Raw genomic sequence first — 57671 nt, forward strand, 5'->3', positions numbered from 1 at the left:
TGCAATCAACTCTCTCTCAATGGTTTAACTTAGCTGGTGGTACCGCAAGGATTCTACTGCGGTCTTTACGAGATAAAGCCGAACAGTGGTGGTATTTTCTTGACCATCCAGAAGTTCCTCCTGACAATAATCTGGCAGAACGTTCTTTGCGCTTAGCTGTTACTAAGCGCAAAGTTAGTGGCGGCTCTCGATCGATGGCACGTTTTCAAGATACTGCCAATTTATTAACTGTGGTACAAACTTGTCGTCGTCAAGGTCGCTCGGTAATTCATTTTTTTGAGCAAGCTCTTCAGAGCCAACTTCATTCCTCTCAAGTTGCTCCTTCTTTGATTCCACATTCTTAGACCTGAATCCTTACAAGTCAGTTAAGCGGATTTTGACAACTTCTTCACCCAGTTTCCCCTTCATATTGCTAATAAATACCTGACGAACCGGGGAATTCCGCTTGTACTTTTCAGCCATTTCCCAGCAGAAGTCAACTAACTGTTTTAACTTATCGCCAGAGATGACAGTCAATTCACTATGCTGACCTTCAGTTTCACAATGCAGCAGCTCATTAGATTTCAGTCTTTCGATGAAGTCGGCTTGTTGCGATCGCAGCAGGGTAGTCCAGTCCATGCTCATACTAATTTGATTGACCTTACCAGGAATCCAAACTTAGTATTCCCACTGAAGCGGCAAAAATCTCAAAGTAAGCCAATTAACTACCGTAAAGCTTGCGATCGCAACAATTTATCAGCCCAAGCCGCATCTGCGTCTGATAGCGATCGCACTAGCTCATTAGAGCGAAAAGGCAGGTTGTGCCATCGCTTATCAGGCGACAGATTCAACTTTTATTGTCGCACCATCAAATTCTGGCAAGCCGTGACCCCTAGCAATACCGATGATTACCCACTCCTCCAGCACTTCTAATAACTCCGTGCGACAAGCTTCTAAATTTTTACCTGTTGCCCATACCCCAGTAGCACCAGGAATTTCTCCATAAAAGCCTTCATCCTCCTCAAGCAGTTCATAGTGTGCTACTTCCATTGCCTTCTGGAGATATTGCTGAATCATTTTCTACCTCTAGATATATCTAACATGAGGGCATCGAAATCGTTATCGTAATCCTTGCGATCGCAACAATTTATCAGCCCAAGTTGCATCTGCGTCTGATAGCGATCGCAGGAACTCCTCTTCCAGCTACGAAAAAATCAGCACTAACTTTGATGCGAGACTGCCAACCAATGTACAGAGAAACTTTGGCGGAGATTGAGAAATAAGCAACTCATGAGGTTGAAGTTTCGCCGTCAACATTCTATTGATCGTTTTGTTGTTTATTTTTGCTGTAATGACGTTGGCTTCTTGCAAAATCGGGATGCTCCCCACGCCTGCGCTACAGTATATTTACCCATTGACTGATTCAATCAAGTTTTTCAGGTAAGCTGCTGCTTCTTTTGCAGGTAGCATAACTACTTCATTTTTCCGAAGAATTTCATACTGGTTATTACGATAACCGTGACCAATAATCAATCCTAAACTTACTGCTCTATTGCCAAGTTCTGTTAACTCGTTAAAGCCCATCGCTTCAACTTCCATATTTAGTTGTTTGATGATTTCCTCATCCATATCCTTTAGCCTCCTCGTTACTGCATTTACTTAAATCTTACTTTTTTTACATACCGTTAACTACCCAATTTAAAAGGGGCAGGAGATTGATCACCATCCGCTAAGGCCGTAGCATCTTTACAAGCCAGCTTACGCGATCGCGCACGAGATATCATAGCTCTTTTTAACAACCGGGATTTTTTGCCTCTCTCTCAAGAAATATTTTTTTAACTCAAAATCTTATTATATTAATAATATATTACAAGCCTTTCGTGAATAATTCTCTTCCATAGCAATCCTTGCAGGAGTTGTAAAGTTATCTCTCTTCTTTCTTAAGCGCCCGGTCGCGCCTAGAGGAGTTCGTTTTTTTTTCACCAATCAAATAGGACTGCTATAACTTCTTTTTTCTCTGCGTTCTCTGCGGTTCATTTTATGAAGTTGTTTATGAACAAAGAATCTAGTCCAAGCAAATCCAGCTTAAATCGCAAGCTAATTGTAGGATTTTTATTACTTGTCTCTTTAATCTCGGCTTTTATTTTTGCAACTAAATATTTTGATATTCAAGAGCATTTAAAAAAACTATTGGCATGGATCGACAGCCTGGGATTTTTGGCACCCGTGACTTTTATTCTTATTTATATTTTAGCTACCGTGCTTTTTATACCAGGCTCCATTCTCACGCTGGGATCTGGTTTTGTCTTTGGCGTAATTTGGGGTTCAATTTATGTTTTCATTGGAGCGACTTTAGGAGCAACAGCCGCTTTTCTAGTTGGGCGTTATTTAGCTCGTGGATGGGTTTCCCAGCAAATAGAAAAAAATGCCAAGTTCGAAGCCATTGACCAAGCGGTAAAGAGAGAAGGATTCAAAGTTGTTCTTTTGACTAGACTTTCGCCGATTTTCCCCTTCAACGTTTTAAATTATTCTTTTGGAGTAACCCAAGTTTCTTTAAAAGATTATTTTTTAGCCTCCATTGGGATGATTCCGGGGACTATCATGTACGTTTATATTGGTTCTTTAGCGGGTAGTCTCGCCACGATTGGAGCAGCAAATCAGCCCACTAATCCGGAAACAGAGGCAGTAAAATGGGTTATTCGTGTTGTTGGTTTTATTGCCACAGTTGCTGTGACTATTTATGTCACACGCATTGCTCGTAAAGCATTAGAAGAAAGCGTTAATCAAGAGGAATTGTAATGTCACAAACAGTTGAAAAAGCGATTGTGCAGCCAATGGATGAATATAATCAGACTTTGGTTGCTAATGTACATCCGTCAGATTGGGTGAACCCAGAACCCTCGTCTCGTTACAATTTGGTTGTGATTGGAGCAGGTACTGCGGGACTGGTTGTTGCCGGAGGTGCAGGACTTTTAGGTAGTAAAGTAGCCTTAATTGAAAAAGATTTGATGGGTGGAGATTGCCTAAATGTAGGCTGCGTACCTTCTAAATGTATGATTCGCTCCTCTCGTGTTGTCGGTGATATTCAGAATGCAGATAAATTTGGTATTCGCGTTCCTGATGGCACAGAAATTAATTTTTCGGCAGTGATGGAGCGAATGCGGCGAGTTCGGGCGGAGATTAGCCCTCACGATTCTGCTCAAAGATTTAAAGAAGAATTTAATGTAGATGTATTTTTGGGAGAAGCGCGTTTTAACAGTGCTGATACTGTGGAAGTTGGAGGAAGAATTTTGCGCTTCAAAAAAGCAGTAATAGCTACTGGTGCCAAGGCTACTGCTCCCGACCTTGAAGGATTAAAGGATGCTGGTTATCTCACTAATGAAACGGTATTTTCTCTAACCGAAAGACCGCAACGAATGGCAATAATTGGTGGTGGCCCCTTGGGGTGCGAATTTGCTCAAACTTTTCAACGTTTAGGCTCACAAGTGGTGTTAATACATAAAAATGACCACATTCTGGATAAGGAAGATGCTGATGCAGCAGAAATTGTCCACCAGTCCTTTATTCGGGAAGGCGTTCAGCTGATATTAAACTCCAAGGTGAAACGGGTTGATCGAACAAGTGTAGGGAAAGTTATTTATTACGAATCGAATGGAAAAGAAGATTCTGTAACGGTAGACGAAATTCTGATTGGAGTTGGGCGATCGCCTAACGTTAAGAAATTAAATCTTGAAGCTGTTGGTGTGCAGTATGACCTCAAAAAAGGAGTGATTGTAAATGACAATCTACAAACCTCTAACCCTCGAATTTATGCGGCTGGTGATGTTTGTATGGATTGGAAATTTACCCACGCTGCTGATGCTGCTGCCAGAATTGTAATTCAAAATAGTTTGTTTTTTGGACGCAAAAAACTCAGTTCGCTGACAATGCCTTGGGTGACATACACCGATCCGGAAGTTGCCCATGTTGGGATGTACGAGAAAGACGCTCAAAAAAAAGGAATTGAGGTGGATACTTTTTTCGTTCCATTAAGTGACGTGGATCGGGCAGTTGCCGATGGCGAAACAGCAGGATTTGCGAAAGTTTTTGTGAAGAAAGGTACTGATAAAATTTTAGGTGCAACGATTGTGGCGCGAAATGCAGGCGATATGATTAGCGAAGTTACTTTGGCAATTGTGGGAAATCTTGGGTTAAAAACTCTTGGTAGTGTCATTCACCCGTATCCTACTCAAGCTGAGGTGATTCGCAAGGCGGCAGATGAATATAGTCGTACTCGTTTAACACCGTTTATTAAGAAACTGTTGGGCTGGTGGCTGGTTTGGACGCGATAGAAACTGTTTTCTAGTTACCAGACTCAGTCTGGTAACTAGAAATAGCGCCGGGGGGATGTCAGGACATATCCACGGCAACTTGCGGTGCTTTCTCCAAAAGGTACTCGAAAAAGGTGTGAGCGACAACCGAGAGCTGTTTGCCAGCAGGATATGCTACATACCAATGGCGACTTATAGGAAAGCCTTGCACATCAAGGATGGTAATTTGATTGGTGGCACCATCTAGCCCTAGAGTATGGCGAGATAAGACAGATATGCCTAAGCCGCCTGCGATCGCTTGCTTAATCGCTTCGTTACTCCCCAACTCCAGCCTGACTTTTACAGAAACGCCATGCTCATCGAATAATGTTTGCACCGATGAGCGCGTTCCCGATCCATGTTCCCGCATAATAAACGGCTCACCAGAAAGGCGAGATATCGGGATATTTTTTTCCTTAGCTAGCGGATGATCGACAGGTGCCAAGACCACTAGGGGGTTTGCCAGAAACTGATGATAGGTGATATCAAGATGCTCCGGTATTTGGCTCAAGATATACAAATCGTCCAGATTTTCGCTCATGCGGCTGAGTATCCGTTCGTGATTTGTCACTTGGAGCGCAATATCAATTCCCGGATACATCTGGCAAAATGGCCCTAGTAAACGCGGCACAAAGTATTTGGTAGTGGTAATCACTGCCAGCCGCAATCGTCCCTGCTTCAGCCCTTTCATTTGAGCAACAATCATCTCAAACTGGGCTAATCTATCGAAAACTTCCCGACACGTTACCAAAAGTTCCCGTCCGGCATCGGTAAGATAGAGTCGCTTACCGACTTGCTCGAACAGTGGCAAGCCAACTGTTTTAGTTAGCTGCTTGACCTGCATAGAGACGGTGGGCTGGGTGAGAAATAATTCCTCTGCCGCACGAGTAAAGCTCCCGTGCCGAGCCACTACCTCAAAAACCTTTAACTGATGCAGCGTTGCCTGCTTCAACCGCCCTTCTCCTGGCAGTTATAGATAATAATCTATCATAACCATTGAAAACAATGTTTTTGATCTATAGGAGATCAAGGTTATTATCAAATTAATGAAACAAAGTGACAGTCTTCCTTCCTACAGGCGTTGCATATTTACTTGATGGTTGGTCGGGGAAGTCATTATCTTCTATATTCATCCTGTGTTTTGCAGGCTGATTCCCTCCCAAAGCATCTAAGGTGTGAATGTGCAACGCTTTCCATTTGAAAAGAAGCTGTTAGCTGTAGATGCGCGAGCCCATATACATCATTCTTCCACACGGAGGGGTGGTAACTTAGCTAAATCTGGCAATTCTAACTCTACCAACTGTTTTTCCGTTTCCTTAACGTTAACAGGCACCATCAGAGGTTCAGGTTTCTCCTCAACCCAGCAAGTCGCCACTGGCAGGATTTGCTCCAGATCATCCAAAAGTCTTGGAATCACCATCAGCGAGTTGAATTCCCCAATCCTCTCGGCTTCTCTCATCCCAGCCTCAACAGCTACAGCCACATCTGCCACCCTTCCTCGGATAATCGCAGTACACAGACCATCGCCAATAGTTTCGTAAGAGGATAGATACACCTCAGCTGCCTTGAGCATCGCATCGCAGGCACCCACCATCGCCGGAAATCCCCGCGTTTCCAACAAACCAACCGCTTGATTGCTCAGGCGACTGTAACTGTCGCCGTCGCTTAATTCGGACAAGCGCCTGCCAATAGGAAATATTACTTCCAAATTGGGCATGGGACGCGCCATTACCGAAGAGGAGACTAATTGACCAAACTGTTCGGCAGTCTGTGCGCCTGCTTCTACAGCTAAACGGACATCTGAGATCCTGCCTCGGACAATAGCGGTACAGTAACCACTGCCAATTTTTTCAAACCCGATGAGTGTCACCCCGGCTGACTTCAGCATCATATCAGCTGTGCCAACGATAGCGGGGAAACTGCGAGTCGAAACCATGCCAAGAGCAGTGTCTTTGAAGTTTTTTGGTTGAGTTGTCCGTTCAAAACGAACAAGCCCTGGTTTTTGTACCTCCACCTATAACCTCCGTGAGAAAATACTGGCCGCCTAACTTAAGTATGCCCACACTAAGAGATTAGTTGATGGTTGTTAATACTAATACTTCCCAAAAGTCGAAACTATCATTCACTGTGATTGTCTTCGGGAGGAGGGTTGGCGGATTTATGATGAGGAAACAAAGTCAAGAGCAGTCGGTTCAGGTTTGCTTGTCCATAGACGGGAACGCCAACAGGGGGAGGCTTAGGCACTGGCTCCTCTTGGGTATCTTCGCCACTTGGAGTCGGGGGAGTGGTAGCGATCGCTAACTCCTCTTGGGTGTCTTCGCCGCTTGGAGTCGGGTCGCTGGTGGCTATCCCTTGTCCGTTTAGGGATTCTGGGGGGAAGTCCTTGCTTTCTGGCTGGTTTGCCGCATCTTCGCTTTTTCTTGCTTCTGGGGTGTCAGCAATTTGCCGCCCCTTGACTCCTAGCAGAGATCCTGGCGGCACTACTTGACAAGATTCCACAGATGCGTTGAAAACTGTCGTCGCGGCACCGATGCAGGCATTCGCCCCAATCTTACCCGTACCGACTAGCAGAACACCAGCGCCCAGAATAACTCCTGCCTCGACTTCTAGGTTGCCTTTGTGGGCATGAATAATGGTTCCCATGCCGATGCAGACACCAGCAGCGATAATAATTTTACAGTCTGGATCTGCTTGAATAATTACCCCTGGTGCGATCGCGGCACTTTCATCAATACTCACATCCCCTTGCACATAAACCTGAGAATTGCTAAACGGCGGTAGTAGGGGCAAGTGCATGGAACTAGGAGCTAAATAGTTATAAGTTAGGCGTTAAGAGTTAAGAGCTATGAGTTGCTAACTTCCAACTTCTGTGAATAGGTTATCACTCACGAGTTACTAACTCTTAACTACTAGCTTCTGTGAGCAAGTTAGTAGTTAAGCATTCCTAACTCGTAACTTTTAACTTTTTACTAAAAGTTATGAGTTATTAGTTGAGCGCTGCTAACTTCCAACTTCTGTAAGTTATGAGTAACAAGTTATTAACTCGTTACTCATAACTCCTGTGAGTGAGTTATGAGTAAATCATTCCTAACTCCTTACTCTTATATCTCCTAACGTCCAGCCTTACCATTCGGCTGTTGAATCAGCGTCTCTTGGACGCGGCGCTTGGCTTTGGTATCAATACCAAATAAGCGCACGTACTCGTCGCTGTGGCTGTTCATACAAGCTTCCAGCGCATCAATTACTTCTCCTTGTCTGGTTGATTCAATCGGAGAACAAGTATGCCAGGAACTGGTGCGGAAGCGACGCTCATCTGCGTGTTCTGTGCCAATCTTGTAGCCTTGAGCTAACAGATTTCGCACTTGATCCACCACTTCGCTGCTCAATAGAGAGCTGTTAACCACTTGCGGAGTGCTGTTTGAGTTTGAGCTACTCCTAGCAGCAGCCGGGGCGCTCTTAGCTGCGACTTGTACCTTGCCTTCAGGACGTTGGATAATTTGCTCTAGTACCCGGCGCTTAGCTTTCGGGTCGATGCCTATTAACCGGACATATTCGCCACTATATTCTTCGAGCGCTGCTTCTAGGGCTGCGATCGCTTGGCTTTGATTTTTGGCATCAATTGTCGAACCACTTTGCCAGGAACTGGTGCGGAAGCGACGCTCATCTGCGTGTTCTATGCCAATTTTTAAGCCTTGGGCTAACAAGTTTCTAACTTGTTCACTTAGGTCTGAGTTATTGGAAGCACTCGCAGTTCGGGCAGTGGTGCTACCATTGCTAGAGTGAGTTTTCGCCGGTGTTGTCTTAGCTGCAACTTGTACCTTGCCGTCCGGACGTTGGATAATTTGCTCTAGTACCCGACGCTTAGCTTTCGGGTCGATACCTATTAACCGGACATATTCGCCACTATATTCTTCGAGCGCTGCTTCTAGGGCTGCGATCGCTTGGCTTTGATTTTTGGCATCAATTGTCGAACCACTTTGCCAGGAACTGGTGCGGAAGCGACGCTCATCTGCGTGTTCTATGCCAATTTTTAAGCCTTGGGCTAACAAGTTTCTAACTTGTTCACTTAGGTCTGAGTTATTGGAAGCACTCGCAGTTCGGGCAGTGGTGCTACCATTGCTAGAGTGAGTTTTCGCCGTTGTTGTCTTAGCTGCGACTTGTACCTTGCCGTCGGGACGTTGGATAATTTGCTCTAGTACCCGACGCTTAGCTTTCGGGTCGATACCTATTAACCGGACATATTCGCCACTATATTCTTCGAGCGCTGCTTGTAGGGCTGCGATCGCTTGCGCCGCGTTATTTGTTTCAATTGTCGAACCACTTTGCCAGGAACTGGTGCGGAAGCGGCGCTCATCAGCGTGTTCCGTCCCAATTTTTAAACCTTGGGCTAACAAATTTCTAACTTGCTCGGAAATATCTATGCTTACTGAATTCATACTTGATACCTGACTTGATACTTGAGTAGTGGGACGGCGATCGCCATTAGATGTAATCATCTCATCTCGGACAGATGTAACGCAGTTTGCATCCGCAGCACACAAGTACCCAGCCCGCAGAGCCTCATTAATTCCTACAACATGGCGGCTAAACTCCGTATCGCCCTCTTGCACATCCGGCAAACGGTCTGCTTGCTGCTGAGAAGTAATCACCGACCCAGAAGCTACATACTTCCCTGGAGGAATTTCCACATCTTGAATCAGGGAGTGCATCATCACAATGCAACCGTGGCCCACCCTGGCATTAAATACTGTCGAGCGAAAGCCAATAAAGCAATCATCTCCCACATAGGCTGGTCCATGAATTAAAGCCATGTGGGTCAAAGAAGCATTCTTCCCAACCCACACCGAGTATTCCTCCTGGTCATCCCCAACGACCCGGCCTTGTTCCAAACCATGAATCACTACACCATCTTGGATGTTCGTGCTTTCGCCAATATGAAACGGTGAGCCTTCATCAGCCCGGATCGAAGTCCCCGGAGCAATCAACACATTCGCCTCAATCCGCACATCTCCGATGATGTTGGAAAAAGAATGTACATAAGCGGTTGCATCAATCTTTGGTTCCGCCAAACTTTTTGACCACGGGGTCGGGGGAGCCGCATACCTGCGGACAACCGGCATAACTAGATCCCTCACTAACTCAACAAAGTAGACCGACTAACGATACTGTTCCTTCTTGCTGTATAGGAGGCGATTTTCCACATTCACAGTGTCAATAATCGCCACTACCATCGCATCGATAGGACGCTTTTCACTTCCTTCCATCTGCCGAGCCGCACTACCACGACTAATCAGAACCCACTCATCCAGACCCGCACCTACTTGATCGCCTGCTACCTCGTATTTCGGCAGTAGCTGTCCCTCTTCATCAATGAACTGCACCAGAAGTAACTTGACACCTCTGAGTGTAGGCTCTTTGTGAGTGCTGACGACCGTGCCGCGAACCTTAGCAATTTGCATCTTCGGTGATTGTGTGTTGACTATCCATTATTTGTTGTCCGTTGTCCATTAGCGTTTTAACGTTTGAAGGTTGGAAAGTTATAGAAACTTACCTCTAGTCAACGTTCCAACTTTCCAACTTTCCAACTCTTAAAGGACAACTGACCTAATCTTACGGTCTATTGTAAGGGCGAATGCCGCTGACACTTTCGCGGAACTGTTCCACAGCTTCGGTGTAACGAATGGGCAGCACGTACTCCAAGTTTTCGTGAGGACGAGCAATAATGTGAGTGGACAAAACTTGACCGCCGTTCACCCGCTTTACAGACTCAACTCCCGCCGATACAGAGGCTTGCACCTCAGAAACGTCTCCACGAACAATTACGGTGACGCGACCACTGCCTATTTTTTCATAGCCTACTAGCGTCACACGAGCAGCTTTCACCATTGCATCAGCGGCTTCCACAACTGCGGGAAACCCTAGCGTTTCAATCATTCCTACTGCAATTGCCATTGATTCTTCCTTCCCTTATAGATAAATAAACAAACTTTTTGGACTTGAAAAACCGATTTATCGGCATCTGACTGCCCAACAATCGCCTTTAAACTTTTAAAGACGGAACTGTTCGACTGCTTCGGTGTAACGAATGGGCAGCACATACTCCAGGTTCTCGTGAGGACGAGCAATGATGTGGGTGGACAAAACTTCACCGCCATTCACCCGTTTTGCTGCGTCAACTCCAGCTGATACAGAAGCCTGCACCTCGGAAACATCGCCTCGGACAATGACTGTCACCCTAGCGCTGCCGATTTTTTCATATCCCACCAGTGTCACGCGAGCGGCTTTCACCATTGCGTCGGCGGCTTCCACAACTGCCGGAAAACCTTTTGTCTCAATCATTCCAACCGCAATTGGCATTACTTCCCTCCTACAAAATCAGTTGAATTACCCGGTCCAAATTTGCCTTGTCAAGAAAATTTGGACGGAGATGCCCATTTTTTCACTTCAAGAACTATTTTTTACCCTTGCATCAATAAGCATAGGGAAGTGAGGCTCCCTTGACAATATAAATTAGTATGATATTTTCAGATTAAAAGGTTTAAAAAAACTTAACAATAGACTAAATGAGGGATCTGCTTAGTAGAAGTTAATCAGTTTCTGGAATGCTTAGTTATGTTTTATAATTTCTTCATAACTTTTATATAGACTACAATAATACCACCTATAACCCGCCCCGATTGGGTAAGAGCGACCAAATTTAAAAGCTTGACAGGGAGCGCTCGTTGTGAGCCGCCCAGCGCAGCCACGCCGCGAGAGCGATCGCACGATCCGCCTGCTAAACCTAAAAGCTGATAACCTGCCAAATTCAAGCTATAAGTTTTTTAAATAAAGCTTATAAACTTAGGTTTGATAGGCATGGATGCTGAAATTTTTACAATCTCTAAGGAGATATTGTTATGAGATTTGGAGTTGTTTAGTGTTAACGTACAACCAATTAAAGGCAACAGCGATAAAAAAATAATCTAGCAAAGATTAAATTTGAGAGGTGCAAAATTCTAAAACCTCGCTAAAGGTTCATAGTTCATGGTGCATGACAATGTTTGTGCTTCACAATAAACTATGAACAATTTTAAGTAAATTGATGTTGAAATAGCAAAGGCCTTTTTCTATGACAGAGTTTCTCACCCAGACAAGTTGGTGGGTGCCTTTTTATAGCTTACTTGGTGCCGTTTTGACCTTACCCTGGTCTACAGGCATGATCCGCCGCACAGGCCCCAGACCAGCTGCTTACTTTAATGTGTTGATGACTTTCTTGGCGTTTCTTCATGGCACAATTGTCTTTAGATCCACCTGGAACCAAGAGCCGATAAAGTTAGTTTTCCACTGGCTGCAAGTTGTAGATTTAGACCTGACATTTTCCGTAGATATCTCAGCCGTGAGTGTTGGGGCAATGGAATTGGTGACTGGTTTAAGCCTTTTAGCGCAACTGTTCGCTCTGGGATATATGGAGAAAGATTGGGCATTGGCTCGCTTCTTTGCCCTGATGGGATTTTTTGAAGGAGCGATGAGTGGCTTGGCGATTAGCGATTCATTATTGCTCAGCTATTGCCTTTTGGAAGTTCTCACCCTTTCGACATATTTACTGGTGGGGTTCTGGTATGCACAGCCCTTGGTAATAACGGCAGCAAGAGATGCCTTTTTAACTAAGCGGGTAGGAGACATCTTGCTGCTGATGGGAGTGGTGGCGCTAGCGACTTTATCGGGAACCCTGGATTTTCCCGATTTGTATGAGTGGGCAGAAACTGCCACCTTGTCACCACTGACGGCAACTTTGTTAGGTTTGGCTTTGATTGCTGGCCCTACGGGAAAATGCGCCCAATTTCCGCTGCACCTTTGGCTGGATGAAGCGATGGAAGGGCCTAACCCAGCTTCCATCTTGCGGAACTCTGTGGTGGTAGCTTGCGGCGCATATGTGCTGATTAAACTCCAGCCTGTGTTAATTCTTTCGCCTGTGGCTTCAAGCGCGTTGGTAGTAATTGGGACGGTAACAGCGATAGGTGCTTGTTTGGTAGCGATCGCTCAAATTGACATTAAACGCGCCTTGTCCCATTCCACCAGCGCTTACTTGGGTATAGTATTTATCGCCGTCGGAACGCAATGGACGGGTTTCGCTCTAATGTTGTTGTTTGCTCACGCGATCGCCAAAGCCCTCTTATTCATGAGCATTGGCTGTGTGATTTTGACAACTAACACCCAAAACCTCACAGAAATGGGCGGTCTTTGGTCGCGGATGCCAGCTACCACCACCGCCTTTGTCGTCGGTAGCGCTGGATTAATTGGACTACTGCCACTGGGCGGATTTTGGGCATTGCGCCTGGGAATGGATGACTTTTGGACACACCAACCCTGGCTGGTGACAGTATTGCTGATAGTTAATGGCTTGACAGCATTAAATTTAACCCGCGTGTTTCGTCTGATTTTCTTGGGTGAACCCCAACCGAAGGCGAAAAGAGCGCCAGAAGTGCCTTGGACTATGGCTGTGCCAATGGTGAGTTTGATAGTGTTAACTCTCCTAGTACCATTGATGATGCAAAGCTTGTCACTGTTGCCTGATTGGGAGTACCTGAACAAACCAGCCCTATTGCTAGTGATGATATCTGGCTTAATCGGCTGTGGCTTCGGGGCAGTTATTTATCTGCCGAGAAATTGGTCTAGATCGATTCGGGTTCCCTTCCGATTTCTCCAAGACTTGTTCGCCTACGACTTTTACATCGACCGACTTTACCGCCTGAGTGTAGTTTTTGCTGTCGATCGGCTTTCCCGGTTAAATGCTTGGATTGACCGCTACGTGGTAGATGGACTGGTTAACCTGGTTGGTGTTGTTACCATTTTCAGCGGGCAAAGCTTGAAATACAACGTTTCCGGTCAGTCCCAGTTTTATTTATTAACTATCCTCCTGGGTTTAAGCGGTTTGACAATTCTGATGCTCTGGCCAATTTTAACTTTGTTAAGCGCTGAAATTTTTTAATGTGCCATACAAGAGTTAGAAATTAGGAATTAATAACTTCTAACTCTTAACTTTCTCCCCAGTCCCTAGTCCCTAGTCCCTAATCCCTATCATGCTTAGTGCTTTAATTTGGTTGCCTGTGTTAGGCGCTCTCATAGTTGGGTTTTGGCCCCAGCTCACCGCCCAAGTTGCCCGTCGAGTGTCGTTGGTGGTTATGGGTGGCGTTTTAATTTGGTCTATTTTACTGGTGAGTCAGTTTCAACCAGAGGATGGACTCCTACAGTTTTCTGAGTTCATTCTTTGGATTGATACATTAGGTTTGACCTATCATCTTGGTGTAGATGGTTTATCTTTGCCTTTACTGGTTTTAAATAGTCTTTTAACACTAATTGCCCTCTACAGCACTGATGATTCTATCAACAGACCACGGTTTTATTACTCTTTGATTTTGCTTTTAAATGCCGGAGTTTCAGGGGCATTTTTGGCGCAGGATTTGCTGCTGTTTTTCCTGTTTTATGAGGTGGAACTGATTCCGCTATATCTGTTGATTGCTATTTGGGGAGGAGAAAAGCGAAGCTACGCAGCAACAAAATTTCTGATTTATACCGCAGTTTCGGGAATTTTACTCCTCGCATCTTTCTTTGGGCTGGTTTTGCTCAGCGGGGGAACTACTTTTGAGTTTGAAAAATTGTATGCCTTGTCCTTACCTTTAGGCACACAACTACTACTGCTGTCTGGAATTTTGATAGGCTTTGGTATTAAGATACCCTTAGTGCCATTCCATACCTGGTTGCCAGATGCCCACGTAGAAGCATCAACCCCGGTTTCAGTGCTATTAGCGGGAGTGCTGTTGAAGTTGGGAACATATGGTTTGCTACGTTTTGGCTTAGGGTTGTTCCCCCAGGCGTGGGCGTATCTGGCTCCCTGGCTGGCTACTTGGGCGGCGGTGAGCGTACTGTACGGTGCCTTCACAGCGATCGCGCAAACAGATATGAAAAAAATGGTTGCCTATAGCTCAATCGCTCATATGGGCTACATTCTTTTAGCAGCAGCAGCAGCAACTCCCGTAAGCATTTTGGCAGCTGTCTTCCAAATGATCAGCCACGGTTTAATTTCCGCACTGCTGTTTCTCCTGGTCGGTGTCGTTTACAAAAAAACTGGCACCCGCGATTTAGATGCCCTCAAAGGTTTACTCAACCCAGAACGCGGCTTGCCCCTGATTGGTAGTCTAATGGTGTTGGGGGTGATGGCTAGCTCTGGTATTCCGGGTATGGTGGGCTTTATTTCCGAATTTTTGGTATTTCGGGGCAGTTTTCCAGTATTTCCCGTTCAAACCCTGTTGTGTATGGTGGGTACAGGTTTAACAGCAGTGTACTTCTTGCTGCTGGTTAATCGCGCCTTCTTCGGACGACTTTCCGAACGAGTGATGAATTTGCCACCAGTAGAGTGGAGCGATCGCTATCCGTCTATATTTTTAGCTATCCTGATCGTCATTCTGGGAATCTCTCCCAACTGGGTAGCGCGTTGGAGTGAAACCACGACAACAGCAATGATTACACGACCAGCGATCGCGCAAATTTCTTCTGTTAATAGTCATTAGTCGCTTGCTATCTGTTAATGGCTAATTGTTAACCGTAATAAACAAAATATCAATTAGCCATACACAAGATAGCTAATGACTAATGACTAATGACTAATGACTAAGGAGTACCACCAATGATCGGCACTACATTAAAATCTTCAAATCACCCTCTGGCAGAGTACATTAACCGAATAATGAATGGGGGTGCCTTACTACCCGACACGCCAGAAAATGTGATGGAAGTTGTAGGGATTCTCAAAAGTTATGGAATAGTTTTAGATGCTTATTCTAAGAATCTCATCTACATCGCTGAACATCAATTTTTAGTGCTTTTTCCCTTTTTTAAATACTTCAATGGCGACATTTCTCTAAAAAAATTGCTGCGCCACTGGTGGCACGACCGGATTAATTATGAGTACGCTGAATACTGCATGAGGGGAATGCTGTGGCACGGTGGCGGCGGTTTAGATACGTACCTAGATTCTCCAGAATTTAAAGCGCGAATAGAGCCAGCAATCCAAGCAGCAATTAAAAACAACTTCCTCATCCAAGGACTCAATAGCCTATTTCCAGAATTCTTGCCAGAACAGGTGCGAACCTTAGCTTATTACAGTGGGCTGGGGCAATTCTGGCGGGTGATGAGCGATATGTTTATCCAGTTATCTGACAGATACGATGGCGGAGAAATTAAATCAATTCCCGACGTGGTAGAACATATCCGCGCCGAATTAGTTGCAGCTGCTAACTTGCCGATTACATATGCCGTGCCAATTAAAGGACAGGTGTATGAAATAATTCCCAAAGAAGTCGGTTTAACTTTTCTAGCAGATACAGCACTACCCTACGTAGAAGCGATTTTCTTCCGGGGAACGCCTTTTCAAGGTACAGTTTCTTTTAACGCTCAGGCACAGCAAATTTCCCCAGATCAAAGTAGATTTGATTATGGCGCTTTGTATGCCGATCCGTTACCGATTGGCGGTGCTGGAATTCCACCAACTTTGCTGATGCAAGATATGCGGCACTTCTTGCCAGACTATATGCATGATATCTACCGCCGCAGCCGTCGAGGAGAAGATGATTTGCGAGTACAAATTTGCATCAGTTTTCAAAAGTCAATGTTCTGCGTAACAACCGCTGCCATGTTGGGATTGGCACCCCACCCTATCGATAGCACTGATAAAGATCAGCAGCAAGCAAATTGGGCTTATTTGGCAAATTGGATGGATCGATTCCTGAACTCTCGCTTGACTGATGTTAATAGCTAGGGCATCGGTATAGTATTCAAAATTGGGGCTAAAAAACCCGGTTTCTTTCCTCGTTCCCAGTCAGAGACTGGGAATGCTATTGATGAGGCTCTGCCTCAAAATAGGGCTGGGATTTCTTGACTATTGAAGGAGGCAGATCCTTCGTTTAAGTGTTCCGAGTCTTTGACTGGAAGGATAATTTTAAATTTTTAATAGCTTATTAGCTTTTAGAGCATTTTCTCGATGAATACAGTGCAGAAACCATCGTTGTATTGCTCGATAAAATAAAAGCCGAGTCGCTTGTAGAGCTTCAGGGCTTGTGCTTGTTTTTCTTTATCAGTTGTATCAAGTCTGACTTTCTTGTAACCTGTTTTCCGGGCAAAATGTAAGAGCATCTGGGCCATTTTCATCCCCAAACCTCGCCCTCGGTAATCTTTGAAAAACCACATCCTCTTCAGTTCGCAGATGTCGTCATTCAAACGCCGGATAGCTCCGCTTCCCACAACCCTACTATCATCGATAAGCACTAAGAACGTGCCGTTATTGTCGAAGTAGTGCGATCGCATATCATCTATGTCAGACATGGCATCGTAACGGGCGATCTCTTCTTCAGGAAGCTGCCAAATTTCACAGGCAACCTCAACAATTACCCGCTTAACTTCTTCAACTTGGTGTGATTGTATCGGTTTGATTTCTATCATCTGTTTCTCGTTAGCTGGTTACAGACTAAACTTTAACAAGACTTACGCAGTTAATTAGTGAATGCCTGATTCTGTCGTAGGGGTAATGCCATGCCCCTACAGCGTGTTGACGTGCGTAAGCCCTATTTAACCTGAGTTCGGGATAAGGAAGGGGCAAAACAGGTAGGGTGAAAGTGCTAACTTCTCATCCATCTGAATTACCCCATGCTTAGTCTAGAAGAACTATTTTGCTGTGTCGACGACTTCTGCCAAGGCTTTGAACCGCAGTGGGAGCGCCAACTGCTTGGGCATGGATTACAGCTACGTAAACGAGAGCGGAGCCTACGCCTGAGCTTTCATCATGACCATTCTGATTGCCTTTCACCAGTCCTGCTACCGGAATTTCAAAACCTACTATCAACAGAAGGTGCAGACCCAGTGGTCGGAAGAGTTTCCAGCACTGGTGAGCTACAACCGATTTATCGAGTGGATACCCAGCACGTTGATACCGCTTTGTGCGTATCTGCGCTCCTGTTTTGGCAGCTGTAGCGGTATCAGTTTTCTGGATTCCACTAGCCTCAAAGTCTGTCACAATCGTCGCATTCAGCAACACAAAGTGTTCCAGAACCTGGCGGCGAGGGGCAAAACGTCCGTTGATTGGTTTTTTGGCTTCAAACTACATCTGGTGGTCAACGACCAAGGGGAGTTACTCAACGTTGTTCTAACTCCAGGCAACACCGATGATCGCACCCCTGTACTGAAATTGCAGCAGCTTTTTGGCAAGGTGTTTGCCGATAAGGGCTATGTGTCTCAAAAGCTGGCGCAACAATTGTTAGAGAGTGCTGGCATTCAGTTGATTAGCAAACTCAAGCGCAACATGAAACAACGTTTGATGCCCCTGAGTGAGCGCCTGATGCTGCGTAAGCGCTCGATCATTGAAACCATTATCGACCAGCTCAAAAATATTTCTCAGATTGAGCATTCTCGGCATCGCTCTCCAGTCAACTGAAGAGTCAACATTCTCTGCGGATTGATTGCTTAGTGCCATCAACCGAAGAAGCCGGCGATTGCCATTGACCACAACTTGCTGCCTTTGGCTTAACCCGAACTGACGTTATTTAATCTACTCCAGCTAAATATCGAGTTTTACCCTGGGGTTTCGCTGGCGCTCAAAAGCCACCCCCGCGCGCGGGGGTGGCTTCTCAACCTACGTAAAGAGTAATTTTTGAGCGGGAAGAAAGTAACCCAATATTGGGGATGGTGATCGTTAAACTTAGGTTTTTACGGACGCAGTATTGGAGCTACCAGCGCCAATACTTCATCACTTGTGGCGAAGCCATCAAAGGCTTCACCACTAAACGGAATTGGGAAACCAGTCCGATTTTCGTTGTAAATCACCTCATTTTGATTTCTAATCCAAGGTCGGATGTCGGCATTGAGCAGAGTTTGCCGCAGGTATCGGAAGCCCGCAGCGTGCCGCGCCTCTACAGTATGAATTTCTAAGGCTCCTGCTAACACAGTTTTGCCAGCTTCTCCAGCTGCCAGCAAGTTCTGTACTTGACCTTTATAAGCTGCTACTCCCAAATCTTCAACGTATTGTCCTGCGAGTAAAAAATCTGCAAGATTAGTAAATGGATTGCGACCTAAGATGGCGTTGTAATTGGGGTTGGCTGGAATAGTAATCGCATCTGGGTTGCCTCCCAAAGCTGTCAATACAGCTGACAAGTCAACAACGTGTTGAGCCTCATCTTGTCCATAGGATGCGATCGCATTCTTGGCTGGTTGGGGAGCGTTCGCCAAACCCCCGTTCTGGGTTGAAGCGATCGCTTTGACGTAAAAATCAGCTTCCAGCTTTTCTAGGGTTAGGGCATATTCCACCACTTGTCGGGGTGTCAGCACTGCGCCTTGAGCATAGGCAGGTGCGGCTGGAGCGATGAACACTGATAGAAATATTAAAGAAACCAGCACCACAGCTTGTACAGCGGTGGCGATGGGGCGGATGAGTCGGAGGTTAAAGCTCTTTGAGTGCATATTTTCTGTCGCCTGCTGTGCTGTTAGGTTTGAAAAGATTTTCATTGTCAAATACCTCTATACATCTCAAGCGACGAGCGCCCCGTTGATGGGGTTGTTTAGAAGCTGGAAAGAGCTGACAATAGCCACAATTTGTTTAGGCGTGTACAACTCATCGTATGCCCGTCCCTTAAAGGGGTTGAGTTCAGGTACTAAGTCAGGGTCTTTGATTATGCGATCGCTATCGCTTTCTGTAGCAGGGCGACCCACCAACCCACGTACCCCCGCTGCGTGACGAGCTTCAACACTCACAATCGAACCAGCCGCCAGTAAGTAAGTAGGGTTCTTTAAGCTTGTTCCCGCGCCATTGTAGGCGTGTACGCCCACGTCCTCTAATGTCAAAGCTGTATTCAAAATCGTGGTGCGGTCGGTCAGTACGCCAGCCAACCCAGCTTGGTTGAAGTTGAGGTCTCTGGTGTTGAATGTGGCATCCGAGCCGAGTACGCTACGCAAAAATTTTACGTGTTCGCCTTCGTGAATACCCAAGGCTCTCATGTAATCGAGTTCTCTGGGATTGGTAATTTTGCCAGATTTGACAACGGATAGATAAAATGCTGCTTCCAGTTCCTCTAGCAATAAAGCAAAGTTGAGGATACCAATGTCGTCAGCATTAAATGTCAGGGTTTTTGTGGTGCGACTAGGCTGTGCAGTTAATGCTTTTGGGATGGTCGTCAAAGCTAGTGCGCCAAAACCGCAAAGGCCCATTTTTAACAGTTTGCGCCGCGAGGAAAATGTCATAAGATTGCTCCTAATAGAGGTGCGCTCAATTGCCTGCAAATAATTCCGAGGTCAGCGTTTTTGCGTAGGCGTTGAGTGAAGGGAAATTTAATCGCAGGGGATGAGAGTTAACTAGGTAATGTTCAGGATGCGGAAGAATTACCTGTTTTTTGGTTGTTTTTCTGGTTTTTTAGCCGTGATGCACCCAAAGCACCAAGCGCCAATATTCCTAACACAGAGGAGGGTTCAGGGATGCTCGTATTTCCTGCCGTTTCAACTCCGGTTAGGGCAATTGTGTAGCTACCACCACTGCTCAAGATCGCACCGTCAAACTCCTTCAAAGGTGAATCACCACCAAAACCAGTCGCTCCAACAACTGCATCGAAGGCAACATCAGGAAAATCAGGAAAATCAGGGAAAATTTTACCCTTGTCACTGACAGGATCGTAGTCAAAACCGGAGATTCCCAAGTAATAAATGCCGGATTTGGTTGGGGTGAACGGACTGTTCATTGGCAGCGTGGATTGCCCCATACTCCCAGTTGATTCATCGTTAGAATAGACTCCGAAGCCATCTTTATCGAATAGGAACAACTGCGTATCAAAATCAGCCCCGCCGACTGTTGTCGCCGAGAATGTCTGACCGCCAGTTAAGAAGATTTGGAATAGATCAGCATCTCCAGAAAGCATCCCAGAGATTGACTCTAGGGGCATTGGCATTGTTGAGAGGATCTGGGCTGTACTGAGAGTCTCACCTGCGTCGTCGCTTTCGGTGAACGTGGCCGCCTGTGCAGGCAGGGATGATAGCCCTGCAACTATTACCGATATTGCTGTTATCTGTGCCAGTTTTTTCATTGGGAGTTTTATATCTCGATCTACATGGGACTAGACTCAATACTGTTCGGTTAAGGATTGATCCCTCCTAACAGCGGTGTAGGGTGTATCTACCCTGAACTGAACATCACTATCCAGAACCCTATGGGAACTTGGCTGAGTAACCCATGCGCGATGCTGTGGAATCTACTCAACCGACCTACTTGTTATTACGGAGTCAGTGGCATTTTGGATTGCCACTGACCGCAAAATTACTGAAATAAATCTGAAATAAATTTACGACTGTGTTGGCAGACATCCAATTAGCGCTTTCGGTCGTATAAAAGAAAAAGGAAAATTCTCTCTTGTGAGGGATGCAGCAGAACAAGTGCTGACTTTGACTCTGAAGAGGTATCGGTTTAGACATTCTTTTCAGAACGTATGCCTCCTGACTCTAGCGATCGCACTCCCAAAACCCCATCGACGAGGATGGATACAGATTTATTTCAAGCCCTCAAAGCTGGTCAATCCTCTGCTCTGGGGATTCTCTACGACCGCTATGGCTCTCTTGTATATGGGTTAGCACTGAAAATTTTGAGGAATCCTCAAGAGGCAGAAGACCTAACGCAAGAGATTTTTCTGAATCTCTGGCGTAGCGATAGTTACAATCCCGCTCGTGGTTCTCTTAGCAGCTATCTCACAGTTATGACGCGATCGCGTGCTATTGATAAACTTCGCTCTCGCGGCACTTCTGTGAAGTTTCTGGAGCGTTGGCAACACGCAATGACTGCTGAAACAAGAACGGACAATCCTTTTGAACAAGTGTCTTTGGGAGAGCGATCGCAACAAGTTCGAGCTGCTTTGGCGGAACTTTCAGAAAATCAGCGTCAAATATTAGAAATGGCATACTACGAAGGCCTGAGCCAATCAGAAATTGCCACTCAACTAGATATTCCTTTGGGAACGGTCAAAACTCGCGCACGAACGGGTCTACTAAAACTGAGGCAAACTCTACGAGAATTTATTAAATAGTTGTATTATGACCGAACCTTTAAATCCTGAACATTTAGAAGAATTAATGACAGGTTATGTCCTCGGCGACCTCAGCCCTGAAGAAGCCCTGGAATTTCAGCGACTCCTGGCAGAAAATCCGCAATTTGCTACAGAGGTGAGTAGTTTGCAGGAAGCACTAGAAGTGTTGCCCTATGCTTTACCTGAAGTAACTCCTCCTCCTCACTTGCGTACAGCCATTCTAGAAGCTGCCAATAGTTCTCTAACTCCTATCTCAACACCAAAAAGGTTTTCTTTACCTTGGAGCAAAATTGCTGCTGGTGCGGCTGCACTTTTAGCTCTTGCTTTAGGTTTAGATAATTACAATTTGCGGCAACAACTGAAAGTTGTGCAGGCTCAGAAAGATGTAATTGAGGTGTTACAACAGCGCAATACTCGCGTAATTGAGGTGTTACAACAGCGCAATACTCGCTTATTTACTCTCACAGGAACAGAAAATGCAAATACTGCCTCTGGTAGTATAGCGATTAATACTAACGAACAAAAAGCGGTTATTGTCTTTCAAAACCTTCCCGCTTCCCCTGTTGGTCAAATATATCGACTTTGGGCAATAGTTGATGACAAGAAGATAGCTTGTGCAAATTTTGATGCAAGTCAGCAGGGAACAGTTTTAGCGGAATTTACCATTCCTGCCGCTGCTTGTAGTTCTACAAAATCAACTTTAGCTGTCACCTTGGAACCATCTACACTACCTCCACAGCCAGTTGGGCCGGCCGTAATGGTAGAAAGTAGTTTGTAAAATAGGAGGACAGATTATTTTTTGCCACACACCTTGATTGTTTCAGCAAATCGCTGGTTAGAGTGGGTGGACAACATAATATTTCCGGGCGATTAGAAATCGCGGCTATACAGGCGAAACCTGCTTCTTGCGGGTTTCAATTTGGCTAAGTATATAAATGATGGTAAATCTCAATTCCAAGGCTTCTAGTTCGCTTCGCAAATCCAAGACTTTCAATAATCCAGACTGCTTTATTGAAGGGTGGTATTGGGCGATACCTTCTCATCAGCTTAGGGTGGGTGAGGTAAAACCTGTAACCCTGATGGGAAGGGAACTAGCGATTTATCGGGGAAAAGATGGGAAAGCGATCGCACTCGATGCGTACTGTCCCCACATGGGCGCACACTTGGCGGAAGGAACGGTTGAAGGTAATAGCATCCGCTGTTTATTTCATAACTGGAAGTTTGACGAAGCGGGGACGTGCGTAGACATTCCATGTCTGGAAAAACCGCTAGATGTAAGAGTGCGGACGTGGCATACGGGGGAAAAATACGGCATGATTTGGGTCTGGACTGGGGAAACTCCCAAACACCCTTTGCCTTTTGTTCCGGAACTGGAAGATGATGAATGCGATAGCGCGATCGCATCGAGTTTTGTAAAGAACTGTCACCCCAATGTTGTGATGATTAATGCTATCGACGCGCAGCATTTCAACACAGTTCACAATTTACCCTTAAAAATCGTTTTTGAGAAAAATGATATTAACGAAAATGCCATAACTTTCAGCAATACTACTCGCGGCGGCGAAGATTCTTTTTTTATAAAGTTAATCCGCCCGTTTTATAAAAAAGAAGTAACTTATAGTATGTGTTACTGGTATGGAAGCACTGGTACAGTCACCGTAGGCCCAGATTTTCTTCACTTTCATATTATGTTTGCTTTGCGCTTGCTTGAAGGAGGAAAAGCCGAAGGTAAAACTATCCTGATTACTAAGAAGCGGCCGGGTATATTAGGATGGGTTTTCAATCGAGTTGTGCTGTGGTTGACGAAGATGGTAGGGAATTATTTCGCCAAAGGTGATACTCAGGTTTTTCAGACGATTAAGTTTGATTTTCAGACTCCGACTAAGGCGGATATTTCGATTATTCAGTTTATTCAGCACGTTGAGAAACAGAACGCGATCGCTTGGGGAAAGTGGGAAGCAGAGTGAATAATCCAAAATCACGCGATGTTTTGGGAAGAATCAATTTCCCCAGAAATCGCTTTAAAATCGCAACTGCTGGGTTTGACTTACCCCATGTTTACTCTGAGGACAAGCTGCGTCGCATATTATCAGGTGCTTTGAAAAGTCGTTTGGGCAATCATTCAGTATCCCCATACGACAGTTATCAATATTGGGATGCTCATTATTTCGGTCTTCAGAAAGTAAATATTTTCCAAGATTCTAGCGTTGAGGAGCAAGCAGAAATTCTGCGACTATGCAGTTGCGGACTGTTAGAAGAAGCCTACTTTGTGGAGAAAGCTGGCGTAGGTTACATGGCGAAAATGGTGCTGCTTGCAGAAACCACTGAGGAACGTATGCTATACGGACTCTTCAGCGCCGACGAAGTAACGCACCTTTCCCAGATTAGCAGCTTCCTGCCTATTCAGGAGCCTGTCGGAACAGATAACGCCTTCTTACGCTTCCTTGGAGACTTGGTGGAAACCGAGGATAAAACAGTTCTCTTATTTGTGATTCAAGTTGTACTGGAAGGGTGGGGTTTAAGCCATTACAAAAACCTTTCCAAGGATTGTTTAAATCCTCATTTGAGTAAAATTTTAAATCAGTTCCTGCAAGATGAAGCACGTCATCATAGTACCGCCGTCAATTTGTTTAATCAAAGGCAAGTTTCAGAAACAAGTCGAGAGGTAATAATTGAGAGTCTTGCACTATTTTTGCAGATGATCCAGGTAGGCCCTCAGAGTGTTGTCGCCGCAGTAGAAAAAGTTAAAGGTCATTTGTCTCGCCAGCAGAAAGTGAGGATTTTCTCGGAAATTGACACAGAAACTCATAGCGGTACTCGTCTTAATTTCCTGCGATCCCTGATGCGAGATCCAAAAGCCGGAATTATTGTTCAAGAACTAGAGGAACGGGGAGCATTTTTACCTTTTCCCCCAGAAAAATGTGTATGAATTTACATTTTTCACTAAGAAACCCCTCCCCTACGAGGGGAGAGAAAAGGAAAAAAGAGGAAATAAAAGCCCGGTTCCCCTTCCCTGGAAGGGGCTAGGGGGTTAGGTTTTTCACATCCGGTTTCCCCTACCCTTGCTCTTAACGGGTTAGGTTTTTAACTTGTAAAAAATTTGTATGACTTCAACAATCCAAGAACCCAAAAGCAATACACTTCTAGAAAACGAAAAAGTTTACCGGAAGCTTCAGATTAATTACACCCGCTGCAAGCAACAAGATCATACCCAGTTATTAGACGAAGCAGCAGCGTCTTTCCGCTATGAAGATTGCCAAGATGAATACTGGAACCCAGAGGAATTTTCCTTACTTTACGGTACTCCCTTATGGGAACAATCTAGCGCAAGTCAGAGGATAATTTTAAATCAACTTTATTGGGTTGCATATTACTCGCAAATTATCTCTGCCGAAATTGCTACAATCTACTTTAATCAAACTAGCGCCGCCGGATTATATGCTCAAGAAGACTTTCGTTTAGTCTGCGATATTCTGGATCTTGAATCTGGGCAAGAACGCGCTCACATAAACGCCTTTAAAACAATTTCTACTCAGGTAGAAGCTGCCCTTTTTGGAAAGCGAGTTTTCAGCTACCCGATGCGCGGGCCTTTTACGGAGACGATGATTTTTGCTGACACCAACGCTTTAAAAGCATGGTGGAAAAAACTTCAACTTCAGTGCTTCGGACTCCTTAGTGCGGGAAACACCTTTCTGGCTTGCCAATACTTTACGGTACGGGGTGTGCGGACGTTAAACGGTAAGCTAGTGCAGCACAAACTCAGCAATTACTATCAAAAACATCCCAACCAAGAAAAAGCTCCTATTCCCGCAAAGATTTCCTACTATCACTTCATGGATGAGAGCTTTCATTTTAACAGCTCTACCATCCTCTCCCATGATGTAATAAATTGCCTGAAATCGCCGACAGCTTTTGAAAGTTTTGTGGCGAACTTAGGGATACGTGGTTGTCAGAAAGATCATTATCACTTCTCAGCAGCAATCAATGGTATATTTTGGTACGATCCTGCCTTATACCCAGCGATTTACGAAGTGATGCGATCGCGTGTTTTTGGGATGAGCGATCGCGAAGCTAAAGAAATGATCCAAAAATGCTTCACCCAAGAATCCGAAGGCTTAAATCGCAGCTACGAAACCCACAAAGAAGCCATCGAATCATACAAAGTATACCTCGAAAAAATTAACTACACTTGGAAAACTAACAAAGAAATGTCTATCATGTCTGCCAATTCCATCCCCAAATACCTCGCCACCCAAAAAAAGGCAATTGGTAACTGGTAAGCAGGTTTCTCGTTTCTCCTCTGCGTTCTCTGCGCCTGTGCGGTTTTTTCCTTATGAACCAGCTACAAAACCAAAACACCCAACCACTGTTAAAGATGAAAATCTTTAACAACTGGGACATTATTGCCAAAGGCTGGTACATAGCGTGTCCTAGCAGAGAACTTCCCCTCTTAAAAGCAAAATCTTTAGAACTTTGCGGACAAAGAATAGTAATATTTCGAGGACAAGACGGAAAAGTTCGTGCCTTAGATGCCTATTGTCCGCACATAGGAACTGACTTAGGAATTGGACGAGTAGATGGGAATTTGATTCGCTGCTTTTTCCATCATTGGGCATTTGATGGCGAAGGTAACTGCAAGGATATCCCTTGTGAAGCAACCATTCCTGAAAAAGCCCGTCTTCAATCTTATGTTACCGAAGAAAAATACGATCTAATTTGGGTTTATCCAGATGCTAAAGCTCCCGAAGGCGTAGCAGAATTCGAGGAACTCAAAGGCAAATCAATTGTAACCATACATGACAAAGCCTTTGAGCGCAGTTGTCACCATCACATTTGCATGATAAACGGAATTGATGCTCAACATCTGCAAACAGTCCACAAAGTAGACATCAAAATGGAACTATCTTTAAATGAAAATAAATCTGGCACGTTGATTGATTTTACACTCAAAGGCGAGTTGCCCAAAACCACGCGCCGAGAACGTATTGCAGGAAAAATTTTGGGCGATAAGTATGAATATTGCATGAGGTATGCAGATGGCTGTATAGGACTTTTGACAACCATGAAAAATGTGAGGCTTTTTCCCTCACTGCACATGATTTACGCTTATACGCCTGTAGAACCTGGCAGAACTTGCATTCAGCCGATGTATGTAGCTGAGAAGAGAAAAGGGCTTTTCGGCTGGTTTATGACGCGACTATTACTTTTTTTCACCAGGTTGGGATACTACGCTTTGCGTGGTGAGGATGGAAAAATATATGACAATATTCGGTTTAATCCGAATGTGTTGCTGGCTATTGATACGCCTTTAGTAAAGTATATGCAATATGTTAATCAACTTGAACCTTCGGTATGGTCAAGAAAATTAACTGACACACAGTAAATAAGTAACCCAAAGTATTTTTGTAATAATTAATTTAAAGGAAGCACAGAGTCACGGAAAAGGTAGAGGAAAGAAATTATAAAAAAGATGTGGTGGTTGAGTTGAGGTAAAGAAACCAATTCTAGAATTAGCAATCAACTAAAAGCAATGAGTTATCCACGTTGTGTAGTTAGTTTTCCAGGGACAAATTATGCACCGCTAACTCTGGAAAAAAATGAGAATCTTTCGGAACATCTGACGGTGCAAAATTCCCCGGTACTTTTTGGCTGCCGTACCGGAGTTTGTGGGACTTGTCTTGTAGTTGTAGAAGGTGATATTCCTCCTCCAAGTAAAGAAGAAAAGGAGGTTTTGGAAATTTTGGCTCCGGGTGATATTCGAGCAAGGTTAGCTTGTCAACTGAATTTGACGAACGATATTGCGATCGCACTCTTGTAAATTAAAAATCCAAAATTAAAAATTAAAAATTTACAAGACACTTTTTTAATTTTTGATTTATTGTGAAAAACAGTGAAATTTGAAGATTTTTGGTACGTTGTCGCACTCAGCGAACATCTGACATCTAATACTGTGCTGGAACGCACAGTTCTGGGTGAATGGCTGGCAATTTTTCGAGATGAAGAGGGAAAACCTGTTGCACTACGCGATCGCTGTATGCACAGAAACAGCCGTCTCTCGCGGGGAAATATCTGTCAGGGAAAAATTCAGTGTCCCTATCACGGCTGGCTTTACGACAAAACTGGCAAGGTGGTAGCTGTTCCCGCCGAGGGAGAAAATTTTAAGGCTACTAATGCTCGTCGCACGCAGAATTATGACACAAAAGAGCAGGATGGATACGTGTATGTAAGGCTGGTGCAGAATCCAGAAGAGGAATTTGAGCCTTTTGCAATGCCTTACTATGATAAACCTGGATGGCAAACGGTGCGGGTAATTAACCGCTTCCGGAACAATGTTACTAACTGTGCGGAGAACTTTATTGATATTCCTCACACTGTTTCTGTTCATCCTGGGGTATTTCGCACGCCTCGCTGTTCAAAGTTAGAAATGACCGTAGAGAGACGCAATGGATCAGTTTTTGCTGAATACCGAAATGAAACTACTAACCTCGGCTGGTATAGCCGTTTTTTAAACCGAGGTGGTTACGAAATTCGACACACAGATAGCTTTCATATGCCGAATGTCACCAGTGTAGAGTACGACATGGGGCCAAGAAGAAGGCTTTTTATTACCAGTCAGTCTGTACCCGAAGCAGAAGACTCGACTCTCGTTTATACAGACGTGACTTTCAACTACGGAATCTGGAGCAAAATTGCTCGTCCTTTTGTGCGTTGGACTGCACAATACATTATCCGTCAAGATGTAGAAATTTTGGGTATTCAACAGGATGTAATTGAAAAATATGGCACTCAGTTTGCCAATACTCCCGCTGATACAATCCACCTTTTTGTTGAATCTATCCGGAATAAGATTGCATCTGGCGAAGATCCTAGAACGCTATCTGATAAGGCAGTTAAAGTAAATTTTTGGGTTTAAAGATTGTTGAGGCGAAGAATTCAAAGTTGTTAGTTAAGATTCCAAAATTCACCAATTACCTTTTTTATGGGAGTTTTCGCTGCATTTGTGATTTTGATGACGCTGACTGCTACTAATAACCGCAGTTTAACAGCACTCCGATCGAGAAATTTTGAAGAGTGGGCTCTGGATGTCGTTGGTTTGTTTTTTCAGGGCATTCTCATACCCATTTTGCAAGGTACAGTAGTTTACCAACTTTACCACTATATTTTACCGAGCGATCGCGCTTTATTTGCATTGCCTCCAGTCACAGCATTTTTCCTTAGCTTCGTTGTTGTAGATTACCTCTACTACTGGAACCATCGCCTGCTGCATAGCCGATGGCTATGGAATTTGCATCTGGTACATCATACCAGCACCGAAATGAATGTTCTTTCTACCTCTAGAAATACCCTGTGGACAAGTTTTTTAATTATCTACTTGTGGGTTCACGCTTTGTTTATTTATCTACTACAAGATCCCACCTGGTATATTGCAGGTATTAGCCTCAGTTCAGCTTTGGACTTATGGCGACACAGCACAACAACACCCAAACCAAACTCCGCCCTTTATCGCTGGCTGTCGATTTTACTCATCTTACCTCAGGATCATGCTTGGCATCATGCGAGTGAAAACTTTAGCGGGAATTATGGAGCAAATTTAAAGTTTTGGGATCTGATACACGGTACTTATTATAAATGTGATAAGGCCCCGAAATCTTTAGGGATTAAAACTAATTTAAGTTTAAGCCAAAAATTATTTTATCCCTTTTCAAGGACAGAGTAAAAATATAAAAAATAGGTTGCGTTAAGCATTAAACCGTAACGCATATTATACGAATATTGCGTCACTCTATAAATCCCAAATTAAATGACTTTTCTCAGCGTAATACTTTCATTTTTCCCCGCCATAATCATCTTGCTAGCTGTTTCGTCTTTTCTCTGGGTTTGTTTCTCACCAGGAATCTTCAGCATCTTAACTTTGCTTTTTTCTCTGTACGGATTCCCACTTTTGGTATATCGGATTCATGGGCTTTTTTACCCAATCAAAGAAGGTATTAGCTATCTAGGCACAAAAGAGTATTCACCTTGGTGGGGAAGTCACCAAATCCAAGTTATATACATTGCCTTTCCTGCACTAGAAACATTGCTTCGCTTAATTCCTGGTGCATTTTCCATTTGGCTCCGCCTCTGGGGTGCAAAAGTCGGTAAAAGCGTTTACTGGACACCACAACTAGAAATCTCAGATCGCGGATTAGTTGAAATAGGCGATCGCGTAATTTTCGGACACGGAATTGGAATTTATTCGCACATCATAAAACCCAAAAAAAATGACTTAATGCTGTATGTAAAGAAAGTAAAAATTGGCACCAACGTATTTTTAGGAGCTTGGAATCATGTTGGGCCCGGAGTCGCAGTTGAAGACGCAACCTATGTGCCAGTTGCTACTCATTTATATCCAAACAAAAAGTTTTCCAAAGATTAGAACTTATTGAAAAATTGTCTGGGTAACGAAACCTACTTTTAACCTGTTCTTTACGGTTTATTCCTGATTATGATGCACCATATTATCAACCTCTTCGGAAACCTTCTCGCTCCTGCTGCTCAAAAATTTCTTCACGCACTAGATAATCCTCAAAAAATGCAGCAATCTGTTCAACAAGAGATTGTATACCGTCTTGCCAAGAGCGAATATGGCAAATCTTTAGGTATCAACTCTATTGCTGATTGGCACCGCATTCCTATTGTTGAATATCAAGATATTCAGGAATGGGTTGAGAAACAGAAACAAACTAAAGCTCCAATTCTTACATCTGATCCCATACTTTTTTACGAGAAGACTTCCGGAAGTAGCGGCGCAGCTAAATGGATTCCTTACACACAATCTCTGCGATCTTCATTTAATCATATGTTCTGTGTTTGGGCGTATGACCTAATTCAGCATGGGCCAAAATTTTCCACTGGCAAGATATACTTTTGTATTTCTCCTCAGCTTGGAAATGATGCTACCACAGAGTCAGGAGTGAAAGTTGGACTGAAGGATGATTCGGAATATTTAGATGGATGGTTGAGACAGTTTCTGAGTCCTTTTTTAGTTTTGTCTCCCGGAATAAATAGCCTCCGCAATCCAGAAGAGTTCAAAAATAAACTTTCTCAAACTTTGCTACTTGAGGAGAACCTAGAAATTATCTCAATTTGGAGTCCAAGTTTTCTAAAAGTTCACCTAGACTATATCCAAGAACATCAGAAACGGCTTGTTTCTGAACTCGGCAATAAGCTATCAGCAGAACGTCAAAAGTTACTTTTAAAACCAGAAATACCCTGGACAAAGCTTTGGCGAGAACTCAAGCTGATATCCTGCTGGGATAGTGCTAATGCTGCGGATGGTGCAGGATTTTTGCGATCGCTCTTTCCTGGTGTCACGATCCAAGGAAAAGGGTTGCTAGCAACTGAAGCGCCAATAACAATTCCCCTAATTGCGGCCCAGGGATGCGTTCCGCTAATCGATGAGGTGTTTTTTGAGTTTGCGGATGAAAAAGGGAATATCCACCGCCTGCACGAACTTGAGATGGGGAACGTCTATAAGATTATTATTTCGCAAAAGGGGGGTTTGTATCGTTATCGGATAGGCGATCGCGTCCGCGTCACCCATTTTTACAAAAATACACCTTGCCTGGAATTTCTCGGACGAAGTGAGGAGATAAGCGATTTAGTTGGCGAGAAACTTCATTCTGAATTCGTGCGCGAAATTATCGATAGTTTACCGCTAGAAGGAACGTTTTTTAAAAGCTTAGTTCCTGCAACTTTCCCACAGGAACATTATATTCTTTTACTCGACACAGCCAAGCAACCTGCTGATGCGATCGCGCGACAACTAGATGATGCTTTGATGCGGTCGCACCACTATAAAAAAGCTCGGCTTCTAGGTCAACTTTCTCCGGTACGAGTGCTTGTGTCAAGACAAATACCTGAATCTTTAACTATGTACAAAACCCAGTCTGGCGGCAAGTGGGGAGACTTGAAACACCAGCTTCTTGTCACCAAACCAATTAAAGAAAAGCTGCTGCTCGAGTTAGAACAGCTTTCATATACCGTTGTTTAAGAATAATTATAGGTAGAAACCGTGGGAGAGCGAACCCCAGCAAATATCAAAAACAGTGTGGATTTTTTGTACTTTAAAAGCTTGTTGTGATTTACATTAGGCTGGTAAACTTATTTAATAATGAAATGCTTGTTCCTGTTACAGTCCTATTTGAGACTGATTAGCCTCGTCTGTGACTGCGGCAAGGATAAGGCGCGAGTAGGACAAGCCGCGCATCCGCTGTTTTACAATTAGATTCCGCTAAAAAGTCAGAAAATAAAGTGTCGTCAGAGGGGTAGCTGTGGCTCGTAAACGCTTGATTATCGAGATGGGCATGGGGATAGATCAGCACGGACAGGAACCGACTGTTGCCGCAGCAAGGGCTGTAAGGAATGCGATCGCGCACAATGCTTTGCCTGGTGTCTGGGAAGTTGCAGGTTTAAGCGACCCGGATCAAATGATAGTTGAAGTACAAGTTGCAGTACCTTACCCGGAGCAAGTGCGGGAAGCAGAGGTTTTAGCCGTGTTACCTTTCGGTCGCAAAACTCTCACCGTCGAGTCCGGCGGAATGGTCGTTCAAGGTAGAGCAATTCCCTCCCTTAATGATAAAAATGACGAAATGCTCATCGCTGTTGCCGCTGTTACAGTTCTGATTGAAACCGAGTAGTTGAATCGATTAAGCGGGAGCGATCGCTACTATTAATTTGAAAAACCTGTGTCACGATAGTTGTTGTATGCTCTTTTAAGCATCTTCTTGTCTTATGACTCAATCCACAAGCCAAAAACTGCTGGAAACTTTGGAAACGTAGCGACGCAATATATTGCGTTTTGAGTAGAATTAGAAATATTCTCTGCTCGGATTTATTCTAAACCCAATCATTGCAGGATTATTACAATTCTGCTAAAAAAATGCTTTCTTCATCGCCTAAAGTAACGCTTCCCGTTTTGCCAGAAATTATTGATGGATTGCCGAATATTTCTGGGTGGGAAAAAGAGGTTAATTTGGTAGTGAACCGCAATGAACCTGTATTTTTGCAAACTACTAATCTGCGTTTAGAAGATATTTCGGCAGGGTTTGCGATCGCGCTCCATATGCACCAGCCTACCATCCCCGCAGGCTCCAATGGCGAATTCCAGAGCAACCTGCAATATATGTTTGAGCATCCCCAAGAGGGAGACAACCATAATGCAGAACCATTCGCCTATTGTTATAGTCGCATGGGAGATTTTATTCCTGAACTTGTCGCCAATGGTTGCAATCCTCGCGTCATGCTAGATTACTCCGGAAATCTTCTCTGGGGACTGGGACAAATGGGACGCAGAGATGTCTTAGAAAATCTGAAGCGCATTACCATAGATCCAACCTACCAGCCTTATGTAGAATGGCTTGGTACAATGTGGAGTCATGCGGTTGTTCCTTCTACGCCAATTCCAGATATCAAGTTACATATTCAAGCTTGGCAACATTATTTCGCAGCGATTTTTGGTTGGGATGCACTGGCGCGGGTGAAAGGATTTTCTCCACCAGAAATGCACTTGCCAAATCATCCAGATACTTTCTTTGAATTTGTGAAGGCGCTCAAAGAATGCGGATACAAATGGCTGATGGTTCAAGAGCATTCTGTTGAGAGTTTAACAGGTCAATCTCTGCAATACAAACATTTGCCTCACCGTCTAGTTGCTCGTAATTCCAAAGGAGAAACTTTGAGCATTACGGCATTAATTAAAACTCAAGGTTCGGATACAAAATTGGTGGGACAAATGCAGCCTTATTATGAGGCAAAAACTCTATCTCGACAGCAATTAGGTAAGGTTTCTGTGCCGCCAATTGTAACTCAGATTGGAGATGGAGAAAATGGCGGCGTGATGATGAATGAATTTCCCAGCGCCTTTAAGAAAGCTTGGTATGAAATGAGCGGGACGGGTACTGTGGGGATGACGGGGACGGAATATTTAGAATTAATTGAGGCTGCTGGTTGTACGCCTGATGATTATCCAACTTGTCAGCCAATTGGTCAGCACCAAATTTGGGAACGAGTAGCAGATAATTACACTCCGGAAGCTGTAGCAAATGCGATTGAAGAATTGAAGCAAATAAACTCAAATTTTCACATGGATGGTGCTTCTTGGACTAATAACTTGAGTTGGGTGAAGGGATATGAAAATGTCTTGACTCCGATGAATCAGCTTAGTGCTTTGTTTCACGAAAAGGTTGAGATGAAAGAAGGTGTTACTCAGGAATCTCGGTATCGGGAAGCCTTGATGAATAATCTTTTATTGCAAACAAGCTGTTTTCGTTATTGGGGTCAAGGGGTTTGGACTGATTATGCTAGAGAAATTTATCGTCGAGGTGAAGCTAGTCTGAAAAGTAATTTTTAAGCTTTTGGATAAAAAATGAACCACTCTTGAATTGAGCCAAAAAGAGAAAGGAGAAAATGGGAGCATCCCCTTTAGTTTCAACTACTGATGCTTGAGTTTTAACTGCGGACTCCCAACTCCCAACTCCTGATAATTGAGATAGTTTTGCTGTTAATGCGCCTCGTGCTTCGGAAATAACCTGTTCAATATCAGCACCGAATGCAGCAGTCACCGAACTGCGTCTGATTTACTAGCTCTTGTACTCCAAGAGCCAGTTTTTGACTGGGAAATACTATGACCATTCCAACCATTATTTAAGGGTAGTGGTATAGAAGTAGTGATAAATCTACTTTCACCCCCTACTGTACAAGGCTTTGAGCATTGAATATCACTACCTGTTTACCACTACCTATTTAAGTATTATCACTTGCCCGTTATCAGGTGTTTTTCCACTGTCTATAGCAATCCTATATGAAGCGAGTATGAAGCTAGTGTTTATTTTATATAAAATTTTTACTTTTTTATAAGCAAAATTTTTCATCTATCTTAAGATTGGCATATTTATAAAGAGGACACTGGTGCAGAAAATTCAAGATATGCGATCGCGCTTTTGAGCCATCTTTGCTGCAACCGCCGAAAACCTATCTTGTATCAGGGTTGGAGATTGACGAAAAAGCCTAAAAGCTTGTCCAAGTAGGCTTTCCCTGGAAAAATTCATTTATCAACCTAAAAATCGTGATTTATAGAAATTTTTGGGAATTATAGAACTGAAGCTGCCGAAATTCCTCATTTAACTTGCTTGTTGCACATTGGGGAAATTTTGGCAAGGTTAAACAAAATTTAGGGATGCGATCGCGTCCCAGTGTTGATTTGTTACTTAGTGAGAATTTATTGAGAAGTATAAATTATGGCAGACCTATATTTTTCTGAGTATGTCGAGGGTAGCAGTAACAACAAAGCACTCGAAATCTACAACGGCACTGGGGCGGCAATTGACCTGGCAGCAGCAGGTTATGCCATAGACATTTATTCCAACGGTAGCCCTACACCTATTCATACTTTCAACCTGACTGGAACCGTAGCAAATAGCGATGTCTTTGTCTTTGCACTCAATAACGGTACTAATCCAGCTATCATTGCCCAAGCTGACCAGCTGGATACCAATCAATTTAATTGGTACAACGGCGACGATGCCATTGTGCTGCGTAAAAATACAACCATTATTGACGTAATTGGTCAGATTGGCGTAGACCCAGGCACAGAGTGGGGTACTGGGCTTACCAGTACGCAAGACAACACGCTGACTCGAAATCGAAGTGTAACGGCTGGGGATATAAATCCGAATGATGCCTTTAACCCCAGCGCTGAATGGCAAGGATTTCTTGTTAATACATTCAACGGTTTGGGCAGTTACTATGCTGCACCAGTGCTGAATAACGCTGGCTCTGTGACGCTGCCAGCTATTAATGAGGATATACCCGACCCTAACAACATCGGCACTAAGCTCTTTGATCTAATTAGTGGCTTAGTCACAGATGTTAATAATGACCCGCAAGGAATTGCCGTAACGGGGGTAGATAACAGCAACGGCATCTGGCAATACTCACTTGACGGCGGTAGCAATTGGACAAAGTTTGGTGCAGTGTCGGATACCAACGCAACAGTGTTGGGTTGGACAACCTTGTATACAAGTCAAGTAGGTACTGCACCAAGCAGTCAAAGGCTAACGTTTGCGAATCTTAGCGGTGCCATTCAAACTGTGGGTAGTGGTGCGACTACTCTCACTAGCCTTGCCAATAGCAACATATATACTGGCTACACTACATCGTCCTTTACCCTTGACCGAACCAAAGGCTACACCATCAACTTCAGTGTCAAAATCAACACTGAGGATCATAGCCCTGCCAGCGCACAAAAAAACCCCAGTCAAGATTCTATTGCAGATCGAGCTGGTTTCAGCATCATCGCTATTAGCTCAGACGGTCAGAAAGGTATAGAAATTGGCTTTTGGGATAATGAAATCTGGGTGCAGGATGATGGTGTTACGCCTGGTAATGGTTCAATTTTCACCCACACTGTCAATTCTGCCGAGCGCTATTTTGGCAGCACCACGACTTTAAAGGACTATTCCCTGTCGGTTCTAGGCAACAACTACACGCTTTACGCTAACGGTACGCAAATTCTGAGTGGCTTGCTACGGGACTACACCGCCTTTGTGGGATCTATAGACCCTTACGAAACTCCTAACTTTATCTTTTTAGGCGACGACACCACAAGTGCCTCTGCTAGTTTCGACTTGACACGGGTTGCAGTTCAGGCAGCAGAACCAAGAATCCGCTTCGTACCCAACGCCGACTACAACGGCACCACGCCAAATATTACCTTCCGCGCTTGGGATGGGACGGATGGGATTGTTAGCGGTACTACTGGGGTAAACGCCTCAGTAAATGGAGGTACGACACCATTTAGCAGTGCCAGCGAGACAGCCACAATTACAGTTAACCCAATCAACGATGCGCCGACGTTCGTGGCTGGAGGAAATCAAAATGCGATCGCCGGCTCTGGATTACAAACTGTAGCTGGATGGGCAAGCAAGTTCAATCCTGGTGCAACGGAATCAACTCAAAGCGTCGATAGTTACATAGTTAACGTCACTAGCAACCCTGGTATTTTTGCCACTCCGCCGACAATTGACCCCCTGACAGGCAATCTTACTTATACTCCTACTGCAACAATTGGTACAGCTACTACAGCGACAGTTCAAGTCCAAGTCAAGGATAACGGCGGCACTGCTAACGGTGGTGTCGATACCTCAGTAGTGCAAACCTTTCAAATTACCGTCAACCCCGGAACGCCGACAGTTAGCATCCAAGCGATAGATGCTGATGCAGCAGAAGCGGGCGCAAATACTGGAACTTACCAAATTACGCGTACTGGCAACACCACGGGCAATTTAACTGTTAAATTTGCCGTCAGTAACAACATTGCCAGCAGCGGGGACTATACCTTAACAGATAGTAACGGCAATGCGATCGCTATCTCGAATGGAATTGCCACCGTCACTTTATTAGATGGACAACCGTCTTTCAATATTACTCTTAGCGCAGTTGACGACATCCAAGCGGAGGCAGCTGAAACACTAAAGTTAGATTTAGTAGCTGATGGGGCGTATGCGATCGCCTCTTCCCAAAATACCGCAACTGTCACCATCCAGCAAAATGACACGGTAGTAATTAACACTAACGATAGCGGCGAAGGTTCGCTACGACAAGCAATTATCAACGCCAACGCCTTTAGTGGAACCAATACCATCGGTTTTCAGATTGGCACCGGCTTACAAACAATAACACCCCTGTCAGCTTTACCTACCATCAACAACTCGGTAATTATTGACGGCACTACTCAGCCTGGATTTTCTGGTACTCCTATTATTCAATTAACTGGAAGCGGCACGGGTACTGGACTGACAATTACTGCCGGAGATAGTACAGTACGCGGCTTAATAATCAACCGCTTTCAAGATGGCATTGAGTTAAGCGGTGGCGGCAACAATGTTATTGCAGGCAACTTTATTGGGACTAATGCAGCGGGTAATGCAGTAGCAGGTAACTCCCGCTGGGGCGTGTTTATCAACGGTTCCTCTAACAATATCATCGGGGGAACGACGGCAGGTACGCGCAACATTATTTCCGGTAACAGTGTCGGTCTCTTCGTCACTGGTAGCGGGAATCAAATCCAAGGTAACTACATCGGGACTGATGTTACTGGTAATGTTGACTTGGGTAATTCTGCTGACGGTATAACCATCCAAGGAAATAACAACATCATTGGCGGGACGACAACAGGCGCACGTAACGTTATCTCCGGCAATAATCAGAATGGTGTCAGCATTAGCCAAGTCGGTTCCAGCGGAAACCAGGTATTAGGTAACTACATTGGCACGAATGCTGCTGGTAGTGCCGACTTAGGCAACACTCTGAATGGTGTAGAAATTCAATACGCACCCAATAACATTATCGGCGGATCAACGGTAGGCGCAGGTAATGTTATTTCTGGTAATAACAGTAACGGTATCTGGATTACAGGCAACACCGCTACGGGAACTCAGGTATTAGGTAACTACATCGGCACCAATGCCGATGGCAGCAGCGCTTTGGGCAATACCTTCCGGGGAGTATGGCTTACCGACGCTAACGATAACACCATTGGCGGGACAGCAGCAGGAACTGGGAACGCGATCGCTTTTAATGGTCAGCAAGGGGTGTTGGTTAGTTCCGGCATTGGCAATGGTATCCTTGGAAACTCCATCTTCTCCAACACTAGCTTAGGAATTGATCTTGGCAATATCGGCGTAACCGCTAATGATGTCGGTGATGGTGACACGGGGGCGAACAACCTTCAGAATTACCCCCTACTTACTGCTGCAACTGCCAATGGTGTCAACACAACAGTTACAGGAACGTTCAACAGCAACCCCAACGCTACATTCAGGCTGGAATTTTTCTCTAACACAGCCTTAGATGGGTCTGGCAATGGTGAGGGTAAAACATTCCTTGGCTTTACCAATGTAACGACTGATGCCAGTGGCAATGGCAGCTTTACAGCTAATTTGGCGACGGTGGCGTTGGGTAACTTTATTACCGCAACAGCAGCCAATTCCAACAACACCTCCGAGTTTTCCCCCGGAGTACCCGTTACTACACTCGTCAGTATCAATGCTATAGATGCTACTGCTGCTGAATCAGGCACAGATACAGGCATCTACCAGATTACTCGTACTGGTACAACGGGCGATTTGACAGTATATCTTGCTGTTGATGGTAGCAGCACTGCGATCGCAAGCGACTACAATCTCAGTAGCGGCGGTTTGTCCGTGGTGATTCCGGATGGGCAGAGTTTTGTCAATGTTACTCTTACTGCTGTTGATGATACTTTGCCAGAGTTAGCGGAAACGCTGCGGCTAAACTTGGCAACGGGTGCAGGTTACACCATTGATGCTGCTAAGAATAATGCTACGGTAGCGATCGCATCCAACGACACGATTCAATACGCGATTACTACTGCTTCCCCAACTTTAAAGGAAGGTGACACTGGTAAGCAAACCGTTACCTTTACTGTCACGCGCAACGGCGGAATTGGGGTAGCCAGTACCGTTGATTATGCAATTGGTGGGACTGCTACTTCTGGCACTGACTATAACAATATTCTGGTGAGTGGTGGGGGAACTGCTCTTTCTGGCACTATTAATTTTGCTGCTGGTGAGGCGACAAAGACGATTACGTTGGATGTCTTGGGTGACACGACATTTGAACTTAATGAAGATATTTCTGTCACTCTGAGTAATCCTAACCTGACGGCTGCCCCAGAAAGTTCTACGATTACTACAGCTATAGCACAGGTAACGATTACTAATGATGACAAACCGCAAATTAGCATTGATGATGTCAGCGTAACCGAAGGAAATAGCGACACAACTAACGCTACGTTTACTATTAGCCTTTCTAATGCAAGTAGCGAAACTGTCACGGTAAATTACGCCACATCTGACAGTACAGCTACCACAGTTGATGGCGATTATACCAGCGTTACATCAACACCCATCACCTTCAACCCTGGAGAAACAACCCAAACCATCACTGTTGCTATTAAGGGTGATAATAAATTTGAGACAAATGAAACCTTTAACGTGAATCTCAGTGGTGCGACTAATGCCACCATTGCTGATAACACGGGAGTTGGTACGATTACTAATGATGACAATCAACCGCAAATTAGCATTGATGATGTCAGCATCACTGAAGGCAACGACGGCACTGTTAATGCCATCTTCACTGTTAGCCTCTCCAACCCCAGCAGCTTACCTGTCAGCATCAACTACGCCACAGCTAATAATACCGCGATCGCTAGTAGTGACTACACTACTACCAATGGCACCTTAACCTTCAACGCTGGAGTCACCACTCAAACCATCAGCGTTCCGGTTGTTGGTGAATTGGTGAGTGAAGCAAATGAAAGCTTTTTTGTCAACCTTTCCAACCCAATCAATGCCACAATTGCCGATAACCAGGGTATCGGCACTATCATCGACAACGACGCGGCTGGCTTCACCATTTCCCCGATTAGCGGTAACACTACCGAAGCCGGAGGAAAAGCCACCTTCACCGTAAAATTGAATAGCGCCCCCACTGCTGATGTCACAATTGGTTTAACCAGTTCTGACACAACCGAAGGCAAAGTTTCGGCATCTAGCCTCACTTTCAGTGCCAATAATTGGAGTATCGCCCAGACTGTAACCGTCACTGGTGTTGATGATGCGATCGCTGATGGCAATATTCCTTACAGCATTATCACTGCCCCAGTAGTCAGCACTGATAGTAAATACAACAACCTTAACCCTAACGATGTCGCTGTCACCAATATCGACAATGACATTGCTGGCTTTACCATCACCCCAGCGAGGCGACTACAAACCACCGAAGCGGGTGGCCAAGCCAGCTTCACTGTGAAACTCAATAGCCAACCCACAGCTAATGTCACCCTTGGTTTAGTCAGTTCTGATACCACCGAAGGCATTTCCACCTCTAGCCTCACCTTCACCCCGAACAATTGGAATATTGCCCAAACTGTGACTGTTACGGGTGTGGATGATGCAGTTGTTGATGGTAACATCGCTTACAAGATACTCACTAAACCAGCCGTCAGCGCTGATAGCAAATACAACCGACTTAACCCGGTTAATGTCGCTGTTAGAAACGCGGACAACGATACAGCTGAATTTAACGTGATTAACGGCACATCAGTTTCTGAAACATTGGTGGGAACCACTCAAAGCGATCGCATCTATGGTTTCGGTGGAAATGACACCATTTCCGCTGGACTAGGAAACGACCAAATTTACGGTGATGATGGCAACGACACCCTAATTGGCGATATCAGCAATAACTTGGTTGCGGGTGGCGATGACTTTATTTATGGCGGTACGGGAAGCGATCGCATCTATGGCAACGATGGCAATGATTTCCTCTACGGCGAGTCAGGAAACGATCTAATTTTCGGCGATTCTGGCAATGACCTTCTCAGAGGCGGCTTAGGCAATGATCTTGTTACGGGTGGTACTGGACGCGATACCTTTGTCCTTGCCAGAGGCGAAGGCACTGACATCATCCAAGACTTTCAAATTGGTAGTGACTTCATTGGTTTAGCTGGCGGTTTGAGTTTGGGTCAGTTGTTGATTACACAAAGAAGCAGTCAAACTGTGATTACTAATAACTCGAATGGTGAGGTTTTAGCAGCTTTGAATAATGTTAATGCTGCTACTCTCCAAAGCTACGCTTCCAGCACTTTTGTGACGATTTAGTATCTAACGCCTAACCCCTTCCGGTTCCGGGAAGGGGAAAAACATTAGCCCTTCTCCTCAAAAGAGAGGGGTTTAAGTATTTGCGTATGAATTTTAAAGCTACCGTAAAACTTTGACAAAGTTTCTCGATACTACGCTATTTGGCGTATATCATCCCCCTAAAGATATATTATCGTTAATAAAAGAAACCAATATTGAGAGGGATGGATACTGAAAAACTACCGACTTCACAGTTGTACGCGATCGCAGACAGCACTGCCTGAGCGCAATTACCGTTGTAAGCGGGTAAAAAATAATACATTAATATTCGCCCTCACTTACCTTGCCACCCAAACAACGCCATCTGCGTCAGACTCCTAACCCACTGGTGGCAAGCTTTTTACCAATTAATTTTTTGTCAATACCACCAAGTTATTTGGCAGCGCGATGTAAAGCGATTCGCGCCCGAATTCTGATGGCTTCTAGTAACTAACTATAAGGAATCCTCACCGTGCAAGACCTCAACCAGAACGCCAACCTCAATCAAGACTCCACCAATTCTATGACTGAAGTTACTTCCACCACCGCAAATAAAGAGATTGTTTTCATCGATGCCACAGTTGCGGATAAAGAAAGTCTGGCGGCGGGTGTGAAACCGGGGACAGAAGTAATTATCCTCGACTCGACGCGAGATGGTGTAGCACAGATTACCGAAGTGCTGGCAAATCGCAGCGACATCGCCAGCGTTCACATCGTCTCCCACGGTGCTGAAGGTAGTTTGCAACTGGGAGCGAGTGCAGTTAACTCAGATAACCTGCAAGCTTACAGCAACTCTCTACAGCAGTGGGCGAGTGCTTTAACAGCTGATGCGGATATTCTCCTGTATGGTTGCGATGTGGCATCTGGAGAGACTGGGGAAGCCTTTGTGCAACAGCTGAGTCAATTGACGAGGGCGGATGTTGCGGCTTCTGATGACTTGACGGGGAGTGCGGCGTTGGGGGGTGATTGGGTGCTAGAAGTTGCAGGGGGCAGCATTGAGACACCCTTGGCGTTTCAGCTTGGAGTAATGCAGGCATATAGCGATGTTCTGGCTAACTTCAACGCTGGTACATCTGCTGAACTGCAAGCCGCTATCAACTCAGCTAACACCCTAGCCGGAGACGACACGATTACCCTCACAAGCAACATTACCCTTGCAGGTGCACTGCCCCAAATTAATAGCAATATCGCTTTTATTGGTGGTGGTAACACTATCAGTGGTAATAATCAGTTTCAGATTTTCTTCGTTAACAACGGCACTGTCAGCTTCTCGAACCTCACAATCGCCAATGGATTGGCACAAGGTGGCAATGGTAATAACGCTGCCGCCGGCGGCGGCGGCGGCGGCGGCGGGATGGGGGGTGCCCTATTCATCAACAACGGCACTGTCAACGTTAACAGCGTTGTCTTCAATGGTAATCAGGCGCTAGGCGGCAGTGGCGGCATTGGTAGCAACGGCAGTGGCGGCATAGCCGGCGGCAGTGGCGGCAGCGGCTCCGGCTTTGGTGGCAGTGGCGGCAGTGGCGGCATCCCCGGCGTCGGCTCCGGCTTTGGTGGCAGTGGCGGTTTTGGCGGCGGCGGCGGCGGCGGCACCTTCGGCTTTGGTGGCAGCGGCGGCTTTGGCGGCGGCGGCGGCGGCGCAGGCATTGGCGGTTTTGGCGGCGCAGGCATTGGCGGTTTTGGCGGCAGCGGCGGCTTCGAGAGCTACGGCGGCAGCGGCGGCGGTGGCGCAGGGCTTGGCGGGGCTATTTTTATCAGATCTGGCTCCTTAAACCTAATCAACACCAATTTTCAGAACAACTCAACTGTTGGCGGCAGTGGCGGCGCACCTACCTACAACTACCCTAGAAGTCGAGGTCAGAATGGTCAGGGCAAGGGCGGTGCGATTTTCGTGAATACGGGTGCCACTGTCAGCGCTTCTAATCTGACCTTTAGTGGGAATACTGCCCTTAATAGTGCTGGCACCGATACGGATAACGGTAATGTTTATGGGACGATCGTCGCCGCTAACCAAGCTCCCGTCTTGGACAACACGGGGAACCCTACCCTAATAGAAATTACCGAAGACCCAACCACTAACAATGGCACCCTTGTTTCTGCCCTCATCGCCAGTGGTGCTGGCGGCAACCCCATCACCGACGCTGACACGGGTGCTGTCGAAGGCATCGCCGTCACAGGTGTAGACAATACCAACGGCACCTGGCAATACTTCATAAACGGCGGTACGACCTGGAGTAACTTCACTGTCTCCCCCACCTCTGCCACAGTTTTAAGGGATACAGCTAGTATCCGCTTCGTCCCCAATCTCAACTACAATGGCAGCGTCGCAGACGGAATCACCTTCCGCGCTTGGGATGCCACAGACGGACGCGCCAGCGGCACTACTGGGGTCAACCCTGGTGTTGGTGGTGGCGCAACCGCCTTCAGCACTGCTTCTGAGACAGCCAGCATTACCGTCACTCCCGTCAACGATGCCCCCGTCGCTGTCAATGACAGCCTCACCACCAGCGAAGACACGCCACTCATCATCTCGCAACTGCTAGCTAACGACACCGATGCCGAGGGCAATGCCCTGACCATCACCGAGATTACCCAGCCCAGCAACGGCACAGTGGTGAGGAATGCTAATGGCACCTACACCTACACCCCCAGCGCCAACTACAACGGTGCTGACAGCTTCACCTACACCATCAGCGACAACCAAGGCGGCACTTCCACCGCCACGGTAAATCTTAACGTCACCCCCGTCAACGATGCCCCTACCGTCACCCTTCCCGGTGCAGCCGTCTCCTACACCGAAAACGCCGCCCCTATAGCCATCGACAGCATCGCTACGGTAGCAGACCCCGACTCAGCCAACTTTGGAGGCGGAACCCTCACCGTCAGCTACACCGCAGGCGGCAGCCCCTCCGACCAACTTAGTATCAGTAAAAACGGCAATATCTTTGTACGCAACACCACCGTCTACTATACGGAATTTCCGATTGGCACCATCACCAGCAATGGCAACAACGGCAACAATCTCGTCATCAACTTAAATGACAATGCCGCACCTATCGTTACTGAGGAATTGCTCAGAAGTATCAGCTACAGCAACACTTCCGACAATCCTACCGCTTCACGCAGCGTACAATTTGTCCTCACCGATGGCAATGGCGGCACCAGCATCGCCGCCACTAAAACCATCAACGTTGCCGTAGTTAACGACGCCCCCGTCGCTGCCAACGACAGCCTCACCACCAACGAAGACACGCCACTCATCATCTCGCAACTGCTAGCTAACGACACCGATGCCGAGGGCAATGCGCTGACCATCACCGAGATTGCCCAGCCCAACAACGGCACAGTGGTGAGGAATGCTAATGGCACCTACACCTACACCCCCAGTGCCAACTACAACGGTGCTGACAGCTTCACCTACACCATCAGCGACAACCAAGGCGGCACTTCCACCGCCACGGTAAATCTTAACGTCACCGCAGTTAACGATGCCCCCACCTTCAATGCAGGCGCTTCTCAAGTCGTCATGGCAAATTCGGGAGTGCAAACCGTTACCGGATGGGCTACTAATTTTAATCCGGGTGCAGCCAACGAATCAACTCAAACACTTGACAGCTACGTAGTTAATGTAGTAGATAACGCAGACATCTTTGAAGCCGCGCCCACCATTGATGCTCAGGGCAACCTAACATTCACCCTAGTTGCTAACCTTACCACTAGCACCACTGCAACCATCGAAGTCCGCGCCAAAGACAACGGCGGAACCGCCAATGGTGGTGTCGATATCTCAGCACCAAAGACTTTCAACATTACCGTCAACCCGGAACCGAAGATTAGCATCAGTGATGTCACGATTACTGAAGGCAACAGGGGTGTCAGCTATGCTGAGTTCCAGGTTTCGCTTTCCAACGCCAGCAGCAGTGTTGTCAGTGTCAACTACGCTACCGCTAACAATACTGCTGCTGCTGGCAGCGACTACACCGCCACCCAGGGCATCTTAACTTTCGATCCCGGTGTCACTAGCAAAACCTTCCGGGTAGCTGTGAATGGTGACAGGGTGGATGAAGCAAATGAAAGCTTTTTTGTCAACCTGTCTAATCCCAGCAAAGCCACAATTGCCGATGCTCAAGGAGTCGGAAATATCACCGATAACGACACCGCAGGTTTCACCATCACCCCAATCAGCGGCAATACTAGCGAAGCAGGTGGTACGGCAAGCTTCAGCGTCAAGCTAAATAGCAAACCGACTGCTAACGTGGCTCTAGGTTTAGCCAGTTCCGACACCACCGAAGGCACTGTTTCCACAAATACGCTCACTTTCACGGCGAATAACTGGAATGTGGCGCAAACTGTCACCGTTAAAGGTGTTGACGATACGCTGGTTGATGGTAATCTTGCTTACAAGATCCTTACTAACCCCGCTGTTAGCGCTGACAGTAAATATAACAACCTAAATCCGGTTGATGTGACTGTTACCAACATCGACAACGATGTTGCCACCACCAACGTTATCAACGGCAATAGTTTAGTTGCCATTTCCGAAACGTTGGTAGGAACAGCTCAAAACGACCTGATTAATGGTTATGGCGGTCACGATACCATGAGTGGTGGTATGGGTAGCGATCGCATCTACGGTGGCGATGGCAACGATAACTTAATCGGTGATACTACCGCTCTAACGGGAACTTTCGGTGGCGACGATCTGATTTGGGGCGGTAGGGGAAGCGATCGCATCTACGGCGGTTACGGCAACGATATGCTGTACGGCGAAGCTGGAAACGATCAAATTTGGGGCGACGTTGGCAACGACTTACTCAGTGGCGGTACTGGTAACGATATTCTTACGGGTGGTGCTGGACGTGATACTTTTGTCCTAGCTAAGGGTGAAGGTAGCGATATGATTACTGACTTCCGAGTTGGTGAAGATTTGATTGGTTTAGCTGGCGGTTTAAGTTTAGGTCAGGTGTCGATTACGCAAAGAAGCACTCAAACTGTGATTACTAATAACTCGAATGGTGAGTTGTTAGCCGCTTTGAATAATGTTAATGCTGCTACTTTCCAAAGTTACGCTTCCAGCACTTTCGTCACTATCTAAGTGTAGGAAAACCGGATTCCTAGAAGGTAAAGTCGCTGCACCTATGTCAATGGGTGCAGCGAACTGATACCATCAAGTCGGCGATATCATACGCCACAATCCAAGGACGCGGAAACCCCGCCTCTACAAAGTGGATCTCCACTCCCCCAATTCTTGTGTAAAAGGGCAGGGGTGCAGCCAGCAGCTACCATTAATGCAATATTATTTAGCTCAAAACGCCACATCCTTTAGGTCGGAGAAAAAAAATGCTTCCGAAAAAATCAACTTCATACTTGTGCGCCACTGTGTTAGTTTCCGGGTTAGTTTCGGGAATACTTGCCACCACCACCACTGCACAAACTATAGAATCTTTATCTGAAACATTAGAAGTAAAAGTAGACACCGCCACTGTAGAAAATGATTTACCTGTAACTGAGGTATCTGAGGAAGCAAAAAAACTCGAAGTCGAAACTAATACTACAACTTTTGAAGTAAAAAATACTTTACCTCCAATTACAAATCCGAAAAAATTAGCAGATGTAGAGTTGCCGCCTCGTACCTTAAACGAGTTTGGAAAAGTCTCCCCAGAAGTTAACGCAGAACCCGCACAAAATCCTCCAATAAGTAGCCAGGAAACCGCACAAACAACCGCGACACCAACCGAATCAACTGTAAAAATTCTCCCGCGTGTGGGGGTAAACTTTACCAGCGGGCCAGGTGTTGGTTACTCTAGTTCGTTCACTAGCTTAGAAGGTTTTTTACCTCTATCTTCAGGTAAAAGTAATAACCTGCCATTTCTAGAAGGACGAGTCCTATTATCAACAGAAAATGCTCTCATCAGTAGTAATTTGGTTTTAGGTTATCGCACTTACAATTCTAAAGATAACCGCGTCTATGGCGGTTATGTCGCCTACAACACTCGCGACACAGGAAATAGCAACTTCAACCAATTAGGTGTAGGAGTTGAAAGCCTAGGGGATTGGGATGTTCGCGCTAATGCTTATATACCAGTTGGCGATACCCGCCAAAAGACACAAGAAACTATTTCTAATAATATGTCCTTATCAGAACCTGTCTTTCAGGGGAATTTTTTAGCCCAGACTCGAACTCAGCAAGGACAAATTAACCGCCGTTTTGAAGCAGCGATGGCGGGATTTGATGTTGAGGCTGGTACAAAAATTGCTCAGATAGGTAAGACGGGCGATCTGCGGGGTTATGCTGGATTATATTATTATGATGCTCCCGGTAGTGCCGATATTTTGGGGTTTAGCACTCGTTTAGAAGCCCGTCCTACTGATAATTTGCGGCTAGGAGTTTCGCTTTCAAATGATGCTACTTTTGGGACTAATCTGGTGCTAAGTGTGGGGGCGAATTTCCCTGGCACTCGTCCGAGAAATATAGGTAAAGAAAATACGGTGTTGGCGCGTTTGGGAGAATCTGTCGCCCGAAATGTAAATATTGTAGTGGATGAGCAACAGGAAGTTGAATCATTTACACGACAAGAAACTATTTTTGTTACTAACCCGAATACTGGTCAACCTTGGAGATTTCAACACGTTAATTTGGGGATAGGAACGGGTAACGGTACATTTGAAAGTCCAACTGGAGACGTTGCTTCAGCTTTGGCTGTGGCGCAGCCGGAGGATATTGTTTATGTGCAACCAGGGACAAATCCAAGTATTCCCGCCTTCCAAATTCCTGATAGGGTGCAGGTGCTTTCTACTGGCCCCGTGCAGCTGATAAATACGGTAGAAGGTGATTTACAATTACCGTCCTCTGGTGCTGGTGTGCGTCCACAGGTGACGGGAACGGTAACAATAGGTAATAGAACTACGCTTTCTGGGTTTGAAATTGCTACTACTACTGGTGCTGGTATTGCTGGGACAAATATCAGCGATGTGACAATTCGAGAGAATGCGATCGCATCTTCTGTAAGCGAGGGTATTTTACTTCAGAATGTGACTGGACAGGTAGCGATCGCTAACAACACCATCAACAATTCTGGTTTGGAAGGCTTCTCTTTGCGTAATAATCAAGGACAAGTCACTCTGTCGCTTACAGAGAACAGTATTGCCAATAATGGTGCTGCTGCTGACGACGGGGACGGAGTTAATGTCGAACTTAGCAATAGCGCCACAGGGACGTTCAACATAGAAAAGAACGCGATCGCTAACAATAGCAGTAATAGTGGCATCGCAGATGGAATCGAAATCAGAATTATCGATAATGCTTCTGGAACGTTTAATGTTTCTGATAATCAGATAACCACAAATCAGTTTAAGGGGATTAATATTCAACTTGACTCTACATCCTCTGGGACATTCAATATTACCAACAACAGTATTCAAGAAAATCTTGACGACGGGATTACTCTACAACTGAACGATCAAGCAACTGGAACATTCAATATTTCTAACAATCCTGAAATTTCTCAAAATGGCTTGTTCGGTATTGCTATATTACTGTCCGACAGCACTTCGGGAACGTTCAATATTACTAGCAACACGATTCAAGAAAATCAAAATAATGGGGTAAATATTCAATTAAACGATACAGCAGCGGGAACGATTAATGTTTCCAATAATCAGCAAATTGCTAGAAATGGATTGAACGGGATTTTTACAACGACAAGTGAAACATCCCGACTCCGGCTAACAATTGACTCGAATCAAATTTCAGAAAATTCTTTTACGTCGCTTTCGATTAACAGTTTTGGTTCTAGTAATACTTTTGCTAGTGTCGCCTTGAACACTTTAACAGGCGGTTCATTGGGCGATTTAGAAGTGATAACGAGTGGAGTTGATGATATTGTTTGCTTGCGATCGCGTCAAAATACAATTGGCAATCTTTTGTTAGATGATAGTCTTGGGGGGACGATACAGGCAGAGGATGGAATATCCACTAATAATATTGGCACAAGTAATGTGACTAATTGGTCGGGAACGAATGTAGCGGCTGGAACTTGTGGTTTCCCGTAAAAGATAAAGTTAAATCAATTCTACCAAATATAGCAATCCCCGGAATTTTAATCCAGCCATTCAGATACCCGACTTCTCTAAGAAGTCGGGTATCTTGCATTCACGAATCATTTAGGAATGCTATAGGTTGTAAACCGTATACACAGGAAAAATTTTGTCTGTCTGTTTTTACCAGAGTATCGTCACAAGACGCAAGAAAATGTCAAACTAAATAAATGTGTTTTTTTAACTTTCGCAAACAGTTAAATTGAAGTTTATGGCAAGTCAGCGCGTTCTCTCTGGAGTTCAACCAACCGGAAATCTGCATTTGGGTAACTACCTGGGAGCAATTCGCAACTGGGTAGAAGGACAAAGCCAGTATGAGAATTTCTTCTGTGTAGTGGATTTACACGCAATTACGGCACCGCACGATCCAACCACATTGGCGGAAAATAGTTATAAAATTGCCGCTTTGTATTTGGCTTGCGGTATTGACCTTACTTACAGCAGCATTTTTATCCAATCTCATGTCTCAGCGCACAGCGAACTGACTTGGCTGCTAAATTGCGTTACGCCGCTTAACTGGCTGCAAGATATGATCCAGTTCAAGGAAAAGGCAGTAAAGCAGGGGGAAAATGTCAATACTGGTTTGCTGGATTATCCGGTGTTGATGGCGGCGGATATTTTACTATATCAGGCGGATAAGGTGCCTGTGGGTGAAGACCAGAAGCAGCATTTGGAATTGACGCGGGATATTGCTAATCGGTTTAATTATCTGTTTTGTCGGGAAAATCCGGTGCTGAAGTTGCCAAATCCGTTAATTCGCGCTGAGGGTGCAAGGGTGATGAGTTTGACTGATGGAACTCGCAAGATGTCTAAGTCTGACCCTTCGGATATGAGTCGGATTAATTTGCTGGATACTCCAGAACAAATTCAAAACAAGATTAAGCGTTGTAAGACTGACTCGGTACGCGGTTTGACGTTTGACGATTCCCAACGGCCGGAAGCACGAAATTTGCTGACTCTCTACACTATACTTTCTGGAAAAACTAAGGAAGAAGTGGCGGCGGAATGTCAGGATATGGGTTGGGGACAGTTTAAGCCGTTGCTGACAGAAACAACGATTAACGCCTTGAAACCAATTCAGGAAAAGTATCACGGGGTGATGGATGACAAGGGTTATCTGGAATCGGTGTTGCGGGATGGAAGAGAGAAAGCCGAAGCGATCGCATCCTCTACCCTCTCCCAAGTAAAATCCGCTATGGGTTATTCCGTACCATTGTGAGGATAGCAGTTTCGCACCAGTAGTAGAGAAAATGAAAGCCCAAGAAGTGATGGGAAATGTTGACGAACACGGTCAATCCTTAGATACACCCTTAGTAGTGGATAAGCATAGCCGCGTCCGGATAATTGTATTGTTCGTAGAAGATACAGAGGAAGATGATGAACCCAAGGAGTCTGTTTTAGAAAGCCTTAACAAGTCGCTTATGGAAGCAAAGGCAGGTAAAACTAAACCAGTTTCTCAACTGTGGGATGACATTGATGCTGAGTGAGTCATCCTCAGTTGAAGTTAAGTTTACCGATGAATTTGGGCGCAGACGATATCCAGTCTGCGATCGCGCAGTTTCAAGAAGGTAGTGGTAATCAGTAAAAGAATCCAGGCGATGGGATTGAAGGATGAAGGACAGCTGAAATTTTACAATTCTTACAGCACAATTCACACTCTCTTTATCCTTCATAATCCATACTTAACAAAAAAACCAAATGCCTAGCATCCAAAACTCAATGCTGTTTAAATCTTTCCGTAGCGCCGCCGAAGCTGGTGAATTCCTGATCACCGCCGAGGTAGCACCCCCCAAAGGCGGGAATCCAGTCCACATGGTGGAAATGGCGCAAACCCTCAAAGGTAGGGTTCATGCAGTTAATATTACTGATGGCAGTCGGGCGGTGTTGCGGATGTGTCCGTTGGCGGCTAGTTTAATTTTATTGCAGCACGGAATCGAGCCGATTTGTCAGATGGCTTGTCGCGATCGCAACCGCATCGGACTGCAAAGCGATCTCATGGGCGCTCATGCTCTTGGCATCCGCAATATTTTAGCGCTGACAGGCGATCCGGTGAAAGCAGGCGATCATACTGATGCCAAAAGTGTATTTGATCTGGAATCTGTGCGGTTGCTGGGTTTAATTAAAAAAATGAATCTCGGTTTCGACTGGAACGATAAACCCCTCACAGATGGTGCTACAGATTTATTTGCTGGTGCTGCTGTTGACCCCCAACTAGCAAGTTGGTCAGGATTGCAAAGCCGATTTGAACGTAAACTAGAAGCTGGAGCGCAATATTTCCAAAGCCAGCTGATTTGCGATTTTGACCGTTTGGAAAAATTTATGGACAAAATTGCTGCTGGCTGCGGTAAGCCAATTATGGCGGGAATTTTTCTGCTAAAGTCTGCCAAAAATGCCCAATTTATTAATCGCTGCGTACCTGGTGTAAATATTCCCCAAGACATCATCGACCGTTTAGCAGCAGCAGACGATCCGTTGCAAGAAGGGATGGCGATCGCAGCTGAACAAGTCAAATTGGCTAGTCAACTCTGCCAAGGTGTTCATATGATGGCTGTAAAGCGGGAAGATTTGATTCCCGAAATTCTGGATATGGCTGGAATTGCACCGCTAAACCAGTTAGTGTCAGCAGGAACAGAAGATGAACGCACAAACAATAAAGCAACTGCCGATTCCGTCGCACTTTGATGCTAAAAAGGTGGGAGAAGTTTGGCGAGTGCCATATCAGCAACGGGCAGAAGACGCGCGGAATTGGGCAAAAAAGCACGATATTCCTCCATCTAGCGAGGATAAAACTCGCATTTGCCTGTTGTTGATTGATGTGCAGAATACCTTTTGTATCCCCGACTTTGAATTATTTGTCAGGGGTGCGGTAAATGATAATGTGCGGTTGTGCGAATTTATCTATCGGAATTTGGGGAAGATTAGCGCGATCTGACCCACAATGGATACTCACACCGCCATCCAAATCTTCCACCCCATCTTCTGGATTAACGACGCTGGAGAACATCCCACCCCCGCCGCCACGATGATTACACCGGAACATATCCAGCAAGGTATCTGGAAGGTAAACCCAGCAGTTGCTGGAATTGTTGGTGCAGATTACTCTAATCTTGCATCACATTCTTTACATTATGTCAAGCATTTGAGTGAGAAAGGCAAATATCCGCTAACCGTATGGCCTTATCATTCCATGTTGGGCGGTATTGGTCACGCCTTGGTTTCTGCGGTGGAAGAGGCGTTGTTTTTCCACTGCATTGCTAGGAATAGCCAAACGCAGTTTGAGGTAAAGGGAGACAATCCTTTAACAGAAAACTATTCTGTGTTGCGTGCGGAAGTATTAGAAGGAGTGAATGGAAACCCTATTGCCCAGAAGAATACAAAATTTATCGACTATCTGCTAGAATTTGATGCTGTAATAATTGCTGGTCAAGCAAAAAGTCATTGCGTTGCCTGGACAATTGATGATTTATTGACAGAAATTAAAGCCAAAGATGCCAGTCTTGCTAAAAAAGTTTATTTATTGGAAGATTGCACATCGCCCGTTGTGGTGCCGGGAATAGTGGATTATAAAGAACAAGCTGATGAGGCTTTTGCCAGATTTGCGGCGGCGGGAATGCACCTCATTAAGTCAACTGAACCTCTCGAAATTGGTAATCTATAGTGTCAATAATATTATGAGGCAGAGCCGCATTATAAACATTCCCAGTCGGAAACGGGGAAGGAGTATAAGGAATAAAAACGAATGACTAGCAGTAATGATGCGATCGCGTCCCTCCGAGAGGCTTTAAAATTTTCTCCCGATAACGTACCTTTACGGCAACATTTGGCAGAAACTCTGCTAAGTTTGGGACAGCCAGAGGAAGCCGAACAAGAGTATCGCCAAGCCTTAGTTTTGTCGCCTGAAAATCAGCAGCTAAAATTAGGTTTAGCTCGTGCTTTCTACCAACAAGGAAAGTATACCCAAGCGTTGGTAATTGTAGAAGATCAAATAAAGCGCTTGGATTGTCCGGCGGGTGCTTTTTTACTTCATGCGCGTCTTCTCTTGAACGCGGGTGCTGTGGAACAAGCTGTTCGTCAGTACCGCCGAGCCGTTGAAACCGATCCTGCTGTTAAAGATGCTGATTTTGCCGAAAGGCTGGGAATTGGGGCAGAGGAGGACGTGCAAGAGGTGGTAGATGGCAAAATTCGGGCAGGATTGGGAGACTTTCCAACTTTAGAAGATACCCAAGTCGAAAAACCTGCGATCGCATTCCCAGATGTTGGCGGTATGGAAGCGGTCAAAGACGAAATTCGCCTGAAAATTATTTATCCCCTCAAACAGCCGGAACTGTACAAAGCTTACGGCAAGGCAATTGGGGGCGGAATTTTGATGTACGGCCCTCCGGGTTGCGGTAAAACTTACCTTGCTCGTGCCACAGCTGGCGAAATTAACTCTGGTTTCCTTTCTGTAGGCATCAACGATGTATTAGATATGTGGTTGGGCAACAGTGAACGCAATTTGCACGACCTTTTTGAACAAGCCAGACGCAACCAACCTTGTGTATTATTTTTTGATGAAGTTGATGCTTTAGCTGCCAGTCGTGCGGACTTGCGACAAAATTCTAGCCGCATGGTAATTAACCAATTTCTGTCAGAATTAGACGGGGTGAGGAGTTCTAATGAAGGGGTATTAATTTTAGCGGCAACTAATGCACCTTGGCACTTAGATTCAGCTTTTCGCCGTCCGGGACGCTTTGACCGCATATTATTTGTACCGCCGCCTGATGCTGAAGCAAGGGCGGCAATTTTACGCTTGTTGTGTCGAGGTAAGCCAGTGGAAGATATCGACTACGACCATTTAGCGAAGAAAACTGAGAATTTTTCCGGCGCAGACTTAATGGCAGTTGTCGATGTGGCAATAGAAAAGAAGTTAGCTGAAGCGATGAAAGTAGGTATCCCAAAGCCACTAACTACCAAAGATTTAGCATCGGCGGCGGGAGGAGTGAAACCTTCGACAAAAGAATGGTTTTCGACTGCTCGGAACTATGCCTTGTATGCTAATGAGGGCGGATTGTACGACGACATCCTCAAATATATGAAATTCTGATGGGCGTACACTTAGAACGGGCCGAACTTCTCATGGCTCAATCGCGTTATGAGATGGCGGTGCAGGAATTGCAGCAGGAATTAGCAGTCGATCCAGATAGCGCCCAGGCTTATGCGTGGTTAGGTTGGTGCTTGAGGTTTCTCAAGAAGTACGAGGAAGCAATAAAAGAAGCTGAGCAAGCAATTAAGCTGGCACCAGATTGGGAGGATGGTTATTACGTTCTGGGTTGGATTCTCTGCGATCGCAATCAGCTTCTGGAAGCTGAGAACGCAACCAAAGAGGCAATTCGCCTAAATCCTGAAAATACCAACCATTTCATCCTACTATCAAACATTCGAGTTAAACAAAAGCGATGGCAGGAGGCACTAGAAGCAGCGACGCAGGGGCTTAACATAGAGCCAGAGAATGCTGACTGTTTGAATAACAAAGGGATTGCCCTATTCGAGTTGGGTCGAACAGAGGAGGCGATCGCTACGACTGAGCAAGCGATCGCTCTTGACCCGGAGAATTTTAGCAACTACAACAACTTGGGATGGATGATATTGAATCGGGAAGGAAGCCCCACGAAAGCTTGGGAGTATTTCCGCCAAGCACTCCGACTCAACCCCAATTTTGAATCTGCACAGGATGGACTCATCCAAGCGATCAAGTTAAAAAACCCACTATACAGACTAGTTTACAGGTGTCTAATATTCCCGTACCGCCGTTTACAACTAGGCAGATTTTTGAGCGGGAAAGCTTTGTTGGGCTTCTTTGCCTGCTTGTGTTTGGCATTCCGTATATTGCTGAATCTTGCTGCAACTAATCCCAATCCTTTGATTTGGTTAGCGCTGATTGTTTTGTTATGGTTAATCTTTTTGCCTTGGTTTGTAGACCTCTTTATAACCCTATTACTCGAACTGAAGTTTAAGCAATCCTATTGGCTCACGACTTTAGTTTGGGCAATACTAAGCGCATTTTATTTGTGGTTAATGACCGGAAATTCTAAAACTCTGTTTGCTCCCGTTTTATTCGGATTGTTGCTTCTGCCTGTATCGGCAACGTTCCGATCTTCAGCGGGGTGGCACAGCAGCCTCATGGTGGGATATACAACCATCATGGCGTTAGTTGGGCTGGCAGGGTTAGTTCTTCCATTACCAGGGCTACCTTTTGTAAGTGTTGACGTTTGGTTCTGGCTAACTTGGTTAATCGTTCTCGCCTTCGGAACGCTTTTTTCCTTCTTTTTCATCTGGAGAAGCTCCCCTAAGTTAAGGTAGTGCCTGAAGAATGGTTTTCGACTGCTCGGAACTATGCCTTGTATGCTAATGAGAGCGGATTGGACGACATCCTCAAATATATGAAAATCTGATGGGCGTACACTTAGAACGGGCGCAATTGCTAATTGGGCAATCCCGGTACGAAATGGCAGAGAAGGAACTGCGACAGGAGTTAACCCAGTCGCCCGATAGCGCGATCGCGCACGCTCTTTTAGGCTTGTGCTTGAGTTACCGCCAGAAGCACCAGGAAGCAACACAAGAAGCTCAGATCGCAATTGGGCTGGCTCCTGATTGGGCGTATGCTCATTACATCTTGGCGTACATTTTATGCGATCGCGAGCATCTCAGAGATGCTGAAATATCGCTAGCTGAGGCAATCCGAATTGACCCAGCAAATTCAGGTTACTTCGCCTTGCGATCGCGCATTCGATACAACCAAAGACTTTGGCAGGAAGCCTTAAATGCAGCGCAGCAAGGCTTAGCTATTGACCCGGAAGACGTGGAATGCTTAAATTACCACGCCCTCGCCTTGTCGCAGCTAGGACGCGCACAGGAAGCTAAGACAGCCATTGAGGATGCGATCTCCAAAGACCCAGAAAACGCCTCCAGCTACGCTAGTTTAGGCTGGATACTCCTGACGCAGGGAAAAAACCCTAACAAAGCTTCCGAAAGTTTCCGCGAAGCACTGCGACTCAATCCTACATTTGAATGGGCCAGACAGGGAATTGTCGAGGCGATGAAAGCCAAAAATCCCATTTATAGGGTAATGTTGCGATACTTTCTCTTTTGCTCTCGATTAGATAATCGTCCTAGATTGCTCTTCAGTATTGGCTTATATTTTCTCTTCCGCTTGTTAGTAGGTGGACTCGCCGTCGCTAACTTAAATCCATTACTATGGTTAATAGGTATTGCCTACATTTCATTTGTAGTTCTTACCTGGATTGCTGACCCTCTCTTCACCCTGTTACTAAGATTTGATAAATTCGGAAGATTAATCCTTTCCGAAGAAGAGATTAACAAATCGAACTTATTTGGCGGATTGTCGCTTTGCATCATAATTGCTGTTGCTGCTTGGTTTACTACGAAAAACCCCAATGTTTTAGCAGCAGCAATCTCCTTAATATGGTTCTTACTACCAGTCTCGGCGACCTTACAATGTCCGGCGGGAAGCGCGAGAAAATTTATGACAATTTACACAATTATTTTAGCGATCGCATGGCTAATGATCGTAGTTTTACAGTTTTTAGAATACCCTAGCATATTAACAACCATTTTCTTTAGCGTTTTCTTCTTGGGAGGGCTGCTTTCCACCTGGGTTGCGAATGCACTAATGGGAGTTAAACAAAACAAATAATCGATTATGACCAAACTTCCGTCAAATCTAAGACAAACCCTGGTAAAACATCTTCCCCTGACAAAGTAGTAGGATTATCCAACACTTCCACATCCTGACCTTGCCTATATATCTCGACCTTCTTATTCTTTCGGCCAATCAACCAGCCTAAACGAGCCTGATTATCCATATATTCCCTCATTTTGGCTCCTAGCGGTTCCATATTGTCATTTTTAGAACGTAGTTCCAGAACAAAATCAGGACACAGAGGGGCGAAGCCTTCTTGTTGTTCTCTTGTAAGCGCGTCCCATCTATCTTGACGTACCCAAGCAGCATCAGGAGAACGATCCGCACCGTTGGGGAGGTGAAAACCAGTAGAAGAGTTGAACGTCTTACCAAGTTTAGTCTGACGGTTCCACAACCAGAGTTGTCCTTCAATGTCTGAGTTTCTATTTCCTGTGATGCTTCCAGTTGGAGGCATAATAATTAATTCTCCTGTAGCTGTGCGTTCTAGTTGTAAATCTTGGTTAACAACACACAACTCAACGAACTGATCGTGAGTAACCGTAAGTGTTAATGTTGGTGGGATATTGATTGGAATGGGATGCGCGAGACGAACTTGTGTCATTGTAGTGTCCATGTGCCTACATAGCAGCAGATTGGTGGTATTCGGGACTAAAACGTAACTTAGTATTAGGTCGCACAACAGGATATATTGTCATCCCCAATCGATGTTAGATTTTGC

General features: G+C 45.3%; 44 protein-coding genes and 4 pseudogenes. 32 read left to right on the plus strand and 16 right to left on the minus strand.

What is annotated here, in order from left to right; all coding sequences use genetic code 11:
• Window positions 1-344: transposase (locus tag H6F63_RS22510; protein ID WP_190639651.1), on the plus strand; the 344-nt coding region annotated here is incomplete at its 5' end.
• Window positions 345-360: 16 nt separating this feature from the next.
• On the opposite strand, the pseudogene H6F63_RS22515 reads toward H6F63_RS22510, so the two are convergent.
• From H6F63_RS22515 to H6F63_RS22520, 3 genes and pseudogenes are all read right to left on the minus strand, one after another.
• Window positions 361-618, minus strand: a pseudogene (locus H6F63_RS22515) (hypothetical protein); the annotation flags it as partial.
• Window positions 619-704: 86 nt separating this feature from the next.
• Window positions 705-830 (minus strand): hypothetical protein, encoded by a 126-nt coding sequence (locus tag H6F63_RS30660; protein ID WP_277876472.1) that lies wholly within the window; start codon window positions 828-830, stop codon window positions 705-707.
• Complete coding sequence (locus tag H6F63_RS22520) at window positions 814-1056, minus strand: type II toxin-antitoxin system HicB family antitoxin (RefSeq protein ID WP_190639652.1); 243 nt, start codon at window positions 1054-1056, stop codon at window positions 814-816. Before H6F63_RS22520 ends, H6F63_RS30660 begins: the two co-directional genes overlap by 17 nt.
• A gap of 213 nt (window positions 1057-1269) precedes the next feature.
• On the opposite strand from H6F63_RS22520, the gene H6F63_RS31165 reads away from it, so the two are divergent.
• A complete protein-coding gene (locus H6F63_RS31165) occupies window positions 1270-1401 on the plus strand; it encodes a hypothetical protein (RefSeq protein WP_190639653.1) in 132 nt (43 codons plus the stop codon).
• On the opposite strand, the gene H6F63_RS22530 is transcribed toward H6F63_RS31165, so the two are convergent.
• A complete protein-coding gene (locus H6F63_RS22530; RefSeq protein ID WP_190639654.1) occupies window positions 1387-1608 on the minus strand; it encodes a hypothetical protein in 222 nt (73 codons plus the stop codon). The genes H6F63_RS31165 and H6F63_RS22530 overlap by 15 nt on opposite strands.
• A 423-nt stretch (window positions 1609-2031) precedes the next feature.
• Between H6F63_RS22530 and H6F63_RS22535 the strand changes: the two genes are divergently transcribed.
• Both H6F63_RS22535 and H6F63_RS22540 read left to right on the plus strand, forming a co-directional pair.
• Entirely contained in the window at window positions 2032-2778 is a 747-nt protein-coding gene (locus H6F63_RS22535; protein ID WP_199298220.1) for a TVP38/TMEM64 family protein, read from the plus strand.
• Window positions 2778-4310 carry a mercuric reductase gene (locus H6F63_RS22540; RefSeq protein ID WP_190639656.1) on the plus strand — a complete coding sequence of 511 codons (1533 nt, stop codon included), beginning with the start codon at window positions 2778-2780 and terminating at the stop codon, window positions 4308-4310. Before H6F63_RS22535 ends, H6F63_RS22540 begins: the two co-directional genes overlap by 1 nt.
• A 58-nt stretch (window positions 4311-4368) precedes the next feature.
• Here the strand turns inward: H6F63_RS22540 and H6F63_RS22545 are convergent, their stop codons facing one another.
• The 7 genes from H6F63_RS22545 to H6F63_RS22575 form a co-directional block, all read right to left on the minus strand.
• Window positions 4369-5280: a LysR family transcriptional regulator gene (locus H6F63_RS22545; RefSeq protein ID WP_190455480.1), complete on the minus strand. Its 912-nt coding sequence runs from the start codon at window positions 5278-5280 to the stop codon at window positions 4369-4371.
• Window positions 5281-5568: 288 nt separating this feature from the next.
• Window positions 5569-6342, minus strand: coding sequence for a BMC domain-containing protein (locus H6F63_RS22550; protein WP_347276832.1), 774 nt, complete (start codon window positions 6340-6342; stop codon window positions 5569-5571).
• 104 nt (window positions 6343-6446) lie between these two features.
• A complete protein-coding gene (locus H6F63_RS22555) occupies window positions 6447-7124 on the minus strand; it encodes a hypothetical protein (RefSeq protein ID WP_190420707.1) in 678 nt (225 codons plus the stop codon).
• A 314-nt stretch (window positions 7125-7438) separates the two neighbouring features.
• The gene (locus H6F63_RS22560) at window positions 7439-9448 is read right to left on the minus strand and encodes a ribulose bisphosphate carboxylase small subunit (protein WP_190639657.1); all 2010 of its coding nucleotides are present in this window, start codon (window positions 9446-9448) and stop codon (window positions 7439-7441) included.
• Window positions 9449-9484: 36 nt separating this feature from the next.
• Window positions 9485-9787, minus strand: a complete 303-nt coding sequence (locus H6F63_RS22565; protein ID WP_190420709.1) for a EutN/CcmL family microcompartment protein — start codon at window positions 9785-9787, stop codon at window positions 9485-9487.
• 151 nt (window positions 9788-9938) lie between these two features.
• The gene (locus H6F63_RS22570; protein ID WP_015202599.1) at window positions 9939-10280 is read right to left on the minus strand and encodes a BMC domain-containing protein; all 342 of its coding nucleotides are present in this window, start codon (window positions 10278-10280) and stop codon (window positions 9939-9941) included.
• Between the two features lie 96 nt (window positions 10281-10376).
• A complete protein-coding gene (locus H6F63_RS22575; RefSeq protein ID WP_190420710.1) occupies window positions 10377-10685 on the minus strand; it encodes a carbon dioxide-concentrating mechanism protein CcmK in 309 nt (102 codons plus the stop codon).
• A gap of 751 nt (window positions 10686-11436) precedes the next feature.
• Between H6F63_RS22575 and H6F63_RS22580 the strand changes: the two genes are divergently transcribed.
• The 3 genes from H6F63_RS22580 to H6F63_RS22590 all read left to right on the plus strand — a co-directional run bounded on the left by H6F63_RS22580 (window position 11437) and on the right by H6F63_RS22590 (window position 16122).
• The gene (locus H6F63_RS22580; RefSeq protein ID WP_190639658.1) at window positions 11437-13296 is read left to right on the plus strand and encodes an NAD(P)H-quinone oxidoreductase subunit F; all 1860 of its coding nucleotides are present in this window, start codon (window positions 11437-11439) and stop codon (window positions 13294-13296) included.
• A 91-nt stretch (window positions 13297-13387) separates the two neighbouring features.
• Window positions 13388-14875 carry an NADH-quinone oxidoreductase subunit M gene (locus tag H6F63_RS22585; RefSeq protein WP_190639659.1) on the plus strand — a complete coding sequence of 496 codons (1488 nt, stop codon included), beginning with the start codon at window positions 13388-13390 and terminating at the stop codon, window positions 14873-14875.
• 116 nt (window positions 14876-14991) lie between these two features.
• Window positions 14992-16122, plus strand: coding sequence for a CO2 hydration protein (locus H6F63_RS22590; protein ID WP_190639660.1), 1131 nt, complete (start codon window positions 14992-14994; stop codon window positions 16120-16122).
• 206 nt (window positions 16123-16328) lie between these two features.
• Here H6F63_RS22590 and H6F63_RS22595 read toward each other — a convergent pair whose 3' ends face one another.
• Window positions 16329-16802: a GNAT family N-acetyltransferase gene (locus H6F63_RS22595; protein ID WP_190639661.1), complete on the minus strand. Its 474-nt coding sequence runs from the start codon at window positions 16800-16802 to the stop codon at window positions 16329-16331.
• 204 nt (window positions 16803-17006) lie between these two features.
• On the opposite strand from H6F63_RS22595, the pseudogene H6F63_RS22600 reads away from it, so the two are divergent.
• A pseudogene (locus tag H6F63_RS22600) lies at window positions 17007-17823 on the plus strand (IS982 family transposase).
• Window positions 17824-18062: 239 nt separating this feature from the next.
• Here the strand turns inward: H6F63_RS22600 and H6F63_RS22605 are convergent.
• The 3 genes from H6F63_RS22605 to H6F63_RS22615 all read right to left on the minus strand — a co-directional run bounded on the left by H6F63_RS22605 (window position 18063) and on the right by H6F63_RS22615 (window position 20422).
• Entirely contained in the window at window positions 18063-18857 is a 795-nt protein-coding gene (locus tag H6F63_RS22605) for a ferritin-like domain-containing protein (RefSeq protein ID WP_242017645.1), read from the minus strand.
• 21 nt (window positions 18858-18878) lie between these two features.
• Entirely contained in the window at window positions 18879-19589 is a 711-nt protein-coding gene (locus tag H6F63_RS22610; RefSeq protein WP_190639662.1) for a ferritin-like domain-containing protein, read from the minus strand.
• A 122-nt stretch (window positions 19590-19711) separates the two neighbouring features.
• On the minus strand, window positions 19712-20422 hold the full coding sequence (locus H6F63_RS22615) for a PEP-CTERM sorting domain-containing protein (protein ID WP_190639663.1): 711 nt from the start codon (window positions 20420-20422) through the stop codon (window positions 19712-19714).
• A gap of 399 nt (window positions 20423-20821) precedes the next feature.
• Between H6F63_RS22615 and H6F63_RS22620 the strand changes: the two genes are divergently transcribed.
• The 23 genes and pseudogenes from H6F63_RS22620 to H6F63_RS22730 all read left to right on the plus strand — a co-directional run bounded on the left by H6F63_RS22620 (window position 20822) and on the right by H6F63_RS22730 (window position 56947).
• Window positions 20822-21412, plus strand: a complete 591-nt coding sequence (locus H6F63_RS22620) for a sigma-70 family RNA polymerase sigma factor (protein WP_190639664.1) — start codon at window positions 20822-20824, stop codon at window positions 21410-21412.
• 7 nt (window positions 21413-21419) lie between these two features.
• A complete protein-coding gene (locus H6F63_RS22625; protein WP_190639665.1) occupies window positions 21420-22190 on the plus strand; it encodes an anti-sigma factor in 771 nt (256 codons plus the stop codon).
• 157 nt (window positions 22191-22347) lie between these two features.
• Window positions 22348-23379 (plus strand): aromatic ring-hydroxylating dioxygenase subunit alpha, encoded by a 1032-nt coding sequence (locus H6F63_RS22630; RefSeq protein WP_199298221.1) that lies wholly within the window; start codon window positions 22348-22350, stop codon window positions 23377-23379.
• Complete coding sequence (locus tag H6F63_RS22635; RefSeq protein WP_199298222.1) at window positions 23376-24341, plus strand: ferritin-like domain-containing protein; 966 nt, start codon at window positions 23376-23378, stop codon at window positions 24339-24341. Before H6F63_RS22630 ends, H6F63_RS22635 begins: the two co-directional genes overlap by 4 nt.
• 175 nt (window positions 24342-24516) lie before the next feature.
• Window positions 24517-25692, plus strand: coding sequence for a P-aminobenzoate N-oxygenase AurF (locus H6F63_RS22640; protein ID WP_190639666.1), 1176 nt, complete (start codon window positions 24517-24519; stop codon window positions 25690-25692).
• Between the two features lie 53 nt (window positions 25693-25745).
• Window positions 25746-26795: an aromatic ring-hydroxylating dioxygenase subunit alpha gene (locus H6F63_RS22645; RefSeq protein ID WP_242020048.1), complete on the plus strand. Its 1050-nt coding sequence runs from the start codon at window positions 25746-25748 to the stop codon at window positions 26793-26795.
• A gap of 147 nt (window positions 26796-26942) precedes the next feature.
• Complete coding sequence (locus H6F63_RS22650; protein ID WP_190639667.1) at window positions 26943-27230, plus strand: 2Fe-2S iron-sulfur cluster-binding protein; 288 nt, start codon at window positions 26943-26945, stop codon at window positions 27228-27230.
• A 72-nt stretch (window positions 27231-27302) separates the two neighbouring features.
• Window positions 27303-28325: a Rieske 2Fe-2S domain-containing protein gene (locus H6F63_RS31170; RefSeq protein ID WP_190639668.1), complete on the plus strand. Its 1023-nt coding sequence runs from the start codon at window positions 27303-27305 to the stop codon at window positions 28323-28325.
• Window positions 28326-28391: 66 nt separating this feature from the next.
• A complete protein-coding gene (locus tag H6F63_RS22660) occupies window positions 28392-29129 on the plus strand; it encodes a sterol desaturase family protein (protein ID WP_190639669.1) in 738 nt (245 codons plus the stop codon).
• Between the two features lie 84 nt (window positions 29130-29213).
• Entirely contained in the window at window positions 29214-29828 is a 615-nt protein-coding gene (locus H6F63_RS22665; RefSeq protein WP_190639670.1) for an acyl transferase, read from the plus strand.
• Between the two features lie 72 nt (window positions 29829-29900).
• Window positions 29901-31445: a GH3 auxin-responsive promoter family protein gene (locus tag H6F63_RS22670; protein ID WP_190639736.1), complete on the plus strand. Its 1545-nt coding sequence runs from the start codon at window positions 29901-29903 to the stop codon at window positions 31443-31445.
• A gap of 280 nt (window positions 31446-31725) precedes the next feature.
• Window positions 31726-32091 carry a Lin0512 family protein gene (locus H6F63_RS22675; RefSeq protein ID WP_190420735.1) on the plus strand — a complete coding sequence of 122 codons (366 nt, stop codon included), beginning with the start codon at window positions 31726-31728 and terminating at the stop codon, window positions 32089-32091.
• Window positions 32092-32333: 242 nt separating this feature from the next.
• A complete protein-coding gene (locus tag H6F63_RS22680; RefSeq protein ID WP_190639671.1) occupies window positions 32334-33803 on the plus strand; it encodes a glycosyl hydrolase family 57 in 1470 nt (489 codons plus the stop codon).
• A gap of 886 nt (window positions 33804-34689) precedes the next feature.
• A complete protein-coding gene (locus tag H6F63_RS22685; RefSeq protein WP_190639672.1) occupies window positions 34690-41139 on the plus strand; it encodes a Calx-beta domain-containing protein in 6450 nt (2149 codons plus the stop codon).
• A 490-nt stretch (window positions 41140-41629) separates the two neighbouring features.
• Window positions 41630-46252, plus strand: a complete 4623-nt coding sequence (locus H6F63_RS22690) for a DUF4347 domain-containing protein (RefSeq protein ID WP_190639673.1) — start codon at window positions 41630-41632, stop codon at window positions 46250-46252.
• A gap of 245 nt (window positions 46253-46497) precedes the next feature.
• The gene (locus tag H6F63_RS22695; RefSeq protein WP_190639674.1) at window positions 46498-49209 is read left to right on the plus strand and encodes a right-handed parallel beta-helix repeat-containing protein; all 2712 of its coding nucleotides are present in this window, start codon (window positions 46498-46500) and stop codon (window positions 49207-49209) included.
• A gap of 256 nt (window positions 49210-49465) precedes the next feature.
• Window positions 49466-50473 (plus strand): tryptophan--tRNA ligase, encoded by a 1008-nt coding sequence (gene trpS / locus H6F63_RS22700; protein WP_190639675.1) that lies wholly within the window; start codon window positions 49466-49468, stop codon window positions 50471-50473.
• A gap of 31 nt (window positions 50474-50504) precedes the next feature.
• The gene (locus tag H6F63_RS22705) at window positions 50505-50741 is read left to right on the plus strand and encodes a hypothetical protein (RefSeq protein ID WP_190639676.1); all 237 of its coding nucleotides are present in this window, start codon (window positions 50505-50507) and stop codon (window positions 50739-50741) included.
• A 211-nt stretch (window positions 50742-50952) separates the two neighbouring features.
• Window positions 50953-51936 (plus strand): methylenetetrahydrofolate reductase, encoded by a 984-nt coding sequence (locus H6F63_RS22710; RefSeq protein ID WP_190639677.1) that lies wholly within the window; start codon window positions 50953-50955, stop codon window positions 51934-51936.
• Window positions 51890-52912 (plus strand): annotated as a pseudogene (locus H6F63_RS22715) (isochorismatase). The gene H6F63_RS22710 and the pseudogene H6F63_RS22715 overlap by 47 nt, the downstream one beginning before the upstream one ends.
• Window positions 52913-52993: 81 nt before the next feature.
• Complete coding sequence (locus H6F63_RS22720; protein ID WP_190639678.1) at window positions 52994-54337, plus strand: ATP-binding protein; 1344 nt, start codon at window positions 52994-52996, stop codon at window positions 54335-54337.
• Window positions 54337-55593, plus strand: a complete 1257-nt coding sequence (locus H6F63_RS22725) for a tetratricopeptide repeat protein (protein ID WP_190639679.1) — start codon at window positions 54337-54339, stop codon at window positions 55591-55593. Before H6F63_RS22720 ends, H6F63_RS22725 begins: the two co-directional genes overlap by 1 nt.
• A gap of 91 nt (window positions 55594-55684) precedes the next feature.
• Window positions 55685-56947 carry a tetratricopeptide repeat protein gene (locus H6F63_RS22730; RefSeq protein WP_190639680.1) on the plus strand — a complete coding sequence of 421 codons (1263 nt, stop codon included), beginning with the start codon at window positions 55685-55687 and terminating at the stop codon, window positions 56945-56947.
• Between the two features lie 4 nt (window positions 56948-56951).
• On the opposite strand, the gene H6F63_RS22735 is transcribed toward H6F63_RS22730, so the two are convergent.
• Window positions 56952-57554: a Uma2 family endonuclease gene (locus H6F63_RS22735; RefSeq protein ID WP_190639681.1), complete on the minus strand. Its 603-nt coding sequence runs from the start codon at window positions 57552-57554 to the stop codon at window positions 56952-56954.
• Between H6F63_RS22735 and H6F63_RS31175 the strand changes: the two are divergent.
• Window positions 57539-57664: pseudogene (locus H6F63_RS31175) on the plus strand (DUF429 domain-containing protein); the annotation flags it as partial. The gene H6F63_RS22735 and the pseudogene H6F63_RS31175 sit on opposite strands and share 16 nt — an antisense overlap.
• Window positions 57665-57671 lie beyond the last annotated feature (7 nt).

The sequence above is a fragment of the Trichocoleus sp. FACHB-40 genome, assembly GCF_014695915.1.
Lineage (GTDB): Bacteria > Cyanobacteriota > Cyanobacteriia > Cyanobacteriales > FACHB-T130 > Funiculus > Funiculus sociatus.

What these genes read in the sequence shown, in the direction of transcription:
- H6F63_RS22670 (WP_190639736.1), top strand. Translation starts at nt 29,901, where the DNA reads ATGCACCATATTATCAACCTCTTCGGAAACCTTCTCGCTCCTGCTGCT.
- H6F63_RS22530 (WP_190639654.1), bottom strand. Translation starts at nt 1,608, where the DNA reads ATGGATGAGGAAATCATCAAACAACTAAATATGGAAGTTGAAGCGATG.
- H6F63_RS22710 (WP_190639677.1), top strand. Translation starts at nt 50,953, where the DNA reads ATGCCTAGCATCCAAAACTCAATGCTGTTTAAATCTTTCCGTAGCGCC.
- H6F63_RS22630 (WP_199298221.1), top strand. Translation starts at nt 22,348, where the DNA reads ATGATGGTAAATCTCAATTCCAAGGCTTCTAGTTCGCTTCGCAAATCC.
- H6F63_RS22590 (WP_190639660.1), top strand. Translation starts at nt 14,992, where the DNA reads ATGATCGGCACTACATTAAAATCTTCAAATCACCCTCTGGCAGAGTAC.
- H6F63_RS22605 (WP_242017645.1), bottom strand. Translation starts at nt 18,857, where the DNA reads ATGAAAATCTTTTCAAACCTAACAGCACAGCAGGCGACAGAAAATATG.
- H6F63_RS22645 (WP_242020048.1), top strand. Translation starts at nt 25,746, where the DNA reads ATGAACCAGCTACAAAACCAAAACACCCAACCACTGTTAAAGATGAAA.
- trpS (WP_190639675.1), top strand. Translation starts at nt 49,466, where the DNA reads ATGGCAAGTCAGCGCGTTCTCTCTGGAGTTCAACCAACCGGAAATCTG.
- H6F63_RS22705 (WP_190639676.1), top strand. Translation starts at nt 50,505, where the DNA reads ATGAAAGCCCAAGAAGTGATGGGAAATGTTGACGAACACGGTCAATCC.
- H6F63_RS22560 (WP_190639657.1), bottom strand. Translation starts at nt 9,448, where the DNA reads ATGCCGGTTGTCCGCAGGTATGCGGCTCCCCCGACCCCGTGGTCAAAA.
- H6F63_RS22535 (WP_199298220.1), top strand. Translation starts at nt 2,032, where the DNA reads ATGAACAAAGAATCTAGTCCAAGCAAATCCAGCTTAAATCGCAAGCTA.
- H6F63_RS22735 (WP_190639681.1), bottom strand. Translation starts at nt 57,554, where the DNA reads ATGACACAAGTTCGTCTCGCGCATCCCATTCCAATCAATATCCCACCA.
- H6F63_RS22615 (WP_190639663.1), bottom strand. Translation starts at nt 20,422, where the DNA reads ATGAAAAAACTGGCACAGATAACAGCAATATCGGTAATAGTTGCAGGG.
- H6F63_RS22665 (WP_190639670.1), top strand. Translation starts at nt 29,214, where the DNA reads ATGACTTTTCTCAGCGTAATACTTTCATTTTTCCCCGCCATAATCATC.
- H6F63_RS22660 (WP_190639669.1), top strand. Translation starts at nt 28,392, where the DNA reads ATGGGAGTTTTCGCTGCATTTGTGATTTTGATGACGCTGACTGCTACT.
- H6F63_RS22695 (WP_190639674.1), top strand. Translation starts at nt 46,498, where the DNA reads ATGCTTCCGAAAAAATCAACTTCATACTTGTGCGCCACTGTGTTAGTT.
- H6F63_RS31165 (WP_190639653.1), top strand. Translation starts at nt 1,270, where the DNA reads ATGAGGTTGAAGTTTCGCCGTCAACATTCTATTGATCGTTTTGTTGTT.
- H6F63_RS22650 (WP_190639667.1), top strand. Translation starts at nt 26,943, where the DNA reads ATGAGTTATCCACGTTGTGTAGTTAGTTTTCCAGGGACAAATTATGCA.
- H6F63_RS22520 (WP_190639652.1), bottom strand. Translation starts at nt 1,056, where the DNA reads ATGATTCAGCAATATCTCCAGAAGGCAATGGAAGTAGCACACTATGAA.
- H6F63_RS22685 (WP_190639672.1), top strand. Translation starts at nt 34,690, where the DNA reads ATGGCAGACCTATATTTTTCTGAGTATGTCGAGGGTAGCAGTAACAAC.
- H6F63_RS22640 (WP_190639666.1), top strand. Translation starts at nt 24,517, where the DNA reads ATGACTTCAACAATCCAAGAACCCAAAAGCAATACACTTCTAGAAAAC.
- H6F63_RS22720 (WP_190639678.1), top strand. Translation starts at nt 52,994, where the DNA reads ATGACTAGCAGTAATGATGCGATCGCGTCCCTCCGAGAGGCTTTAAAA.
- H6F63_RS22730 (WP_190639680.1), top strand. Translation starts at nt 55,685, where the DNA reads ATGGGCGTACACTTAGAACGGGCGCAATTGCTAATTGGGCAATCCCGG.
- H6F63_RS22620 (WP_190639664.1), top strand. Translation starts at nt 20,822, where the DNA reads ATGCCTCCTGACTCTAGCGATCGCACTCCCAAAACCCCATCGACGAGG.
- H6F63_RS22575 (WP_190420710.1), bottom strand. Translation starts at nt 10,685, where the DNA reads ATGCCAATTGCGGTTGGAATGATTGAGACAAAAGGTTTTCCGGCAGTT.
- H6F63_RS22570 (WP_015202599.1), bottom strand. Translation starts at nt 10,280, where the DNA reads ATGGCAATTGCAGTAGGAATGATTGAAACGCTAGGGTTTCCCGCAGTT.
- H6F63_RS22540 (WP_190639656.1), top strand. Translation starts at nt 2,778, where the DNA reads ATGTCACAAACAGTTGAAAAAGCGATTGTGCAGCCAATGGATGAATAT.
- H6F63_RS22680 (WP_190639671.1), top strand. Translation starts at nt 32,334, where the DNA reads ATGCTTTCTTCATCGCCTAAAGTAACGCTTCCCGTTTTGCCAGAAATT.
- H6F63_RS22625 (WP_190639665.1), top strand. Translation starts at nt 21,420, where the DNA reads ATGACCGAACCTTTAAATCCTGAACATTTAGAAGAATTAATGACAGGT.
- H6F63_RS22580 (WP_190639658.1), top strand. Translation starts at nt 11,437, where the DNA reads ATGACAGAGTTTCTCACCCAGACAAGTTGGTGGGTGCCTTTTTATAGC.
- H6F63_RS22555 (WP_190420707.1), bottom strand. Translation starts at nt 7,124, where the DNA reads ATGCACTTGCCCCTACTACCGCCGTTTAGCAATTCTCAGGTTTATGTG.
- H6F63_RS22595 (WP_190639661.1), bottom strand. Translation starts at nt 16,802, where the DNA reads ATGATAGAAATCAAACCGATACAATCACACCAAGTTGAAGAAGTTAAG.
- H6F63_RS22565 (WP_190420709.1), bottom strand. Translation starts at nt 9,787, where the DNA reads ATGCAAATTGCTAAGGTTCGCGGCACGGTCGTCAGCACTCACAAAGAG.
- H6F63_RS22585 (WP_190639659.1), top strand. Translation starts at nt 13,388, where the DNA reads ATGCTTAGTGCTTTAATTTGGTTGCCTGTGTTAGGCGCTCTCATAGTT.
- H6F63_RS22725 (WP_190639679.1), top strand. Translation starts at nt 54,337, where the DNA reads ATGGGCGTACACTTAGAACGGGCCGAACTTCTCATGGCTCAATCGCGT.
- H6F63_RS22610 (WP_190639662.1), bottom strand. Translation starts at nt 19,589, where the DNA reads ATGACATTTTCCTCGCGGCGCAAACTGTTAAAAATGGGCCTTTGCGGT.